Genomic DNA, 53,802 nt, shown 5'->3' on the forward strand with positions numbered 1-53,802 from the left:
GAACGACCCCCAGGACTCGCTGCCGAGCCGGCTGCTCGTCGGGCGCCCCCTCGCCGGTCGGCTCGAGCAGCCGGCTCGGCAGCGAGTCCTGGGGGTCGTTCGCCCCCATGCGCTCCTGCTTCAGGAGGTACTCGATGGTCGGCTGCCACTGGCGCGCCGACGAGCTCGAGTCGGGAGGCATCGAGCCCGCGAGCGCGATGCGCCGGAGCTCGTCGAACGGCGGCGTCCGGTGACCGCGACCCGCCGCCTCCTCGGCCCAGAAGGTGAGGAAGCGCAGTCGTCTCGCCTCGTGCGCGTCAGGCATCGTGCACCTCCACCGGGTCGACCAGGATCGCGGGCATCAGAACGGCATCCCGTCGAACAGGTCGGGGACGTCCGCGGCCGTCGGCTCGGGGATCGCCGCGGGAGCGGCGACGACCGGTGCTGACGCCCACTCCCGAGCGCCGTCCAGACCGACGTCCGACACCCTGCGCGGGCCGGCAGCACGGTGGACGAGGAACTCGTATGCCGGGATCGACGCGGTGAGCTCGGTCAGGGCGACGATGCGGCTGAGTCCGCGTCGGCCGATCCTCGAGTCGGGACGCTCCACGGCGCTCGCACCAGAGGCGCGCGCCGAGTCGGTGAGCAGGCCGTCGTCGAGCCGGTCACCGAGCAGGCGCGAGGGCGAGTCCGTGTCGGCGAGGAACCTCGCGTACGGCACAGGTGCGCCTCCGGCCAGACGTGCGTCGGACACCGACGCGAGCAGACGGTCGGCGATCGCGGACCGCGGCCCGTCGAGATCCTGCAGGACCCTCGCCCAGGTCGCATCGCCGACGGAGCCGTCGACGCCGTGAGCGCTGAGCGCTGCGGTCCAGAGCGGGAGCAGGCTGTCCTCGCCTCCGCCCGACTGACGGTAGAGAGCGCGGGCGTCCGCCTCGATCTCGACGCCGCGGGGACCGATCTGGCGGGGAGCGCCGGCGAGCGCGGCGGTCCAGCACTGATCGAGCCAGCCGATCGCGAAGATGTCCCGGCGCAGCTCGATGGCGGCACTGCCGACCGCGGCGGGATCCACCACGCCCGCGCCCAGGCGCACCGACTGGGGGAGGTCGGCGACGTCGACGTCCGGCGCGAGTGCCGACTCCTCCGCACGGCCGAAGGGCGCCGCGAGGATCGTCCCGACCACGCGCGACCACGCGAGGAACTGCCCGTAGGCGTCGGTGAGGCGTCGCGCATCGCGGACGGCGTGACGCAGATTCCGCCGGGCCAGCTCCTCCCGCGCCAGGAGTTCGGTCCTGGCGTTGATCAGCCGGAACAGCTCGCGCTGCCCCCGGAGGAACACGATCAGAGTGGTCGCGAATCCGACCAGGAGGATCGAGCCGAGCAGGATCAGTCCGATCGTCACTCCGATCACACCGGTCGCGAGGAGGACGCCCGTCACCACCAGGAGGGCGGTGAACACGATCACGAGGATGCGAGTCGTCGACGCGAGACGCTTCTGCTGAGCCTGCACGGAGGTGAGGATGTCGTCCGCGCTGGCGGCCCGGCGGATGTCCTCGAGGAGCGTGCGGATCTCGAGAGTCACGGCGAAGAAGCTCTCGCCGATCCGCGTACCCACCCGGGCGGCGAAGCTGTCGCCGTGCTCGGCCTTCCACGTCCCGAGGGCCTGCAGAGCGGTCGCGGCGGCGACGCCGACCGCCGGCTGCTCGGCAACGAAGCGGAGGCGCTGCTCGAGCGCGTAGACGCCGAGCACGTCGAAGGGCTCCGCTGCCGGCAGCCCCACCGTCGCCGCGAGGTGCGGAGGCACTCCGTCGAAGGCCTGATCGGCTCCGGGCACGATGCCGCCCGGGCGCCGGAGCACACCCCGCTGAGCTCCGATCTGCACCGGAGTGAGACCGGTGACGCGCTCACCGCCGTCGGCGAGCGTCAGGGAGGCGGCGACGTAGTCCTGCCACAGCGCCGAGAGGTCGGCGTGCGCCTCGTGGTCGCGCCGGGCGCCGCCCTGCTCGTCGAGGATCCTGTCGATCGACGCGGCGGCACCGCCGTAGTCGAGCCAGCTCGCGGGCATGCCGTCGGCCGTCACTCCCTTCACGACCACGGCGTACGCCGAAGGAGCACCGCCGAAGACGAGGCCGTGCACCGCCGCCGCCGCGTCAGCGCGCACCCGGTTGACCACGGCTGCGAGCCAGGCCCTCGGAGCGTTGCGCAGAGCTGCCAGCACGAATCCGAAGAGCATCTTCACCGCGTCCCACGCGCCGATCTGCTTGGTCTTCTGCGGCGGCGTCGAGTCGCGAGGTCCGCGGAGGACACCGGGGTGCCGCTCCCAGAGCTGTTCGGACATGGTCCGGGTCGCGAGCGGAGCGTCCTCGACATAGGTCGCCGCCGATCCGAACTGCGTCGGGAGCGGGAGCCCCCGCTCCATCGACAGCACCTCGCGACGCAATGCGCCCTCCAGCTCCGCCGTCCCGAGTCGTCGGTAGTACGACCGCGACATCCGCGCCAGCTGACCGTAGGCGAGGTTCTCGTCGTCGAGCGGGGAGCCCTCGATACCCGTCCACAGACCGACGAGTCCAGCGATACCGGCGGCCGCGGGGATCCCCAGCTCGAGAGGATCAGCGGTCGGAGTGAGGCGGGTCCGGCCCATCCCGGGCCCGCTCGAATCCTCGGGCGAGAGCAGGATGTTGTGCCAGCCGTCCACCGCGAGGTCCGCCACGGTGGCGGAGTCGCCCGCCCGCGCGACGATCGCCCGGACGCGGACCACCTGCGCCTGTCCGAACGAGCTCTCGAGGAACTGTGCGAGCTCCTGCTCGACCGCGGCGCCGGCGGGCCTCACTCCTGTGAGCGCCGGAACCAGCGAGACCAGGCGGATGCGCTCGGTGCGCCCCGCGCCTGCCAGGGCGTTCAGCGTCGTGCCCTCGATAGCACCGTCAAGGACGGTGAGGGCGGAGATGCCCGTCCGTCCGATCATCTGCGGCTCGACCCAGTGGAACTCGTCGACCATCCCGGCGGCGGACCAGTCGGTCAAGACGTCCCTGACGCCCGCCAGTGGGCCGACGGGGGCGAGGAGGACTGTGATCGTCGTCATCAGAAGGCTCCGAAGTCGGGCTCAGGGATGGCGGTGAGGGCGTCGGCGGGGGCGAAGCCTCCGTCGACGGATTGGGGCAGCCGGGCGGCCGGCACCGGTCGGGCCGCCAGCGTCCTCGCGGCATCGAGGGTCTGCCGCAGCTCCTCGGTGACCAGGATGATGTCCGGCGCCAGGTCGCGGAAAATCGGCGTGGTCGAGGCGGTCCGCCGCGTGGCGATCGTCGAGTAGGCCCCCGGTGCCGCACCGGGCACTCCAGGCGTGAAGCTCGTCGTGGTGAAGGCGTGGATGGACTCGAGCCAGGCGAGCGCGTTAGCGTGCCGGGCGTCGGGGGTCTCCCCTTCGATGCGCGACGGCGTGCCGCTGGGCGTGGCCCCTGTCGCGAGCCAGTTCGCGAGCTCTCGCTCCGAGGAGCGCTCGATGAGCCCGCGCGCAGGTCCTCCCGGGTTGGCGTCCGAGAGCCGACGCAGCTGGCGGTACGGCTTCATCGACGTCATCACCGGTGCGTCCAGCGCCCGCGAGATCGCCAGCAGGTACGACTCCAGGACGGCCGGCAGCCAGTCGATCAGGCGACCGAGGAACTCCGATGGAGGAGTCAGCAGCGGATGCGGGAAGGCCATCCAGCGCTCGTCCTCGGGGTCCCAGATCTCGACCGCCGTGTCGTACGGCGCTTCCGGGATGCGGATCTGGCCCGTCATCTGGCCGACGTACCAGCCGGCGATCATCGCGCGACGCTCGAGATCGCCCATGGGGAGCGAGGCGGGGAGCGGTCGTGTTCGCCGCAACTGCCAGAACGCAAGTCGACCCTGAGGAGAGGTCCCTGCCCATTGCTCTGCGACAGGCTTCAGAAGAGCCTCGAACACGAGGGGCGAGTAGTTGCGGTACGAACCGAAGATGTCGATCCGGGTCAGAGTGCTCTCGGCGTTGATGGCGTTGACGAACGTAGGAGCGACCTCACTCGCCATGTTCGGTCGGGACGCGATCACATCACTCAGCGCTTCAACTACCGGCGATCCTTCGAAGGGGATCCCAGAGAACTTGAAGCGATACTGAACAGGGGAACCGTGAATCGCGTCGACGCCATCGGGATCGATACTGATCAGCGGAAGCGCGCGGGAGAGGGCTTCACCGAACTTCGCTACGAGATCGGCATGTCGATCCGGGAGAGCCGACGGCGGCAGGTCCGTTCCTTCCGCGAAATCACGAAGAGAAAGAGCACAGAAGACACCGAAGGACTCACCGGGACGGCTGACGAAAGCCAGTGCCCGGTGAAGCAGGTCGCGTGGCGCCACGGCGAAGCGATAACGGCCCTGCGACGGGGTCAGCGGGAGTCCTGCGACCGGGTCCCGGTTGAACAGGGTGGGCCGCCACTCTGCAAGCTGTTCTACCAGACCGCCAGGCGCCTCGGCGCCCGTCGCCACCGGCCAACTTCCGCTAACCACGGCCCGGGCTCCGCGCACCCTGGCATCACTGAACGTGACGTCAGCCGCCCCCTCCCCAACTGCCGCTCGCAGGTCGCTCTGGTACTGAGGATCGAAATCGGCTGACGGCGTCAGGAGGATCTCATTGTCGGCCACGCCGAATCTCGCAGGTACTGAACGATCCGAATCTGACGGCCAGGCCGAGTAATCGACGGTTGCGACATTCGCCAGACCGCCCGCCGTGGGCGCCGCGTGAACAGCGTTCTCGAGGATTCGGATCCCCTCGCTGAGCGCCTGTCGCAGGGGTGTCAGCACGTCCGACACGAGCGCCTGGAGGACGAGCCGGGCGATGTCGGCGCTCCTCGCGTACACCGTGTTCACCGTCTGCTGACGGAAGAGGTCGGCAAGCCGTTCAACGAGAGCGCCACCATTGGCGATAGTCCCCCGCATGGACGCGAGCTCCTGTGCCAATACCGGGGGCACGTGTCCGAGATTGCCGTCCTGGTACCCGGCCATGGTGGCCAGGTGCGTCAACATCTGGTCCTGAACGAGCTTCTCGGTGCGATCGACGATCTCTCGCGCGAACGGCAGGCCGAACCGTTCAACAGCTTCGGACACCTGAAGCAGAACGCCTTCGTGCAGCTGTGCGCTCCAGTGAAAACCCCACCGGAATGCCGCTTCGGAGGCACCGCTGACGATCAACCCTCGACGCTCTGCAAGGAACTGACTCAGGGTCGGCAACCATAGGGCTACGGTCGTCGACGGCGGCGGCACGTAGGGCAGGAACGTCTCATCGATGATGCGGCGCCCCGCAGCACTGGCGTCACCACGGGAGAAGGCTACGCTGGTGAACCACTCGAGCACCTGCTGGGTAGAAAGGGCATACATCCGCTCGGAGTAGGGAAGACCGATTCCGTCTGCGATCCGGTTCCATTGCGAATCAACGAGAGAACGTAATTGGTCGGTGCTCGAAGCGTCGTTCCCGGGCTGGAGATGGCCCTCCCTCAGTCGATCAACTGCGGTACGCGCCAATCGCTGAGCGGAGTAATGCCGGTAGCGGTCCCGACCCATCGAGAGACTCGCGAAGCCGAATGCACCCCATTCGAGCGCGTCAGAATCAGTGCCCCATCCGAGGAAGTCAAGATTCGCGGGAGTCGGGTTGGCGACGTTCCCGAGGTCCCATGCGACGAACTCCTCCGAAGCGGTCCCGCTGGACATCAGCGCCGCGAGGCCTCGGCCCAGCCCGCGATACACGGCCTTCGGAGTACCGTCACCGAACTTGATCTGCTCTGCGCCGACCAGTCGACCAACGGGGAAGACACGTTTGAAGGGCTTTTCCTCAGCCCTCGGCAGCAGCTGGCCCAGAGCCCCGAGAATCGCAGTATCGTGCGGTCCCGCAGCCCCGGTCTGTGTTGCAACGATTTCTCCCAACATCGCCAGGGCATTGGCTCGCACACCACCCCTCGCGGCGGAGGGAAGGGAGTCAAAAATGTTGGGGGCCACCATGAACACGCCCACGAGGTTCGGATCGACGCCGGACACGCGCGTGAGAATTCGGCACACATCGAGCGCCATGCTCGCGCCCGATCCTCCTGCCATTGAGGAGACGACGAGGACGACTGGACGATCCGCGGGATCGAAGACACCCGCTCCAGGAAGCCTGCGCTGCAGTTCTGCCATCTCGTTATTGGCTTCGACAGTGTTCAGATTCTGAAAGACGGTGGAAAGGCCCGAGAAAATCTCTGGCACGCGCTGAAGAGTGATCGCTCTCCCGACAGCCCGGAACTGGCCGGCACCGCTGCCGATGGGAACCGTTATCGAAGCCGGACTCCGTGGCGCCCATGTCGCGAACTCGCCCAGAGCCCCGCCTTGCCCGAGCTTCGTGCTCAGCGCATTGTCGAGCACTGTGTAACTGCCAGCGTTCGGGGCGGTCCCGATGTACGAACCACCCTGCTCACGCACATTTCCTATCCCGGCTGATCCGGTCGACTGAGGCGCGTTGGGCACGTCGATGTGCACGAACTGCCAGCCGGCGGGTATCCGGTCGATGCCCAGCGGCGCCAGCTCGGAGTGCAGCTGATCCATCATGTAGGCGAGGGTCGATCCGCCGGAGCCACCGCAACCGACGACCAGGAACTTGTACATGGATCAGACCTCTTTCGATGAGGGATCGAGCGGAGCGGACGAGGGCATCAGAAGGTCCCCCAGGGGTTCGCGTCGGGAGACGAGCGTGGAGGCGCCTCTCCGTCATCCGTCTCCGGACGTGCCGGCGCCACGGGCGGGGAAGCCACGGCGGTCGGCGCCGCAGTGGATCCGAGGCCGGAGCCGAAATTGCTGAAGCCTCCGGTCTCCGCGGCACCGCCGCCTCCGAAGGGCGAGTTCCCCGCTTCGGCCGCAGGAACGTCGGACTCCGGCTCCTCCGCGACGAGACGGGAGAGGATGTCGGGGAGGCGCGCGTTCAGATCGTCCGCGAGAGTGGCACGCTGCGCCGGTGTGGCTGTTCCTCCGATGAGCAGGAGGACTTCGGCCGATCCTGCCCGGCGCCCCGGCTGGTGGAAGACGACCCAGTTGTTGTGGACGGCGAGCGGGAGCCGCGCGGTCGTGCCCTTCGCGGTGGTCGAGGGCGAGGCGCCGGAAGCGCTCGACCAACCCGGGCGGTCCACGCGGACGAAGCCCGCCTCGGTCGGCGCGGCGCCCGCCCGGGCGACCAGCACCGCCTCGCCGGTGACCACACGGCGGGAGCCCCTCGCGCCGATCGGAACCACATCACGGAGATCCTCCGGGACGATGGAGAAGCGGCTGCCGCCGCGGAGCACCGTGCCGTCCGACACCTCCACCGGGACCGTCGTCGCCACGAGGGGCCTTGCCGGGACGACCGAGACGAGCCACTTCGCGAAGTAGAGGACACCGACCGGAGCCGCTACGCCGATGAGGAGCGTGATCGCGAAAGCGACCCAGAACACCGGGGGATCCAGCGGCAGCGCGAGGCTCGCGGTGAACGGCACCTCGACCTCGATCGGCGGGCCGCTTCCGTCCGACGAGGCGAGCATCACGGTGATCGTGCCGTTGATCGCGCCGTTGCCGCCCTGCTCGGTGCTGAGCCTCAACGGGAGTCCCGCAGCGCCCGAGTCGACGCACGAGTCGGCGGACGAGGCTTCCGACTCGATCCTCACGGCACCGAGACCCTGCGGCGACGCGACGACATCGGCCGACTCCGGGGTCAGCCAAGCGCAGCCGTCGCCCGCGAGCGGCAGAACGGCCTGCTGATCGACCGGCCCCTCGACCCCTCCGAAGTCGACGCGCTCTGCGAAGGTCGGGTACGCGGCGGGCGGCTCGATCGAGACCCGCTGCGCCACCACGCTCGGATCGAGAGCGGTCCCGGGCACGACGGCGCCGTCGGCGGCCGTGGCGGATCCGGTGGTCACCTCTAGGCGCAGGGTGAGGAGCCCCGACCCGACGGCCGCATCGGTGAGAGGCAGCGCGATCGGTCGCCCGATGGCCGTCTTGTCCTCGGTCTCGAGGACCGTGACGACGGCTCCCTCCGCGTCCTGCAGCGTCGCGGTGTACCGCATCGTGCCGAGGATCGACGACGGATCGACCGCAGCCCCGCCCCGGCCGACCAGCGCGAAGACCGCACCCTCGACCGTCTCGCCCGCGTGCAGCACGACGCCCGTTCCGTTCGTCCAGATCGGTGCCAGATCGCCGCTGATGTGCAGGTTCGTCTTCGAACGCCGATCGGAAGAGGCCCCCTGCGGATCGGTGAAGGTGAAGGCCCACTGCCCGACCCATGCCGCCTCTGCGGATGACCCGCGATCGACAGTGAGGGACACCGTCTTCTCGGTGATCCACTCGTAGTCGATCGACGCACCGCTCGCGTCGATCACGACCGAGGCGCTCCCGCCGCCGTCCGCGTCGCGGGCGAGATCGACCCGCGTGCCGTCCGGCAGGCTCATGCTCGCCGCGAGACCGGTGGCGTCGGCGGAGCCGAGGATCTTGACGCGGGGCGTCGAGGCGTCGAGGACGAAGTTGTGCGCCTGGTCGGCGCAGGCGACGACCTGGCAGATTCCCGCCTCCTGGGTGAGCGGCGCTCCCCCGGGAGTCGCGATCGCGTCGAAGGCGAAGAGGAGGCTGTCGATGTCGCCTGCCACCTGGAAGGAGCCGGGGACCGGCTCCGTGATGTCGCCGCAGCGCGTCCCGGCGAGGTCGGTGCCGGTGGTGACCGACCTGATGAAGTCGAAGTCGGCGTCCGTCGATCCGGGGCCGGTGAGGCCGACGCCGAAGACCGTGATCCCCGACGAGCGCAGCTGGTCGGCGAGACCGCCGCCGCGGCAGAGGTCGGCGGCGGCGGCGTCGCGCACCTGCGCGGCGGCGCCCGAATCGGTCAGGTCGACGCCGGGGGCGAAGCGCTTCTGCGTCCCGTACTCGGCGCGCTCGGCACCGGTCTCGCGGGGGAAGTAGTCGAGCTTGCCGTCGGTGAACCAGACCACGGCCTGGCAGCCCGCGCCTCCCGTGCGTCCGGCCGCTCGGTCCGCGAGATCTGCACGCGCCCCGTCGAGCGCCGTCCAGTAGTCGGTGTCGAAGCCGTCGACGCGCTCGGCGAGTCCGGCGATGCTCGCCCGGACGCCGTCGACCGACTCGGCGCCGAGCGGCGTCCACGGGAGCAGCGTCGAGTAGGAGTCGCCGAAGACGCTGAGCTGCACGTCGACCGGAGTGCCGGCCTCCGTCGCGAAGTCCGCGAGCTGATCGACGAAGTAGGTGGCCGAGGTGACCCGGCCGAGCGCGGCGTCGCTCGACGTGAGGCTGCTCGACTCGTCGACGAGCAGCAGCACGTCGGCCGCACCACCACCGGCGATGCACGCCCCGAAGGCGCCCAGCGCCGGATCCGCCTCGGCGGCGGCTGCTGCCGGCGCCTGCACTAGTCCGCCGACGATCAGCGGGACCGCGAGCGCGACGACGGAGAGGAGTCCAGCTCCGCGGCCCTTCACAGCTGCCACACCCGTCCCGCCCAGAAGGCGATGCGGGCGGCGCTGGCGATCACGGCGAGCAGCACGATGATCAGGCCCCCTCGGTAGAGCCACGGCGCCCAGGTGGGCGGCGAGTACATCAGCTGGGTGCGCCTCCTGGTGTCGAGCAGCAGGTAGACGGCGAAGAGGCCGATCGCGATCGGGCCCGCGAACGCCCACGAGAGGATCGCTGCGAGCGGGTCCGCTCCGAGCACCAGCGCGGCGGCCCCCGCGAGAGCGGCGACCGCGACTCCGCCGATCAGCCAGCCGATGGGCGAGCGGACGGAGGACGGAGCCGGCTCGGTGGCGACGGCGCCGCCGAAGCCGGCCGACGCGGTGAGGGGAGCGGTCGCCGTCGACGAGGCCCCGCCGAACGACGCTCCGAACGCGTCGGCGCGGGGCGCGGGATCCGCTCTGGACGAGTCGTTACCGGGGGTGGTGCCGCCCCCGCCGGTGAAGCGGCTGAAGTCCCACCCGCCGGTCGGATCACTCATCCGTCGCCCCCATCCTCCGCGCCCTGCGGCGTCCGGAGTCAGGATGACAAGAGCACTCGGCATCGTCACGTCACACTGATCGGTGACACATGACCCGTGTCACATGAAGTGGTGACAGGGCTCCTCTTCTTTGCGGACAGTCACGGACCGGAACTACAGGGAGTGCTTGAAGAAGTCGATCTTCGTGTCGAGGCGGATACCGCACTCGACGTACTTGGCTTTGATCCTCTTCAAGTAGGTGCGTACCGTGTCCTGAGACAGACCCATCTGGAAGGCGACGTTCTTCACCGGGAGCCCCGTCGCGTAGAGGCTCATCACGCGCTTCTCCTGCATACTCAGCGCGGGTCGGCGGATCTGCGTCTCCTGGAGGAGCAGAGCCGTGACGTGCGGAGTGAGGTAGTCGCGCCCCGACAGGGCCGCCTCGATGGCGAAGCCGATCTCGGAGGCGCTCTCGCTCTTGGACGCGTACCCGAGCGCTCCCGCTGCGAGCGCCCGGTGCACGACTGTCGCGTCGGCGAAGGTGCTGACGACGATGACCTTCATCCCCCGCGCGGTGATCTCGGCGACGCGCGCCTCGATCGTGCTGTCGTCCTTGAGGTCGACGTCCACGATCACCACGTCGATGGGGCCGGTCAGCTCCTCGAGAAACCCGACATAGCTCTCCGATTTGACGACCACGCGGATCCGGGGATCGGCCGCCGTCAGCCATGACTCGAGTCCATCGAGGAACATCCGCTGATCATCGACGATCGCGACGTTGATGAGGCCGGTGAGTGCCATCAGGGTCCGTCCTTCGAGCGCTGTCCGGATCGCTCGGGCTGAATCTAGGACACGTCACGCCACTCGGTCACCGGTTTGCTACATCACGTCTCTTCGCGGTGCTCCGAACGGAATGCATCGCTATAGATCGTCATCGGGACCACTCCACCTCGACGACGACGAACCCGTCCGACTCGTTCGAGGTCCCGCCGAGACGACCGACCGCCTCGACGAGGCCGCCGAGCGCGACGTCCCGCTCGAGCATCACGCCCGGCCCGGCGGTGAGCACGACGCCGACTGAGTCCCCGTACCGCGTGACGACGACGGCGACCGAAGCCGACCGGCGCGCAGCGAGGGTCTGCAGTCGTCCGATCACCTCGAGCAGCACCGTCCGGACGCGGTCGGGGATGTCCTCTGCCGCTCCCTCACCGTCGAGCACGTCGAGCTGCGCGGGCGAGCGCAGGCGCTGCAGATCGCGCGACTCGAGCGCGAGCGTGAGCCACCCCGACTCCGCCCCTGATGAGAGGAGGCCGCGCACCCCTCGCGCGACGACCACCGCCGAGTCGACCGCGATCGGATCGAGGGGGAGCGGCGATCGGCCCGACGCGACGTCGTCGAGCAGAGGAGCGGCGAGCTCCCTGAGCCTCGACCGGCGATCGGCGAGCAGCGAATTCGCCGCCGCGACCGCCGCCCGCTGCGACTCCAGCCTCGCCGCCTCGTGGTCGAGCTCCTGCAGCTCGACCACCGCTCGACCCGCCGAACGCAGATAGACCGCGACGCCGACAGGGACGACCAGCGCCTCTGCGCAGATCCGGGCGACAAGCGCCGGCAGCACCCAGGGGCCGTCGACGCCGACGGCCCCCGACGCCAGAGCGAGGCACAGGAGGGTCGTGGTGTGCGCCCCCGCGAGCGTCAGCACCACGGCGCTCGGCTGGGACCGGTAGAGCCAGACGAGGGCGAGCGACACCCCGGTCACTCCGATGTTCGCCCCGGTGAACCGGACGCCCGCCGGCGTGATGAGGGTCGCGGTCACGGTCGCGCCGACGATCAGGAAGACGAAGGCGGCGAGGGCCGCGATGCGCCGGAAGCGCCGTCGCGACGCGGTCGGGCGTCCGGTCAGCGCACCCGTCGCCAGGAGGACCGCGAGGCACAGTCCCGCCAAGCCCGGCACGAGGTAGTCCTGCCAGAAGACGCTGACGAGGAGAGTCGCGTCGGCCACCCCCACCCAGCCGATCACCATCGGGGCCGTCCGCGAGCTCCTCCTCAGGCGCTCGGCCGCCGGAACGGGCGGCGGAACGGCGCTCCCCGGGAGGGCCCGCACGACGTCGGGGATCTCGATCCGCACCCGGGTCCCCTCGCCGGCTATCGAGGTGACGGCGGCTCGACCACCCACCGACTCGATGCGACGGACGATCGACCGCGCGACCCCCCACCTGGTCGGCATCGGCGAATGCGTCGGATCGAAGCCGTCGCCGTCATCCGCCACCTCGACGGTCAGGAGGGAGGTGTCGCCTCCTACCCGCACCGCGACAGCGTCCGTTCGGGCGTGCAGTCGCACATTCCGGAGCGCTTCGCGGACCGCTCCGTCCAGGGCGAGGCGCGACTCCTGCTCGAGCACCTGCGACCCGTCGGTCGAGACGTCGACCGCCCAGCGCAGGTGCAGCGACTCGGCGACCCGCTGCCAGCCGTCGATCAGGTCGCCGACGGTCGGGACGTCGAGGGGGGAGTCGCGGCCGGCGGTGAAGTCGGCGAGGTCCTCCCGGCAGCGCTGCCGGAGCTCGGCCGGGTCCATCCCCACGCCCCCGTGCGCGAGCATCGTCAGCGTCGCGAGCACGTTGTCGTGGACGGCGATGTCGTGCTCGCGACGCCTCCGGGCCATCTCCTCGCCGTACACACGGTCACGCCGGGCGGCGGCCAGAGCAGCGATCGCCGATCCGGCGAGCGCCGCCCCCCGCCGCATGCCCCAGCCGCCCAGAGCGCAGACGACGATCAGGTTGACCGACCACAGGCAGCCCGCGAGGATCCTCGGGCCGGGTGCGCCGAGGATCGCGGCCCCGACGAGAGCGATCGCCGCGACGGTCATCGAGACGACGAGAGCGTGGCTGAGGCGCTGAAGACCGAGCCCGAGGAGCGTCAGTGCGATCCCGATCGCGAGGGGCCGAGCGGGTTCGATCACCTCGGCTGCGTCCGCGCCTATCGGCTCCCACGGGTCGACCGCCGTCGACCACCACGTGATGAGCCCCGCGGCCGTGACCACGCCGAGCCAGACGGGTGACCAGAGTCGGAGCGCAAGGACGATGACCACCGCGGCGATAGCCGCTGCTCCGACGGTGGCCGCAGCACCCCGCGACAACGCCTCGAGGAGTACCACCAGCGTGTAGGCGAGACCGACGTGGATCGCGATCCTCCGCAGGACAGCCGATGCCGCCGCCGCCTCCCCACCGGAGTCGATCGGAGCCTGAGTCGCAGCCGCCACGGCACCTCCCTGCTCGGCCGCACGAGCATAGGCCGGGGTGTCTTCACCGGGCTCGTCCCCTTAAGCGGTGACGCCTCCCTGCATCGGGATCCGCGTACTCTCGGCCCGACCGACCGACGAGAGCAGGAGATCATGGCCAACGAATCCGACTACCGAGCCGCCATCGCGCGGGTCAAGAACTCGCCGGCGACGGCGAGCCGCAGCGATTGGGATCTCGTCAACAAGGCGGCGCAGCAGGCAGGAGAACTGGGGAACCGTGCCCGCGAAGCCCGCGACGGCCGCTGAGCGGCGCCCGGGCCGGAGCGGATCGTCCTTCCGCTCTTCACCACCTCCGCGTCGCCGTCGACCGGTGAGCCTCGTCGGGCCCGCCAGGACAGTTGCCACGGGTGCCGGGTCGCGCCCATGAGGGCAGGACGGTCCGGACCCGCGCATCACAGAGAACGCTCCCACCGACCAATACGCCTCCGCCGCCGCCGGAGAAGTTGAACGCGGCGCACTCGTAGTTCGTCTTCGGGCGCGGCTCCCCGACGGCCGCGCCGTCGCCGCCGCTGAGGAAGGCACCCGCGCGACCCGCGTTGCCGTCGGCGCAGGGGCTGAACCTGTCGTAGCCGGCCGCTCCTCCTGATCCGCCGCGGGACGACGTCGCTCCGCCGCCGCCGGCTCCGTCGACCGCGGCGTTCCCGCCGCCGTTCGCACCTCCCTGTGCGCCGTTGCCTGCATCGGCGTCGCCGCCGCGCGCGTTCGTCCCGCCGACGCCGCCACCACCGCCTGCGACCGCCAGGGCGTGCTGACAACCGTCGGACCCGACCGTCGAGAGGTACTGGGGGTCACCGCCCCTGCCGCCGGCGTTCAGATCGGGACTGCCGGCCTCGGGCGCCCCTCCGGACGGCGCACCGGTGATGCGGCCGAGCGTCAGCACCTGCCCGGGCGTCACGGCCACATCGACGACGAGGGTGGAACCGGAGCCGCCGATTGCTCGACCGCCCGCGCCGCCTCCGGGTGCGTAGTACTGATCCCCGCTCCCCTGGCCGTCCGCTCCGCTGAGGACGGCTCGGACGGCGCCGACGCCCTCGGGCACGACGACGTCCGAGAGCGGGACGACTCGGTCCGACGTCAGGCACGGGGAGGAGAGCGCCGGAGCCGCCGATGCGGCCGGCGCAGCCACCACCGTCAGCCCGGCGCCCGCGACCAACACGGCCGCGGCGACGAGAGAGTGGAAGAAGGACTGTCGCATGCGCTGCTGCTCCTCGGCGGCCGGTGGCGCGAGCTCGTACTCGCGGTCGGCTCACGGTAGAAGAGGGAACGGCTGCGTATCGGGAATCGAGACAGACCCCCTACTCGGGGCGACGACGAGCTGCACCTCCTCGACCCGCAGGAGGGCGTCGGCGGTCCCGCTGCGCCGGCGGGAGACCGCTCCGGCGGCCCCGCGCAGTCACACTCCGTCACGATCCGGCGCGCACTCCCCTCGGCCTGACAGGCTCCCGGCATCCGCCTTCCGGGCGTCTGGACAGGAGCACACCGTGACGATCACTGCACCGGCGACCACCGCGACCACTGCTGCGGCGACCACCGCGACCATGACCTCCGCGCCCGCATCCCGCGCCTCCGCGGCGGCCGGCTTCTCCACGCGCCAGGTGCACGCCGGTGCCGCGCCCGACGGCGCCCACGGAGCGCGCGTCACGCCCGTGCACCTCAGCGCCGGCTTCGTGTTCGACAGCTTCGAGCACGCCCGCGAGCGGTTCGCCGGCGAGGACGAGGGCTACCTCTACACCCGCAACGGGAACCCGACCACCGAGGAGGTCGAGCGTCGGCTCGCCGATCTCGAGGGCGGCGCCGAGGCGATCCTGGTGGCGAGCGGCCAGGCGGCCACCGCCTCCGCTCTCCTGGGGATCCTGCAGGCCGGTGACCGGGTGCTCTCGTCGCGCCGCTTGTACGAGGGCAACCGGGGGCTGCTGGTGCAGAACTTCGGTCGGCTCGGGATCGGCGTGGACTTCGTCGACGACGCGTCGGACCTCGGCGAGTGGGAGCGGCGGATCGGGCCCGACACCCGGGTCCTCTTCGGCGAGCCGATCCCGAACCCGAAGAACGATCTGCTGGACCTCCCGGCGCTGGCCGCGATCGCGCACCGGCACGGGCTCCCGTTCGTGGTCGACAACACGCTCGCGACCCCGTACCTCCTCCGCCCGATCGAGCACGGGGCCGACGTGGTCGTGCACTCGACCAGCAAGTTCCTCGCCGGGCACGGCTCCGCCCTCGGCGGCGTGATCGTCGACGCCGGCACGTTCGACTGGGCGGCGCGCCCCGCGCTCTTCCCGCACCTCAACCAGGAGGAGCGGTCCTTCGGCGGCCGCAGCTGGACCGAGCAGCACGGCCGGCGCGCCTTCGTCTCGTACACGCGGGACATCGTGGTCTCCCGCCTCGGACCGACGCCGTCACCGCTGAACTCCTTCCTGCTGCGGCAGGGCGTCGAGACGCTGTCGCTCCGGGTCGAGCGGCACTCGGCGAACGCCCTCGCCGTCGCCCGCTTCCTCGAGGAGCGGCCCGAGGTCGTGTCGGTCGACTACTCCGGCCTGGAGTCGAGCCCGTCGTTCGCCCTCGCGCAGCGCCTGCTCCCCCGCGGGCAGGGCTCCGTCTTCTCCTTCACCGTGGCCGGAGGGGAGGCGGGCGCGGCCGCCTTCATCGACGCCGTCGAGCTGTTCAGCCACATGACCCACCTCGGCGACGTGCGCTCGCTGGTGCTGCATCCCGCGTCGACCACCCACGCCGGACGCACCCCCGCCGAGCGCGCCGCCGCCGGGATCCACCCCGGGCTCCTCCGGCTGTCGATCGGGATCGAGGACGTCGACGACCTCCTCCGCGACCTCGAACGCGGGCTCGCCGCGGTGCGCGCACGCGCCCTCCCCGCGCTCGCGGAGGTGTGAGCGTGGCGCGCCGTCAGCACTTCGGCTGGTTCTTCTCCCGGGGCTTCGGACCGCAGGGATGGGGGCACCCCTACCGGGAGTGGAACCACGACTGGACGAAGCCCGGCCTCTACCAGCAGTCGGCCCGCGAGCTGGAGCAGGCCGGCTTCGAGCTGATCGTGATGGAGGACGCCGTCTCGCTCGGCTCCCCGGAGACGCTCGACCTGCGGGTGCGGGGAGCGTACGGCGGGCCGAAGCACGATCCGCTCCTCCTGGCGCCGTACCTGTTCGCGGCGACCGAGCGGATCGGGCTGGCGCCGACGATCAACGCCGGCATCACGCCCCCGTACCTCGCCGCCCGGCAGGCGGCGACGCTGCAGCACCTCAGCTCCGACCGCTTCGGGATCAACCTGGTCACCGACGTCGGCAGCGCCCGCCACGTGGGCCTGGAGCCGCTGTCGCACGACGCGGCCTACGACCGGGCGGACGAGTGGATGGCGGTCGTCCGCCGGCTCTGGCACAGCTGGGGCGAGGGCGCGCTGATCGCCGACCCCGGGTCGGGCCGCTACGCCGACGGCACCCGGATCGACGCGTTCCGGCACCGCGGGGAGCACTTCCACGTGGACGGACCCCTGAACGCCGTCCCCTTCGCGAACGGCGACCCGATCGTCGTCTCCCCCGGCGGGTCTCCGCGCGGCCTGGCCTTCGCCGGCACGCAGTCGGACGTGCAGCTCGCGCTCGCCCCTCTGGAGGCCCGGGCGGTGCGCGACTACCGGGCGCGCGTGCTCGCCGCGGCCGAGCAGCACGGGCGGACGGCGGACGACCTGCGCGTGCTCTTCGTCGTGAAGCCCGAGATCGTGTCGAGCCCGGAGGAGGCCGCGCGCGTCGTCGAGGCGTCGCGCCACCCCGACGAGGACGCGCTGCGGCGGATCGCGCTCGGCTGGTCGAGCGACCTGGAGACCGACCTCACCGGGCTGGACCTGGACCTCCCCGTCCCGCGGTCGGTGTTCGGCGAGCACGTCTCGCACGGCACCATCGCCGGCCTGTACGGCGGCACGGAGGACGCTCCGCTGCGGGAGCTGCTCACCAGGAAGGCGCGCAAGGGCCGCGTCGCCGAGCGCGCCGGCTTCGTCGGCACCGCGGAGGAGTTCGCCGACTTCGTCGAGGAGCTCGGCGACGACGGCGGCAGCGACGGGCTCCTCCTCTCCGGGGACCTGCACCCGGTCACCCTGCACCGGATGCTCGACGACCTCGTCCCCGTGCTGCGCCGCCGCGGGATCCTCCGCGACGAGCTCGCTCCCGGCGGGACCCGCGCCAACCTCTTCGGGACGTAGGGGGGGGTCCGCCCCGTCTCACTCCGGATCCTGCGCCCGGCCGGGCACCGGGCGGAAGAACCCGTGCTCGATCTCGTGGGCGAGCTGCACAGCCTCGACACGCGAGGCCGCCCGGTCCACCGCCGGCGGCCCGGCCTCATCGGGGGTGCAGAGGGAGCGGAGGCGCTGAAGGACGGCTCCTCGCCACTGTCGTGCGATGCCGCCCGCCTCGGTGCTCCGCCGTCCCACCTCGTCGAGTCCCCGCGAAGGCGCTCCGCCGTTCACACGGCGGCCCGCACGGCTTCGAGCGTCTCGAGGAGGAGGGGACGCGGCATGGCGAAGACGAGACGCACGTGGTCGGCGTATCCGGCGCCGCACAGGCGTCCGGAGGTGAGCGTCACTCCCGCCTCGCGCTGCAGGTGCTGCGCGGGATCGGCGAGGCCGAGAGCACCCAGGTCGAACCAGGCGAGATACGTCGCCTCCGGGGTGCGGTGCCCGATCCGGGGCAGCTCGGAGGCGAGGAAGTCGGCGATGAGGCGCCGGTTGCCGTCGAGGTAGTCGACGACCTCGTCGAGCCACGCTCCGCCCTCCCGGTAGGCGGCCGTCGAGGCGATCACGCCGAGATTCGAAGCGCCGTGCTGCACCGCGAACCCGAAGCGCGAGTAGACGTCCTCGTCTGCGTCATTCGTGGTGATCAGCTGCGCGGCCTTCAGGCCGGGGATGTTCCACGCCTTCGAGGCGCTCGTTCCGGTGACGGAATGCCGGGCGGCCTCCTCCGAGACCGAGGCGTAAGGGATGTGGGGGACGCCGTCGAACCGCAGCGGCGCGTGGATCTCGTCGGCGAAGACCCGCCCGCCGTGGCGCTCGACGACAGCGGCGAGACCTTCGAGCTCGGACCGCGGCAGGACCGAGCCCGTCGGGTTGTGCGGATTGCAGAGCACCAGGGTGCCCGCTCCCTGCGCGAAGGCCGCATCGATCCCGTCGAGGTCGTGCTCCCAGCGGCCGTCGACGATCGTTCCCGGGACCTCGATCACCTCGCGTCCGATGGCCGACAGGTAGGTGAGGAACGGCATGTAAGCGGGGGTAGGCACGATCACCGGTGAGCCGGGGCGGGAGAACTCGGTGACGGCCACTCCGAGCGCGGCCATGACATCCGAGACGGAGTGCACGCGGGCGGGGTCGACCGTCCACGCGTACTGCTCAGCGAGGTACTCCGCGGCGGCCTCGCCCAGCTCGCCCGCAGTCGAGGGGGACAGATAGCCCAGCACGTCGCCGGCCACGGCGTCGTGCAGTGCCCTCCGAACGGCCGGCGCCGTACCGAAGTCCATCTCGGCGACCCAGGCTCCGATGGTGCCGGGGCGGAGGCTCCACTTGCGGCTCGTCGGGCGGTCGAGTCGTTCGCGCGTGAGCGAGTCGAACAGGTGCATGGGAGTCCTCGGGGAAGCGGGCGGAGGGCGCCCCCGCTGGTCGATCGGGGCGCCCGAGGCGGGGGCGGCTCAGCTGTTGTCGAGCGGGAGCCCGGGCGGGTTCACCAGGGCCTCGTCCACGGCCTCGTCCTGCAGGCCGTAGGCCGACAGCCAGTCCTGGTACTGGCCGTTCCCGATGAGGTAGCCGAGGGCCTGGGCGATCGGCTCGGCGAGTCCGGAGTCCTTCTTCACAGTCGCCGCGATCAGCCCGTCGAGCGATTCGCCCGCTCCGGAGAACGTGCCGGCGTTGCGGGTCGGGTCGGCGCCGTCCTCCGAGATCCGGTTCTGGTAGACCGTCGTCGGGTTGGGCCCGAAGTAGGCGTCGATCCGGCCGGAGCCGAGAGCGAGAGTGACGGAGTTGGCATCGGGCAGTCGCGTGATCTCCAGGGACCTGCCCTCGGACTGCAGACGGGCCTGCCACTCGAGCAGGATCTTCTCCTGGTTGGTGCCGCTGCTGACCGCGACGGTGAGTCCGTCGAGGTTCTCGTAGTCGCCGTCGAACTCCCAGTCGTTCGAGGCGAGGACCTGGAATGCGAGGGTGTCGGCGCGGTAGGAGGCGAAGTCGTACTTCTCCTTGCGCTTCTCCGTGACGGTGATGTTCGAGAAGCCGACGTCGCTGCCTCCGGTGTCGATGCCCACGAAGAGGTTGTCCCAGGTGGAGTTCTCCACCTCGGGCTGCAGCCCGAGGACGGCGGCGACGAGGCGGCCGAGATCGGGCTCCGAGCCGGTGAGGGTCTCGGTGTCGGTCCCGGTGAACGCGAGCGGAGGGAAGCCTGCGGGGAGAGCGCCGACGCCGATCGTCAGGGTCCCGCGGTCGAGGATCTCCTGCGGCAGCGTGCCGCGGATCTCGTCGACGACCGGCACGTCGATGTCCGTCTCGGTCGCCGCTCCGTTGGAGAGGGCAGCCACGGTGACGGTGGTGGTGCCGGAGGCGGCTCCCGGGGAGGCCGGGTCGGAGGCGGCGGCACCGGAGCAGGCCGCGAGGCCCGTCGTCAGCGCGGCGGCAGCGAGAAGCGCCCCGACTCTGGTCCAACGAGTGATGTGCGGTCTGGTCATGATTCGATTCCTGTGTCTGTCGTGCGGATGGAGAGGAGGAGGAGGAGTGCGGGGGCTCAGCCGAGGACTCGGCCGAGGAAGTCGCGGGTCCGCGGATTCTGCGGGCGGTCGAGGACCTCGCTCGGGCTGCCCTGCTCGACGACGAGGCCGTCGTCGACGAACACCACCCGGTCGGCGACCTCGCGGGCGAAGCCGATCTCGTGGGTCACGACGATGAGGGTGCGGCCGCTCTCGGCCAGCGACCGGATGACCTGCAGCACCTCCCCGACGAGCTCGGGATCGAGAGCCGAGGTCGGCTCGTCGAAGAGGATCACCTCGGGGTCGAGCGCGAGCGCACGCGCGATGGCCACGCGCTGCTGCTGGCCGCCGGAGAGCTGCCTCGGATAGGCCGCCGCCTTGTCGGCGAGACGGACGTGCTCGAGCAGGGCGCGTGCCCGCTCGCGGGCCTCCGCGGGCGGCTGCCCCTGCGAGATCGGCGCCTCGGTGACGTTCTCGAGGATCGTCAGGTGCGGGAAGAGGTTGAAGCTCTGGAAGACGAAGCCGATCCTCGCCCTCTGGCGCAGGATCTCCTTCTCGCGCAGCTCCTTGAGCCGACCGCCGCGCAGCCGCACCCCGATCAGCTCGCCGTTCACGGAGACGAACCCCTCGTCGAGCTTCTCGAGATGGTTGATCGCCCGCAGCAGGGTCGACTTGCCCGAGCCGCTCGGACCGAGGATAACCGTGACGGTGCCCGCCTCGACGCGCAGGTCGACTCCCCGGAGCACGGTCCGGTCGCCGTAGGACTTGGTCGCGTTGTGGATCTCGATGGCGGCGGTCATCGCGCACTCCTCAGGCCGGCGAGCGAGCGCCGCACCCGCTGGAGGGGCGTGGGCGCGAGCTCCCGGTGCGCGCCGCGGGCGTAGAAGCGCTCGATGTAGAACTGCACGACCGAGATCGCCGAGGTCAGCACCAGGTACCAGATCGTCGCGACGACGAGCAGGGGGATGATGTCCGTCGGGTACGTGCTGCCGAGGTTCTGAGCGACCCCGAACAGGTCGAGCAGCGAGACGTAGAACAGCAGCGAGCTCGCCTTCAGCAGGCCGATGATCTGGTTCACGTAGGCGGGCACGATCGAGCGGAGCGCCTGCGGGAGGACGATGCGGGTGAACTGGCGGCGCTGCGGGATCCCGAGCGCCTTCGCCGCTTCGTGCTGCCCCTGATCGACCGCGAGCACCCCGGAACGGACGACCTCGGCGCTGTAGGCGATCTCGGACAGGCTCAGGCCGATCACGCCGAGGGCGAGCGGAGGCAGCAGCGACACCGTCGGCACCGACCACTGCGGACCGAAGGGGATGCCGATGCCGACGGTCGGATACAGGTTGCCGAGATTGAACAGGAAGATGAGGACGAGGATCAGCGGCACCGAGCGGAACAGCCAGATGTAGACCCAGCTGAGCGTCGACAGCACCGGATTGCCCGAGAGCCGGGCTACGGCGACGACGATGCCTCCGACGAAGCTGATCACGGCGCTGATGGCGGTGGCGAGGAGCGTCAGCTGCAGCCCCTTCAGGATGGCCGGACTGAAGAGCCAGGTCCCGACCTTCGGCCACTCCCACGACGGGTTCGTGAAGAGGGTCTGTCCGGCGTTCAGCAGGAGCACGAGGACCAGTGCGGCGACCACCCAGCGCACCGGGTGGCGCAGCGGCAGCACCGGCCGCTCGCCGAGTCGGGCGAGGTCGATGCCTCCGGGAAGGGGGCCGGACGTGTCCCGCGGTCGAGGCGGCGCGATCGTGCCGCTCATGAGGCACGCCCCGTGACGCCACCGCGCAGGCGTGCTCCGCCGTCGGGCAGGGACGCGGTGAGCTGCGCGAAGGAGTCGTCGTGCGCGGTCCGGATCCTCGCGACGTCGAGCGGCCGATCGGTGAGCGTCCGCGCATAGCCGTGCAGGACGACCACCTCCGGAGGCTGGTTCACGTCGTAGAGCGGTGTGTAGCCCGCGGTGAGGTAGAGCCGCTGCGCCTCCGGCTGGAGCGGCCCGGTCGTGAGGTAGACGGTCGAGTAGCCGAGCCGGCGGGCCTCCGCCTCGAGCTCTGCGACCACGCGCAGGGCGAGTCCCTGCCGACGGTGCGCCGAGGATGTCCAGATGCGCTTGAGCTCGGCGGTCGTGTCGTCGAATCTCTTCAGCGCGCCTCCGGCGATCGCGGTGCCGTCGCGCAGAAGCAGGACGAAGGATCCCTCCGGCGGGGCGAACACCTCGCTCGGGTAGCGCGCGAGCTCGGCCGATGCCGGCTCGCCCCAGGCGGTGCCGTAGCGGGTGTCGTACTCGCGCTCGAGCTCGTCGAGCAGGGGCCGGGCCCGCGGGTCATCGGCCCGCACATGGACGAACTCGTCGGCCGCGACGGTGTCAGACGAGGACACGAGCGGCCTCCTCGGCGGCCTGGGCGGCCGCGGCGTCGCGTCGAGCGACCTCCTCGCGCACCAGCGGTATCACGTGGCGACCGAAGTCGAGGGTGTCGTCGACGTAGTCGTAGCCGCGCGCCGAGATGATGTCGACCCCGAGATCGACGTAGTCGAGCAGCGCGGCGGCCACCGTCTCCGGCGTCCCGACGAGGGCGTTCGAGTTGCCGCGCGCTCCCGCGGCGACTCCCGCCCTGGTCCAGAGCGCGCGATCGAAACGGTCGCCTGCGGCGGCGATTGCGAGGAGGCGCTGCGAGCCGGTGTTCTCCGGCGCGGCGAGGCCTCCGGGGGCGGTCTCGCGGGTGCGCGCCTCGATGCGGCGGAGGATCCCCTCCGCCTTCTCCCAGGCCTGCTCCTCGGTGGCCCCGAGGATGGGTCGGAAGGCGACCTGGATGCGCGGCGCGACGTCGCGGCCGGCCGCCGCCGCCGCCTCCCGGATGCTGCGGATCTGCTCGGCGGTGTCCCGCAGCGGCTCGCCCCAGAGCGCGTAGACGTCGCTCTCGGCGGCACCGACGGACAGAGCGGCGGGAGAGGAGCCTCCGAACGAGATCTGCGGCCGAGGCTGCTGCACCGGCCAGACGTCGCTGACGAACCGGGAGAAGCGGTAGTGCTCCCCGACGTGATCGAACGGCTCACGGGTCGTCCAGACCTGCTTGACGATCCTGATGTACTCGGCGGTGCGCGCGTAGCGCTCGTCCTTGCTCAGGTAGTCGCCCTCCGCGGCCTGGTCCGCGTCCGACCCGCCCGTGATCACGTGGACGCTCAGGCGGCCTCCACTCAGCTGATCGAGGGTCGCGAAGGCTTTCGCCGCGACCGTGGGGTAGGAGACGTTGGGCCGGTGCGCCAGCAGCAGCTGGATGCGCTCGAGCCGCGACGCGATGAAAGCGGCGGCGACGGCGGGGTCGGGGGCTCCGGAGTGGTAGGCGAACAGGATGCGGTCCCACCCGCTGTCCTCATGAGCCGCGGCCAGACGCACCGTGTACTCCGGGTCGAAGCTCGCGCCGCTGCGTGCTCGTGTCTCGCTGCCGTCGTTGAGCGCGGCGATGCCGAGGAATTCGATGGGCACTCGAGGCTCCTGCCTGTCGGGGCGCACCGTTCTGCACGCCGTGGGGGCCGACGCTAGGGTCCGCGGTCACCCGGCTCCAACCCCGCCGCTACACACTTCTTCACATCGTCACGAGTCGTCACAGAGCGGCGTCCTCACGGGGGAAGGGTCATCGTGGACGCATGTCAGCGCCATCGGACGGGACCCGCTCCCTCGTGATCGTCGGGGGAGGTCCCCGCGCGGTCGGGGTCCTCGAGCGCCTCGCCGCGAATGCCGCCGAGGACGCCCTCGGGCCGGCCGCGCTCGTCGTCCACGTCGTCGACCCGTACCCCGTCGGCCCCGGCCGGATCTGGCGCTACGAGCAGTCGCCGCTGCTGAAGCTCAACTCGCGCGCAGCCGACGTGACGATGTTCACCGACGCGAGCGCGACGATCGAGGGGCCGGTGCGCCCCGGACCCTCGCTGATCGAGTGGGCGGAGGCGGTGCGGGCCGGCCGGATCGCGCTCGCAGAGGGCGACGAAGCCGTGCGCCGCGAGCTCGACGGGCTCCGCGCCGACAGCTTCCCCACCCGCCGGCTGCAGAGCCTCTATCTGCGCTGGTTCCACCGGGAGGCGCTCGCCGCTCTCCGCCCTGACGTCGAGGTCCGCGAGCACGCGGCGCGCGTCGTCGAGGTGCTCGGCCGCGACAACGGTGCGCAGCGGGTCGTCCTCGACTCCGGCGACGTGATCGAGGCGGACCTGGTCCTGTTCTCGCTCGGGCACAGCGGCGCTCTGCCGACGGTCGACGAGACCCGGCTGGCCGGGTTCGCCGAGCGCCACCGCCTCGCCTACCTGCCGCCGTCGTTCACGGCCGACGCCGACCTCGGATCCCTCCGCGCCGGACACGACGTGATCGTGCGCGGCCTCGGCCTCGTCGCGGTCGACCTCCTGGTGCTGCTCACCGAGGGCCGGGGCGGCCGCTTCGAACGGGACGACGCCGGCGGACTGCGCTACCACCCGTCGGGACGTGAGCCGCGCATCCTGATCGGCAGCCGCCGCGGGGTCCCCTACCACTCGAAGATCGGCTCGACGCTCCAGGGAGCCGCGCCCGAGCCCCGCTGGTTCTCGGCGTCCGTCGTCGAGGAGCTGCGCTCGCGACACCGCCCGCTCGACTTCAGCGAGGACGTCTGGCCCCTGATCGCCCAGGAGATGCTCTGGGGCTACTACCGTGAGCTCTTCACCGGGCACCCCGACCGGGTGAGCACCGACTGGACGCACTTCTCGGAGGTGTTCTCGCGGCTCGACCCGCGCGCCTCGGTCCTCGCCGGCTCCCGCGGCCCGCGACCCGAAGCGGGACAGGGGTACGCTCTCCCCGCACTCGGGGCCGACGCCGAGCGGGTCCTCGGAGATGCGCGGACCCTGACCGCGCTCGTCGCGGACACTGTGCCGGACAGCCTCGACAGGCTGCTCCTCCCCGATCTCGACCGCCCATTCGCCGATGTGCGGTTCGCCGACGGCTCGGCGCTGCAGGAGGCGGTGCGCGCCTACATCCGGGACGACCTGGCTCTGCGCAGCCGGCAGGAGCACAGCGCCACGATGGCGCTCTTCCTCGCGCTTCTGCGCAGCCACTTCCTCGTCGCCGATCTCACCGCGTCCGCGAGGTGGACGCCCCGCTCGCGGATCGAGGATCTGCACGGATGGTGGCTCAGCTGGTTCAGCTTCCTCGCGAGCGGGCCGCCCGCGCACCGTCTCGAGGAGCTGCTCGCACTCTCGGACGCGGGCGTCGTCGACTTCCTCGGCCCGGGCATCCGTGTGGGGACCTCCGAAGAGGAGGGCCGCTTCCTCGCGAGCGGCGGGGCGACCGATCAGGTCGTCCTCGCTGACGCTCTCGTCGACGCGCGCCTCCCCCGGACGTCCGTTGCGAGGAGTGACGACGCGCTGATGCGAGCGCTCGTCGCGTCGGGGTCGGCGGTCGAGGACCTCGTCGACGTCGGCGACACTCTCCTGTCGACCGGGAGGCTGCGCGTGCACCAGGACGACACCCTGCTGCGCTCGACGGCGGGAGGCCGCGTCGGCCGCCGGTACGCGATCGGCCCGTACACCGACTCGCCGTTCGTCGGCGCCTTCTCCCGGCCGGGCACGAACGCGGTGTCGTTCCGCGAGAACGACAAGGTCGCGCGCGCGCTGCTGCGCCGCCTCCGCGCACTCGACGACGAGGAGCTCGTCCGAGCCGGCACCCTGATCCGAGGAGCACGATGACCGCCGCCCCACCCCTCAGCCTCGCCGTCGCCCTCGAGGGCGCCGGCTGGCACCCCGCGTCCTGGCGCGAGCCTGGCGCCCGTCCCGACGCGCTCTTCACCGGCGCGTACTGGGCGGACATCGTGCAGCGGGCGGAGCGCGGCGGGATCGACTTCGTGACGATCGAGGACTCCTTCGCCCTGCAATCGGCGGACCCCTTCCTGGCCGACGACCGCACCGACGAGGTCCGCGGCCGGCTCGACGCGCTGCTGATCGCCTCCTACGTCGCCCCCCTCACGAGCCGCATCGGTCTCGTGCCCACGGTCACCGTGACGCACACGGAGCCCTTCCACGTGTCGAAGGCCGTCGCGACGCTCGACCACCTGAGCCGGGGGCGGGGCGGTTGGCAGGTCAGGGTGTCGTCACGCGTCGACGAAGCCTCGCACGTCGGACGACGAATCGCGGCGATCGTGCCGCCGGAGCCGGGCACGCCCCTTCTCGAGGACCCCGCGATCCGCGCCGTCGTCGACGAGCTCTTCGAGGAGGCGGCCGACGCCGTCGAGGTCGCACGGAGACTCTGGGACAGCTGGGAGGACGACGCCGAGATCCGCGACGTCGCCACCGATCGCTTCCTCGACGCCGACAAGGTGCACCGCGTCGACTTCGCAGGACGCTGGTTCTCGGTGCGCGGCCCCGCGATCACTCCCCGGCCGCCGCAGGGGCAGCCCGTCGTCGCCGCGCTCGCACACGCCGACATCCCGTACCGTTTCGCCGCGCGCTCGGCCGACGTCGTGTTCGCGACGCCTCAGAACGCAGCGGACGCCGAGAGGATCCTCCAGGAGATCGCCGAGGCGGAGCGCGGGGCGGGGCGCACGGGCGAGCGCCTGCGGGTCCTCGCCGACCTCGTCGTCGTCCTCGACACCCCGGCGGAGTCCGCCGCGGCCAGACTCTCGCGCCTCGACGCTCTCGGCCGACCGCTCACCGGCGACGCCGCCGTCGCCGCCGGGTCGGCCGCGTCCGTCGCCGACCGCATCGCCGAGCTCTCACGGCTCGGCTACGACGGCGTCCGCCTCCGACCCGCGGTTCTCGCCACCGATCTGCCGCTGATCGCCGACGACCTCGTGCCCGAGCTGCGCCGACGCGGTCTGCTCGTCGGGACGGAGGAGGGCCGCACCCTCCGCTCAGCCCTGGGCCTGCCCACGTCGATCCCGAACCGCTACGCCTCCGAGGAGCAGTCATGACGCGGCGACCGAAGCAGATCGTCCTCGCCGCCTACGTGGGCGGGGTGAACGAGCACACCCTGTGGGAGCACCCCGACGCCGGCAGCCAGGTCGACTTCTCGACGTTCCGCCGCGTCGCAGAGACCGCGGAGCGCGGGCGGTTCGACTACTTCTTCCTCGCCGAGGGTCTGGCCCTGCGGGAGCGCGCGGGGCGCCCGTTCGACCATGACATCGCCGGACGACCGGACACTCTGCCGCTCCTCGCCGCGCTGGCCGCGGTCACGGAGCACATCGGCCTGGTCGGCACGCTCAACGCGACGTTCAACGAGCCCTTCGAGCTCGCCCGTCAGATCGCGACCCTCGACCACCTCTCAGGCGGACGAGCGGGGTGGAACGTGGTCACGTCCTTCGACGCCTTCACGGGCGCGAACTTCCGCCGCGGCGGCTTCCTCGACCGCGCCGACCGCTACGCCCGTGCCGAGGAGGCCGTCCGCGCGGTGACGACGCTCTGGGACACCTGGACCTCCGACGCCGTGCGAGCCGATGCCCCCTCCGGCGAGTTCCTCGCCGACTCGTCGACGGGGTCGTTCGCCGTCTCGAGCAGCCAGTTCGACGTCTCCGGCCGTTTCACCGTGCCGCGCAGCCCGCAGGGCCGCCCGGTGATCGTGCAGGCGGGCGTCTCTCCGCAGGGTCGCGACTTCGCGGCGTCGAGCGCCGACGTGATCTTCTCCCCCTACCACCGGGGACCTGAGGCGCACGAGTTCGCGCGCGACATCGCGGCCCGGGTCGCGGCGGCGGGTCGCCCGGCCGGCTCCGTGCGGATCCTCCCGTCAGCCGCCGTCGTCCTCGGCGGCACCGCTGCGGAGGCGGAGGAGAGAGCGCGGTGGATCCGCGATCAGCAACTCACACCGCGCACGATCCAGGTGCTCTTCGAGCAGGTCTGGAACCGGGACCTGTCGGGCTTCGACGTCGACGGGCCGGTACCCGATCTCGAGGCCGACCTCGAGGCGCCGCCGCTGATCGAGGGCCGCGCACTGATCCACGGTGATCGCGCGGGGACCGTGCGCGCCTGGCGTGCGCTCGCTCAGGAGCGCGACCTCACCCTCCGCGGTCTCGCCGAGACCGTCTTCGACCGCACGGAGTACGTGGGCACGGCTGAGCAGGTCGCCGACCGTCTCGACGAGTTCGTGCAGAGCGGAGGCGGCGACGGGGTCGTCCTCGGATCGCACCTGCACCCGGGTGGTCTGGACGAGTTCGTCGACCGCGTCGTGCCGCTGCTGCAGGAGCGCGGTTCGCTGCGCACCGAGTACGAGGGCACGACCCTGCGGGAGAACCTCGGCCTGGAGATCCCCGCCCGGCCGTGACCTCATCCCCTCCGCCCCCTCTCCGACCTCCGAAGGAAGACCATGACCGACGCCTACTACGACCGCGCAGCCGACCGCCGTTACACCGCCGCCTACAAGAAGGAGACCCCCGACGTCCTTGCGGCGTTCACCGCCTTCGACACCGCCGTCTTCGCTCCGCAGGGTCGCGAGATCCCGCTCAAGTACCGCGAGCTCATCGCCTACGCCGTGGGCATCAGCAAGCAGTGCGTCTACTGCATCGACGGCCACGGCCAGAACGCCGTGCGCGCCGGTGCGACCGAGACCGAGCTCGCCGAATCAGCCTGGGTCGCGGCCGCCATCGGAGCCGGAGCCGCCTTCGCGCACGGCCGACTCGGCTTCAAGCTGACCGAGGACCACCCGCACTGATCGTGCCCCCGCCCCAGTCCCTCCTACCGATCGGCCGATCATGACGAACGAACCCGCCTTCAGCATCACCCTCACCCCCTTCGACGAGGACTACTCGCCGGCCCAGAGCTCCCGGATCACCACCAACTTCGCGAATCTGGCCCGCGGCGAGCGCCGCCGGGAGAACCTCCGGACCGCGCTGCGGATGATCGACGACCGGTTGAACGATCTCGTGCCGGGCGACGATCCGAGCCGCGGCCGCTACACGGTCGGGCTCGACATCGTCTCCGTCGGGCTGCGGCTCACCGCGGACGGCGAGGACCGGGAGTTCCCCCTGCTGGAGGTCCTGCGCACCCGGATCCTCGACCGCCGCACCGGCCGATGTCAGCCGGGGACACTGGGGAACAACTTCTCCTCCTACCTCCGCGACCACGACTTCAGCGTGCGGCTGCCGGCGGTCAACGCCGCGCAGGCCGGCTTCACCGTCCCCGACGACTTCGGCGTCCTGCACGGCGCGCTCTTCCAGCACTTCCGGGACTCCGCGCAGTACGCGGAGCTCTCGTCGACGCCGCCCGTCATCTGCATCAGCGTCTCGACGAGCAGGACGTACCGGCGCACCGGGACCCTCCATCCGATCCTCGGCGTCGAGTACCGGCAGGACGAGCTCTCGCTGACCGACCGGTACTTCGCGGAGATGGGCCTCGGCGTCCGCTTCTTCATGCCGCCCGGCAGCACGGCGCCGCTCGCGTTCTACTGCGGCGGCGACCTGCTGGAGGACTACTCGGACCTCCAGCTCATCGCCACCATCAGCACGATGGAGACGTTCCAGAGGATCTACCGGCCCGAGATCTACGGCGCGCGCTCGGCCGCCGCCGACGTCTACCGGCCGGACCTGGAGCAGCAGGACTACGTGCGGCCCGCGGTCTCCTACGACCGCGAGGAGCGCGGCCGGCTCGCGGTCGAGCAGGGGCGGTTCGCGGAGGAGCACCTCATGAAGCCGCACGGGGAGCGGCTGCGGCAGTGGGCCGCCGGGTACGCGGGAGCGGTCCGATGAGCGCGCGCGGAGCCTCGGCGGCCCTCCCGCTCCTGCCCACCTCGATCGCCGGCAGCCTGCCGAAGCCGTCGTGGCTCGCGCAGCCGGAGACCCTGTGGTCCCCGTGGCGGCTGACCGGCGACGCCCTGGCCGAGGGCAAGCAGGACGCCCTGCGCGCCGCTGTCCACGAGCAGCACCACCGGGGCCTGGACATCGTCAGTGACGGGGAGCAGACCCGGCAGCACTTCGTCACGACGTTCATCGAGCACCTCACGGGCGTCGACTTCGAGCGGCGCGAGACGGTGCGCATCCGCGACCGGTACGACGCGAGCGTGCCGACCGTCGTCGGCGCCGTGGGGCTCGAGAGGCCCGTGTTCGCCGACGACGCCCGGTTCCTGCGCGAGCAGACCGATCAGCCCATCAAGTGGGCGCTGCCCGGCCCGATGACGATGATCGACACTCTCTCCGACCGGCACTACGGGAGCCGCGAGAAGCTGGCGTGGGAGTTCGCGACCATCCTCAACGAGGAGGCGCGAGCCCTCCAGGACGCCGGAGTCGACATCGTCCAGTTCGACGAGCCCGCCTTCACCGTCTTCTTCGACGAGGTGCACGACTGGGGTGTGGCCGCGCTGGAGAGGGCGGCGGAGGGACTCCGCATCGAGACCGCGGTGCACATCTGCTACGGCTACGGGATCAAGGCGAACACCGACTGGAAGGCGACCCTCGGGTCGGAGTGGCGGCAGTACGAGGAGTCGTTGCCGCTCCTCCAGCAGTCCTCGCTCGACATCGTCTCGCTGGAGAGCCACCACTCCCACGTGCCGATGGAGCTGATCGAGCTCGTCCGCGGCAAGAAGGTCATGCTCGGAGCGATCGACGTGGCGAGCGGGACCGTCGAGACGCCCGAGGAGGTCGCCGACACCCTGCGCCGCGCCCTCCGGTTCGTCGACGCGGACCTGCTCCTCCCGAGCACGAACTGCGGCATGGCACCGCTGCCCCGCGACCTCGCCTGGGGGAAGCTCAGCGCGCTGAGCGCGGGAGCAGCGATCGTCCGCGAGGAGCTCGCGCCCTGACCGGCCTCCGGGGAGACGGGTCGCGGCCGGCCCGTCTCCCCGCACGTCCCGTCCGCCTCACCCCTCCGCTCGCGCCTCCTGCGCCGCGATGTCCTTCATCGCCAGGTCCGCCCGGCGGAACTGGTCCGTCTCCGGGAGCGCGAGGTGCAGTCCGGCGACGGTCGTGAGCGAGACCGTCACCTCGGCCACGGTCACGTCGAGGACGTGCCCGCCCTTCTCGCGGGCGTCGTCGACGTAGTGCAGGTGGTACCCGGGGACCGACACGGCCTGCTCGAACTGCGGAGTGCGGAAGCCCGCGATCGTGCCGCGGGTGTCGGCGATGCCGGTGACGCTCTGGTGGGCGGTCGCCTCGATCAGGGGCGGGTACGGCTCGGTCTGCGCGCCCACGGTCCGGGTGCGGACCTCGGTGAACCGGCCGTCGATCCGCAGGGCGACGGGGATGTTCCCGCCGTCGACCGCGTCGTCGATCAGCCGGGTGAGGCCGGCGAGACCGGTCGGCTCCTCCACCGTGAACGTCGTGGTCGCGTGGAAGGGCAGCACGGCGGCGAAGGGCGTCCGGTCGTCGCCGTCCGCGACCTGGACGGAGCCGTCGCTGCGCAGGTGGTAGCAGACGCCGTCGACGATCACCATCTCGCCGTCCAGGTGGTTGAAGGTGCCCAGCCCGAGGTCGCCGTGGGTGAGCAGCTCGCCGATCGTCAGGTCCCCGTCGTAGACCCCGGCCAGCAGCGCGGCCATGGTCGAGCTCTGGTAGATCGCGTAGTCGTCGGTCGAGTCGACCGTGTGCGTGCTCATTCGAAGGCGTCCTCGACCAGGTGGGCGGCGATGTCGACGTTGCGGCTGTAGTCCACCGCGACGTCGATGATCGAGACGCCCGGCTCGGCGAGGGAGGCGCGGAAGGCCTCCTCGAACTCGGCGAGGCCGCTCACCCGCCTGCCCGTGGCGCCGAACGCCGCCGCGAACTTCTCGATGTCGTAGGCGCCGAGCTGGACCCCGGACTTGCGGCCGTACTTCAGCAGCTGCTGGAAGCCGACCATGTCGTAGGTGTCGTCCCGCATGATCACGTGCGTGAACGAGAGGCCGAGCCGCGTCGCCGTCTCGATCTCCGTCGCGGAGAACAGGAACCCTCCGTCACCCGAGACGGAGACCACCGGGGTCCCGGGGCGCAGGAGGCTCGCCGCCATGCCCCACGGGAAGGAGACGCCGAGGGTCTGCTGCCCGTTCGAGAAGAGCAGGTGCTTGGGCTCGTACACGCGGAAGTGCCGGGCCATGAAGATGTAGTTCGAGCCGATGTCGCACGCCACGGTGGCGTCGTCCGAGAGCAGGTCGCGCATCAGGAGCACGAGGCGGGCGGGATCGACGGTCCCGGAAGCCGCCTCGGCCGTCCGCGCCGCGTCGTCGATCCGCTCCAGCTCGCTCCGGTGCCGGGCGACCCGGTCGGCCGCTTCCTCGTCGAGCTGCAGGCCGGAGACGAGGGGCGTGAGGGCCGCGACGGTCTGCGCGAGGTCGCCCTTCAGCTCCAGCGCCGGCAGGTAGTGGTTGTCCAGCGGGGCGTCGACGGAGTCGATGTGGACGATCCGGCGGTCGACGTCGCTGTTCCAGATCACCGGGTCGTACTCGACGGCGTCGTAGCCGACCGCGACGACGAGATCGGACTCGGCGAGGGCGAGGTCGGCGGGCTGGTTCTTGAAGAGGCCGACGCGGCCCAGGTAGTGGTCCTCGAGCTCGCGGGAGACGAGGCCGGCCGCCTGGAACGTCTCGATCACCGGCAGCTCCGTCTCGCTGATCAGGGCCCGCAGGGCCGCGACGGTCTCCGGCTCCGACGCGCGGAGGCCCACGAGGAGGACGGGCCGCTCCGCGGTGTTGATCAGGTCGGCGGCGTGCGTGAGGTCCTCGGCGCGCGCCGGACCGCTCGTCGGCCCCGTGGCCGCCCGGGTGATGACCTGCGAGGTCGGCGCGGCCATCACGCTGGCCGACAGGACGACCGCCGCGGCGCCTCGGGGCTCGGTGACAGCGGCGCGGAAGGCGTTGCTGACCGCCTCCGAGACGTCGTCCGGATCCGTCGACTCGACCGTGTACTTCGTCACGGTGGTGAGGAAGGCGGCCGCGTCCATCGACTGGTGCGTGCGCTTGAGGCGGTCGGAGAGCTGCACGGCCCCGGCGAGCGCGACGACCGGGTCCTGCTCCGTGTTGGCCGTGAGCAGGCCGGTGGCGAGGTTGGTCGTGCCGGGGCCGGAGGTCACGAGGACGACACCCGGGCTGCCCGTGAGCCGTCCCACCGCGGCGGCCATGAAGGCGGCGTTCTGCTCGTGCCGGCAGACGATCAGCTCCGGCCCCTCGTCGGCGAGGACGTCGAAGACCGCGTCGATCTTCGCTCCCGGGATCCCGAAGACGTACTTCACGCCGTTGGCGGTCAGGGTCTCGATCACCCGCCGTGCACTGCGCGTCTCGACGTTCGGCTGCTCCATGGTCGGCTCCGCTCTCTCCTCGGTTGTACCGACGAGCGTAGGAACGGGGGCACCCGGAGCGACCCGGTCAGATGACTCGTTCCCACCGGTGCATCTCCGGCGGCGTACCGATCGCAGTGACGGAGCGCTCGGGCGGGACACGCTCGGCTCCCCCGCCGACGGTCTGCTCCGAGAGTCGTCCGACGCTCGCCGCGACGTCCCCGGTCGTGATGGACTTGCCCGCATGATGATCTCTCCGCGCGAGTCCGCGCACGACACGAAGGCAGGCGTCTGATGGCCGAGGAGCGCGCGATCCTCGCGGGCGGATGCTTCTGGGGGCTCCAGGAGCTCATCCGCGACATGCCGGGCGTCTTCAGCACCCGCGCCGGGTACGCCGGCGGCAGCACGCCGAACGCGACCTACCGCCACCACGGCGACCACGCGGAGGCGGTCGAGATCGAGTTCGATCCCGAGCAGCTCTCCTACCGCGACCTGCTCGAGTTCTTCTTCCAGGTGCACGACCCGACGACGAAGAACCGTCAGGGCAACGACATCGGCACGGCCTACCGCTCCGTGATCCTCTTCCTCTCGCCTGAGCAGGAGAGGGTCGCGCGTCAGACGATCACCGAGATCGACGCGTCGGGCCGCTGGCCCGGACCGGTCGTCACCGAGGTCGAGCCCGCCGGCGAGTTCTGGGACGCCGAGGAGGAGCACCAGGACTACCTGCGCAAGCACCCCGGCGGCTACACCTGCCACTGGGTCCGGCCGAAGTGGGCGCTCGACGCCTGATCCCGGTCACGCGGGACGCGGGGCCCAGGGCTCCGCTCCCGCGGGCACGGCTCGCGCGCGGTGCGCGAAGAGCAGCACGACGGCGAGCGCCGAGAGCACGAGGGCCGGCGTCGGAGCCCAGGCCGGGGCGAGCGTCACGGTCGCCGCTCCGACGACCGCCCCGCCCGCGAGGCTCGCGACGATGAGCGCCTGGAGGGTCCTCGACCCGGACGAGCGCTCGGCGAGCTCCTGCATCAGGCTCGTGAGCGTGCCCGTGACGAACGTCGTCGTCAGGCCGGCGGCGCCGGAGATCCGCTTCGCGAGCACGGTCTGCAGCCCCAGCGCAGCCGCGCTGGTCGCGATGAACGCGCAGTCCACGAGCAGCGACGCGCCGCCCTGCACCGTCGGCCAGGCGACCGCGACGGCGAGCTGCAGGACGACCCCCACGAGCGCGATCGCGCGGAGCGGACGTCTCCCGTCGCCGGTCGACGGCGTGCGCGCCCGGGTCGTGCGGAACCCGGCGTAGACCGCTCCGGCGAAGAAGACGATCGCCGTGACCGCTCCGGCCGCGGTCGTCAGCCAGGCGGAGCGGGGGTACAGCCCCAGCAGCACCAGGTTGCCCGTCATGTTCGCGGTGAAGATGCCGCCGAGCAGGAGGAACGCGAACGCGTCGGTCGCGCCCGAGGCGATGGCCAGCAGCACCAGGGCGAGCCGCAGTCGCGCGGGCCCGGTCACCGCCGTCACGCGAGGCCCTCAGCCATGGAGCTGCCGCCAGGTGACGATCTGCTCTCCGCGGAGCTCGTAGCTCCCGAAGCAGCGGAGCCAGTGGCCCTCCCCCGTGTCCGAGCGGAGGTGCAGGGCGTGCTCGGTGAGGACGACGCTGCCGGCCACGGCGATCGTGACGAGGGCGATCCGGATCTCGGTGAACGCCCGGTGGACCTCGTCGCACATCTCGAGGACCCGCGCCCGCCCCGCGATCTCCTGCGAGCTCGACGCGCTGTAGACGACCTCCGGATGCAGGAACGGGATGAGCTGGCGGCTGTCGCGAGCGCTCCACACCTCGAGGAAGTCGCGCACGACCAGCTCGTTCTCGATCATCGCGACGCCCCGCACCGACGCGTCCTGCCAGCTCTCGGCCATGGGTCCTCCCGCCGTCCCCGCACCGACACTCGTCGATGGCGACGAGCCTGCCCGAGAGCGCCCCGGGCGCCTACGCGTCGGATGACCCGATCTCCCCGCCGGCGGGCTCACCGCGCGTGGGCCGTCGCCAGCTCGCCCCAGTGCGTCGTCGCCCGGAGCGAGAGGGCGTCGCGCTTCATCGTCCACACCGGCCCCGTGCGGATGCCTGCCAGCCCGAGGCCGACCGCGGACCGGCCGTGGCGCTTCGTCACGGCGTCGATGGTGGCGCCGAGGCCCTTCGTGTCGAAGGCGGTGTCGAAGATCTCGAGCAGCGCGTGGGAGTTCCGAGGCGACAGGTTCGTGAGGATGACGCCGGCCCGCACGTAGCGCGCGCCCTCCCGCAGCCGCGGGCGCAGGGTGCCGATCGCGGCCCTCACCATCGCCACCGGGTCGTCCGTGGGAACGGGGAAGCCGGCCAGGCCGCCGGCGGACTCGTACGGCGCGTCCGCGAACGGCGACGTCGACGCGAACACGCTCATCGTCCTGGTGACCGACTCCTGAGCGCGGAGGCGGTGGGCGGCGCGCTGCGCGTAGACGGAGAGCACCTGCTCCATGTCCGCGATCGTCGTCACGGGAGTGGCGAACGACCGGGAGAAGATCAGCTGGTCACGGACGGTGCGAGCGGCCTCGAGGGGGATGCAGTCGACGCCGCGCAGCTCGTAGACGGAGCGCCGCAGGACGACCGAGAACTTCTTGCGGATCAGCGCGGGGTCCGCGTCGCGGAGGTCGCGGACAGTGTGGATGGACAGCTCCGCGAGGCGCTTCCCTGTGCGGCCGGCGACTCCCCACAGCTCGGTGACGTGCTGCGAGGCCATGAGCGCGTCGAGCTGCTCGGGCGTGCACCAGTCGGTGTCGCAGACGCCCCCCAGGCGCGGGTGCTTCTTCGCTCCGCCCTTGTTGACGAACTTCGCGAGAGTCTTGCTCGGTCCGAAGCCGACGCAGACGGGCAGCCCGACGTTCTTCGCGACGGCCGCCCGCATCGCCCGGCCGACCTTCGCCCGCTCCGCCACGTCGCCGTCGACGCCGAGGAAGGACTCGTCGATCGAGTACACCTCCTGCCAGGCGGAGTAGCGGCCCAGCAGCTCCATCACGCGCGCGGACAGCTCGCCGTACAGCTCGTAGTTGCTCGATCGGGCGATCACCTCCGGGAGGCGACCGGAGCGGATGAGCGGCTCGATCTGGAACCAGGGCGTGCCGTTCTCGATCCCGAGCCTCTTCACCTCGTCGGAGCGGGCGACCACGCAGCCGTCGTTGTTCGAGAGGACGACGACCGGCCGGCCCGCGAGCCTCGGATCGAACAGCCGCTCGCAGGAGACGTAGAACGAGTTCACGTCGACCAGGGCGATGCGCCGCTCAGAGCGCACGGTGCAGCCGGTGGAGGCAGACGGTGACGACGCCCCACACCTGGAGGTCGCTCAGCTCGGCGACGTGGATCGGCGGGTACTCCGGGTTCTCGGCCCGCAGCACCACTCCCCCGGGGTGCAGCTCGAGGCGCTTGACGGTCAGCTCGCCGTCGAGGATCGCGATGACGACGCTCCCGTGCGTCGGCGTGATCGACCGGTCGACCACGAGTTCGTCGCCGTCGCTGATGCCCGCGCCGACCATGCTCTCGCCCGAGACGCGGACGATGAACGTCGACGTCCTGTCGCGGATCAGGTGGTCGTTGAGGTCGAGGGACCCGTCGAAGTAGTCCTGCGCCGGCGACGGGAATCCGGCCGCCACCGCCTCGCTGGTGACGAGGAACATGACGGCGACGGCGTCCGAGGCCGGGGTCGCGATGCGCTCCACGACGGTCACGCCCATGGTCGGCTCCCTCCTCATCGCATCGAACGTGTGTTCGAACGCGTCCGAGTGTAGGTCGGGGGCACCGACATTCGGGAGGCGCTCGGCGCCGTCCTCGACCGCTCGCGGGGACGATCACCGGGGACGCCGCTGGGCGCCCGGAGGAGTGGCGCGTCGGCCGACGCGAGCCCAGCCTCCCTGGAGCCTTCTCCGGCACGATCCGACCTCATCCCCTCGGAAGGAGCTCCTCTCATGCGCGCATCCCGTCCTCTTCCCGGCGACCCCTGGCCGTCGGAGATGGTCATCACGGTCGAGGACAACCCCGCGGCGCTGCTCGAGCTCCTCTGGATCCGCGAAGCGTGGGGCTTCACTCCGGCGGGCGACGGGCCGCCGCCGCTCGAGCGGTCCCCGGAACGGGTCGGGTCGGCGGAGCCCGGCGCCGACGAGCAGCGCGCCTGGCCTCAGCTGTGGCAGGACCGCGTCGAGCATCTGGCGGTCGAGACCGGCCCGCTCCTCCGACGGCTCTCCAGCACCGCCGACGGATCGCCCGAGCGCGCACGCCTCCTCGACCTCGCGAGCGGCCCCGGCTGGCGGGAGCGCTTCGGCGACGACTCCCTCGGAGCGCCTTTCCGCGCCTGGCACGACGAGCTGCGGTCCACCCGGATGGACGCGCGGGACGTCCCGCTGGACGCCGCCCCCGAGCGGCGCTGCCTCGGCTCCCTCGTCCCCGCCTGGAAGGCCGGACTGAGGACGGTGGTCACCCTCCCCTGCCGCGGCGAGTACACGCGCGCCGTCTCCGGCTCGGTGCTGATCCTGACCGACAGCGACCACCGGGACCCGGACCGCTACGCCGCCGCGCTCCGACGGTTCGCCGACGGCTCTCTGGAGTGACGGGGCACGGATCTCCGGATCGGATGAACGCTCCCGCGCTCCGGACGGTATCCCCCTCCGAGCCGCCGATCTCCGGCGACCGCAAGTCTCGAGGAGTGCACGATGACCAGGAACATCAGAGTCGGTATCGCAGCTGTCGCCGTCGCGGGCGTGATGGCGGTGGCACCCGTGCTCGCCGGTGCGAGCAGCGTCGCTCCGGCCGCGGCGACCAGCGACTCCAGCAGCGCGTCGGACAGGAACCTGATCAACGCGGTCCGCTCCGTGGCGGCGAAGCTGCGGGTCGTCGGACTCTCCGACGGCGGCACGAAGCTCGTGCAGTTCAACCCGACCAAGCCCGGCAAGGTCACGAACCGCGTCGCCGTCAGCGGCCTGACCGGCGGCGACACCGCGCTCATCGGCATCGACTACCGCGTCCAGGACGGCGCCCTCTACGGCGTCGGCGACAACGCGGCGAGCGCCGGCGTCTACTCCATCAACCCGTCCACCGGCGCGGCCACCCAGGTGACCCGTCTCACCGTGGCGCTGAGCGGCACCTCCTTCGGCGTCGACTTCAACCCCGCCGCCAACGCGCTCCGCGTGGTCAGCGACACGGGCCAGAACCTCCGTCAGCCGTTCGCCACCGCGGGCGCCGCGACGGTCGCCGACGGCACGCTCAGCTACGCCGCGCCCGCCGTGGCCACCGGTGTCGCCGGGGCCGCGTACACGAACAACGACCTCGACGCGAACAGCGCGACCACCCTGTTCGTCCTCGACACGGCCCTCGACCAGATCGCGATCCAGTCCCCGGCCAACGCCGGCACCCTGGCGCCGACCGGGAAGCTCGGCCTCGACGCAGCGGGTGCGACCGGCTTCGACATCTACTCCGTCCTCCGCAACGGCAGCTCCATCGGCTCGGTCGGCCTCGCCGCCGTCAACGGGTCGCTCTACGAGATCGGACTGCTGAACGGAACGGCGACTCCGCTCGGCGCCATCGGCGCGGACGTCACGGACATCGCCGTCCCGCTCGTCCAGCGCTGACCCGAAAGGCTCCCGGCGACCGCGCCCCTGCCGACCGACGCTCCCGGTGAGCGCCGGTCGGCAGGACGCTCCGGCGGGCCGCCGGGGCCGAGAGCCCTCGTCGGAAAGTTCACTCAGCTATGCATCACCGTTCACCCACCGACGCGGCGATGAGGAGTGAGATGAGCGTGCCCCTTTCCGGGGTCTCACCTCTCAAGGAGTCCACGACGTGACACGACTGTTCCGCTCCGCGAATCGCGGACGCTCCGCTCTGGCCCTCTCGGCCGCTGCTCTGGTCTGCGCCGCCGCCCTGGCCGCACCCGGCGCCGCCACTGCTGTCGGTGCCGCCGACCTCTCCGCCACCGGCGGAGCCGCCCGCATCTCCCCGGTCGACGCCGACCTCTCCGACTCGCTGCGCGCAGCGGTGAAGGAGCAGGACGCGAAGAACGTCATCCTCCTCATCGGGGACGGCATGGGCGATTCGGAGATCACCGTCGCCCGCAACTACCAGTACGGAGCGGCCGGCCGCTTCCCCGGGATCGACGCCCTGCCGATCACCGGCCAGTACACGACCTACTCGCTCTACCGTGCGGACGACCCGGCGACGGGCGCCGTCAAGGGCGCCCCGGACTACGTGCCCGACTCCGCCGCCACCGGCAGCGCCTGGGCCACCGGCACCAAGACCTACGACAATGCCATCTCGGTCGACATCGACCAGCAGCGCAAGGACACCCTCCTCGAGATCGCGAAGGCGAACGGCCTGAAGACCGGCAACGTCACCACCGCCGAGATCCAGGACGCCACCCCGGCCGTGCAGGCCGCCCACGTCGACGCCCGCAGCTGCTACGGACCCGACAGCGCGAGCTGCGGCGACGACGCGCTGGAGAACGGCGGACTCGGCTCGATCAGCGAGCAGATCCTCGACACCCGCGCCGACCTGACCCTCGGCGGAGGCTCGGCCAGCTTCGCGCAGGTCGCCCGCGCCGGCGACTGGAGCGGCGAGCCGCTGTTCCAGCAGGCCGCGGAGCGCGGCTTCCAGGTGCTCGGGGACGCCACGACTGCCGCCACCGCCGCGCAGCTCGACGCGCTGACCGTCGCCGACCAGGACGCGCCCGTGCTCGGACTGTTCAACTCCGGCAACCTGCCCGTCCGCTACGCGCCCACCCCGGCGACGGTCGGCGGAGCGGACGCCGCCCCGCAGACCTGCGTCGCGAACCCCGACCGTCCGGCCGAGCAGCCGACGCTCCGCTCCATGACCGAGAAGGCGATCGACCTCCTCGACACGGGCGACAAGGGCTTCTTCCTCCAGGTCGAGGGCGCGAGCATCGACAAGCAGGACCACGCCGCGAACGCGTGCGGCCAGATCGGCGAGACCGTCGACCTCGACGAGGCCGTCCAGGCCGCGCTCGCGTTCGCCGAGGCGGACGGGAACACCCTCGTCATCGTCACCGCCGACCACGCCCACTCCAGCCAGATCGTCGACTCGACCCCGCCGACCTCGCTCAGCACCGCGCTGAAGACCGCCGACGGCAGCACCATGAAGGTGTCGTACGGCACGGCCGCCGAGGGCGGATCGCAGCAGCACACCGGAACGCAGCTGCGCATCGCCGCCTACGGGCCGGGCGCGGCGAACGTCGCCGGGCTCACCGACCAGACCGACACGTTCTTCACCATCACGAACGCGCTCGGAGTGGACCGCGACATCCGCTCGATGAGCTTCGGAGCCACCGCCGAGCTCTCCGGCTCGTCGTTCGCCCCCGGAGCCGACGTCACCCTCACCGCGAAGGGCTTCAACGGGGACACGCAGCTGATCGGCTCCGCGCCCCTGTTCACGGACCGCACCGCGACCCGCGACCTCGCCGGTGGCGGCCTCACCGTCACGGCGAAGGCGCCCACCACGCCCGGCGACTACAGCGTCACGGTGACCGGCGACCAGACCGGCAAGGCGATCACCCTGCCGTTCACCGTCACCGAGCGGCCGAAGTCGAGCACCCCCATCACCGACAAGGTCAAGGACCTCGGCGGGAAGCTGATCGATAAGATCCGCCAGCACTGAGCACTCGTCGGCCCGGCTCCTCTGGAGGAGCGAGGGCCGACGGAGTCGCAGGAAGGGCCGTCCCTCGGGGCGGCCCTTCCTCGCGTCGGGGGGGTGTCGGCACGACCGAGCGGGCCGGGTGAGCCCGCCGTTCGATCAGGACGCGTCGGCTCCCGGCGACTCGCGACGCGGCACGGCCCCCGCGCGATGCACGATCGAGCGGATCAGCGCTTCGAGCAGGAGCGGCGCCCCGGCGAGCGCCACCGAGGCGGCGACGACCGACTCCGTCCAGGGCGTGGTGTCGTACGACTGGGAGCCGACGAGCGCGGGAGCGATCGCGAACGTCGCGACGAGGTAGCCGGGCAGCGTCGATCCGATCAGGAGGACGAACGACGCTGCGCGGAGGGGCGACGTCCTCGCCACGAGGACCGCGAGCGCGAGAAGAGCGGTGGGCGCGACCAGGCCCAGCACGACCGCCGGGAGCATCGCCTGCAGGATCGTCGGTGCGCCGAGGATCCCTGACAGGACCGCGTGCAGGCCGAGGCAGCCGAACGCCGCGGCGACCACGGTCCGCATCACCGCGACCGGGCGCCGCCGTCCCGGACCGACCGCGGCGAGGACGGCGAGAGCGACGAGGAGGTGCCCGATCCCGAGCAGCTGCGCTGCCGATCCGACGTTCTCCCACGGATCGGCGGGCCACGAGTAGTCGTACCGGTGGTCCTCGATCGCCTGCTCGCCCAGGATCGGCCCGGCGACGGCCCAGCGCTGGACGGCTGCGAGCTGCTGCAGCCCGGCCGAGGCGAGCAGCAGGGCGCCGGCCACGAGGATCCGGCTCGAGCTCCGCTCTCGGGCTCCGGGACGTCCTGACTCCGCTGCTGTCATGCGGCCACGGTAGGGGCCGGGCCGTCCGGCACGGGTGGCCGGGAGGAGAACGTCTCGCCGCGATCGGTCCGCGCGAGACGCCTGCGCGCGATCCGGCGGGACCGCCCCCGGGCACCGGTGGGGGATGCTCCGCGGGGGACGAGACGAGGCGACGCGTCCTCCGCGCACCGGCCCCTGCCCTGTTGCGGACATGTCCGCTAGAGGCTGTTGTCGGCGGTGGGACCGGGTGCCACTGTTCGGAGACGGCCGCCCACGGTCGACCCGATCGAAGGCTCCAGCATGCGCTCTCCCTCCGCCTCCCGCCCGACCGACCCGGACGCCGGTACGGCCCGCTCGACCCCTGAGCGGAGGACGAGGCCTCGGCCGGCGCTCGGCCTGCTCGCGCTGACGGCGACCGTCGCGCTCCTCCTCGGGACCACGGCTCCCCTGTCCGCGGTCGCCGCGGCTCCCGCTGCGACCGGTGTCGTCGGCTGGGGTGACGACTCCAGCGGGGAGGTCACTGCGCCGGCTGGGCTCACCGACGCGACGGCGATCGCCGCGGGCGGCTCCCACAGCCTCGCCCTGCGCAGCGACGGCACCGTCGCCGCCTGGGGCGAGGACAGCAGCGGGCAGGCCACCGTGCCGACCGGTCTGGACGACGTCGTCGCCGTCGACGCCGGCGTGAACCACAGCCTCGCCCTGCGGAGAGACGGGACCGTCACCGCCTGGGGCGACGACGGCGACGGGCAGGCCACAGTGCCGGACGGGCTCGCCGACGTCACCGCCATCGCTGCCGGCGGCTACCACAACCTCGCCCTGCACGGCGACGGGACCGTCACCGCCTGGGGATACGACTTCTACGGCCAGGCGACCGTGCCGGACGGGCTCAGCGGAGTCGTCGCCATCGCCGCCGGCCGATTCCACGACCTCGCGCTGCACCGCGACGGCACCGTCACCGCCTGGGGAGACGACGCCTTCGGGCAGACCGACGTGCCCCCGGGACTCACCGGCGTCACCGCCGTCTCCGCCGGAGCCTCTCACAGCCTCGCGCTGCGCTCGGACGGGACCGTCGTCGCCTGGGGCAGCGACAGCGACGGCCAGTCCGATGTCCCCGACGGCCTCGCGGACGTCACCGCCGTCGCCGCCGGCGGGTACCACAGCCTCGCTGTGCGCCGCGACGGCACCGTCACCGCCTGGGGCTACGACGGCTTCGGAGAGGCCTCCGTGCCGGCGGGACTCACCGGCGCCACCGCCGTGTCCGGCGGCAGCTTCCACAGCCTCGCCCTCGGCGCTCGGCCCGTCTTCACGGCCGACGCCCCTCCGGCGACGGCGCCTCTCGGAACGCCCTTCTCCTACACCTTCGCCACCGGCGGCGCGTCGACGTTCGAGCTCGCCTCCGGGTCCCTCCCGGCCGGCCTGACCCTCACCTCCGCGGGCGTCCTCTCCGGCACCCCGACCGTCGAGGGAGCGTCCTCCTTCACCGTGTCCGCCCGCACCACCTTCGGCACCACCACCGGCACGCCCCACACCCTCACCGTCGGACCGGCGGCGACCGCTCCGACCCTCTCGGGGACGGCCGCGGCCGGCGTGGTCGGCTCCGCCTACGACTTCACGTACACGGCGACCGGATCCCCGGCGCCGGTCGTCACCGTCGCGTCGGGCACTCTGCCTCCTGGGCTCGCCCTCGACGGCTCGGGGCGCCTCACCGGTACTCCGACCACCGCGGGGACGTACGGCTTCACCCTCCGCGCGGTGAACCCGGCGGGCACCGTCGAGGCGGCGAGCACGCTGACCGTCTCTCCGCAGAAGGCGACCACGAGGGCCGACCTGCGCGTCGACGTCTCCGCTCCGACCACCGCGGTGAAGGGGAGGACGTTCACGTACACGCTCATCACGAAGAACGCCGGACCCTCCGCGTCGACGTCCGTCTACTCGAAGGTGATCCTCCCCCCGACCGTGCAGTTCGAGTCCGCCACGGGCTCGTACAGCCGCATCGGGAGCATCGTGATCTTCCCGCGCTCGAGTCTCGCGAACGGGCAGACCGTCACCGAGAGGATCACCGTCACGGCCACGCGCACCGGCACCGCGACCGCCTTCGCCGCCGCGTTCTCGGTCAGGACACCGGACCCGTCGATGCGCAGCAACGCCGACAACGCCGCGACGACCGTCCGCTGACCGCGGGCGCAGGAGGACAGCGGGCGGGCCTCCGGGATCGCCCGACGTCTTGATCCGCGAGGTACGGATGCACCCGGAATCCCCGTTCACCGGCGCCCGACCCGCGGAGGGGGCGGCTAGAGCACGTCCGCGATCGCGGCGAACGTCCTGTCCGGGTCCTCGAGCTGCATGTCGTGGTGCACGCCCGGGAGCCGGCGCACCTGCCAGCCCCGCTGCTCGAGCCGCGCGGCCAGGGCGTCCGGCAGCACCGCCGGCGACTGGTCGGAGAGCACGACCGTCGACGGGACCGTCGGCGCCTCGACCGGGACCGGGTGGAAGGCGACGTCCCGGAACACGCCGACGGCCATCCGCGCGTCGAACCGCTTCTTCGCGTCGTCGAGGAGCGCGCGGGTCTCGGGGCTGTAGGCGGCGCGGACCGCGGCGCCCGCCCGCGCCTGTCCGAGCTGAGCGAGGCCGAGCGACAGGAGCGGCACCGCCCAGAACAGCCGTCCGGCGAGGCCGCTCGTCGGCAGCGACAGGGCGAACCCGGGATCGAGGTAGACGGCCCGGCCGGGCGCGAGTGCGGCGACGGCGCGCTGCAGCACCGCGCCGCCGAGCGAGTGGCCGACCACGCTGTCGAGCCCCGCCGGCAGCGACTCGACCAGATCAGCGGCCATGTCGTCGATCCGGTACGACTCCGCCCGCGGGCTCGCGCCGTGCCCACGCAGATCGACGGCCGTGACCGTGTAGCGGCCGGTCGCGACGAGCCGCTCGACGAACGGCCCCCAGGTCGTCGCCGACGCGCCGAGACCGTGCACCAGCCCGACGTGTCGTGGTCCGGATCCGGTGGTGAGGGTCTGCAGGCGCATCCCCTGATCCTGCCGGAGACGGCGCCTGAGGCGGAGGCGCCGGGCGGATGCGGAGCCTGCTGCTGCACCCTCTGCGTCGACGATCGCGCCACATCTCCTGCCATCGAGGTGTGCGCTCTTGACTCCGCCGATGAGCGCTGGGAGGTTCTCCGGATGCGGTGGCACTCCGCCGTCCGCCCGAGCAGCCGGCCGAAGAGAGGACCTCCATGACAGCGACGAGCAGAGCCACGGGAACGGTCGGCCGGACCGCCGTCGTCTTCGGGGCGGCGGGTCTCGTCGTCGGGGCCGTCGTCGGCGGAGCCGCCGTCTTCGGAGCGGGGCTCCTCCTCGACGACTCGAGATCGAGGATCACGATCCGGGACGTCACCCGCGCGGAGCTGGACGGACTCGAGCGCGCTGCCGCTCCGAGCAGGGAGGCCTGCGGAGATCGTCGTGGGTGCGTGGAGGGCGTCGACGGGCCCGGGGCGTCGATCCACCGCTACCACTCCCTCGATCTCGCGCGGCAGGCGACGGTGTACAACACGAGGGACGTCTACCGGTCGGACCGGCTCGTCGTCGAGTTCGAACCGGATCTGGGCCCCGATGAGCGGCACGACCTGATCCAGGTGATCGAAGGGACCTGGACCGGGAGCAGCGACTGACGGGCGTGAAGCGAGCCGCACGGACGGCGTCGACGAGCGACCGGAGGGCGGGGCCCTCGACTACTCGCTCAGCGCCGATCCTCCCCCGGAATGCCCACCGGACAGGGGCCTCCGCAGGGGGTCCGCTCGGGTGCGGTCCGGGCCTACGCTCGCCCCATGCACCTCCGCACGGTCGCGATCAGGCCCGGCACCGCCGCCCTCGCGCCGGTCGGCGCGCCGCCTCGGACCGCGCTGGACGACGTGCTCGCCCACCTGATCGCGGCGCTGGCGATCGGATCCGGCCTGCTGCTCGTCCCGGCGGGCGTCGGCGGAGTGCCGCTCCTCGCCACCGGATCGACCGGAGCGAGCGCCTTCGAGGCGTGGGCGCTGATCCGGACGACGGTGGCCCTGCAGATCGGCATCGCCGTGCTCGCGATCGGTCTCGGCGCCGTGGCGCGGACGCGCGGACCCGCGGGAACCCGGGCGGAGCGCTGGTGCGTGGTCGCCGCGGTGAGCGCCGCGATCGGCGTGGTCCTGCTGGTCGTGCCGCCGGCCTGAGGAGCCTCCGGAGAGCGACGACCACCGGCCCGTCAGAATCGCCGCGCCCGGCCGTGACCGAACCGTCACCTCGCGCCGCGCGGCGTGATCGGATCGTTGCAGGATCCGGCACCGGCTGAGGTTCCGCATAGGACACACTCGGCCACAGGGGGCGATCGTCCCCCGCTCATGGGGAAGCCGACCGCGATCAGCGGCTCGGAGAAAGCAGGAATCGTGCGTTCTGCGCGACGACGCCACGGCGTCACCATCATCACCACTGCGGCACTGCTGGGGGCGCTCGCGTTCCCGTCCGTCGCCCTGGCCACCGAGGTCGTCCCTGACGCCGCCTCGAGCCCCGCACCGGCCGAGCCGGCTCCCACCGCGGAGCCGACCGCGACTCCGGAGCCCACGGCGACGCCGCAGCCGGCCTCGACTCCGGCGCCCACTCCGGCTCCGACCACCGCGCCCGTCGAGAGCGCGCAGTCGCCCCTGGCGATCGCCCTCGACCGCACCACCTACGAAGCGGGCTCGGCGTTCTCCGCGATCCCCTCGGCGGAGGGCTGGGCCGGCGGCCTGGACGTGTCCGGGACCGGTTTCCAGCCCGGCACCGTCGCCGTCGTCGTGCTCCGCGACGGCGCCTCGGAGGAGGCCGTCACCACCAGCGTGATCACCGCCTCCGGCGAGCTCCGCCTCCAGGACTGGCTCCCCACCGACGCGGACGGCGTCGCGGTGGACCCCCACCTCCCGCTCCCCGGCGAGACGATCTCCGTCGTCGCGGAGGGACTCGACGCCTCGGGCGCCCGTGTCGCCTCCGATGCCGTCGAGCTGACCGTGACGCAGCCCGACACGAGCGTCGTCTTCCAGAACCGGGAGGACGGCGGGGTGCTCCCGGCCGGTGCGGACATCCAGGTCGGAGAGTTCCGGATCCACGGCGTCGTCGCCTCGTTCCGCGGATTCGACCGCGGCGAGGACGTGTCCGTCACGCTCACCGCGCCCGACGGCAGCACCTCCGCCCTCGTGCCCCCCGCGCCGACCCCGCTCTCGGGCGAGGCCTTCGTCCTGCTCGACGCCGACACCATGGCGGACCAGCTGGGCACCTTCTCCGTCACCGCCACGGGAGAGACCAGCGGACGCTCCGTGACGTCGTCGCTGGAGCAGGTCCCCTCGCGCACCGCGATCCGGATCTGGCCCCAGGGGGCTTCGCCCGAGCCCGCCCCGGCGGACGGACAGCCCACCAGCGGTGGCGCTCTCCTCGGCTTCGGCGCGGACGAGACCGTCTCGATCGGCGTCTTCTCGACCTCGGGTGCGCGCCAGACGCTCACGGGCGGCGGCTCGAGCCTCGAGGTCGGCGTCGACGGGCTCGGCTGGAGCCTGATCTCCCTCGGCGAGTACCCTCTGCAGGACCCGGCGAGCGAGATCTACTGCGTCATCGCCCGCGGCACGTCGAGCGGTCTCGTGGCGAGCACCTCCTACGACTACACGCTGACGGAGGAGGACCCGATCGCCGGAGAGGCCGACTGCTCCGCCGCGGTCGCCGCCGTCACGGCGCACCCTGCCGGCGCCGGGCCCGCAGTGCACCCGGCCGGCTCCGGACCCGCGGCGCAGACGGGCGGCCACCGCCCCGTCCTCGCCTCGACCGGCGTCTCGACGACCGCGCCGCTCGCCCTGGCCGCCTTCGGCATCCTCGGCGGTCTCGCCCTGACGGTGCTCCGCCGCCGCCGCGCGTAGACGGCCGCGCACCGCGCACGACGAAGGCGCCCGGGCACACCGCCCGGGCGCCTTCGCCGTCGCGAGACCTGTCGGGTCAGTCGGACGGCACCGCGCAGGTCTCCTCCGCCGCGGTCTGACCCGGAGCGTCGACGGCGACGGGAGCGGGATCCGTCGGAGCCGCGCCGCCCTCCGCGGGCGTCTCCGCCGCGGGCGCCTCCTCCGCCGGAGCGTCGGACGCGAGGGTCACCGGCTGGTCGTTGAGGACGCGGCTCATGAGCTCGGCGCCGACCTCGGCGTTCGGCACGACCTTGCCCGGGTAGTCCGGGTCGTCGAGCGCCGGGTACTGCACGAACACCATCTTCGAGAGGTCGACGTCCTTCAGCGCGAGGGCGAGCGAGATCATCGTCGCCGGGCTCGTGAGCGACGTCGACAGGTGCACGTTCGACGAAGTCGCCTGCGCGAGTCCGTAGAGGGCGGGGATGTTCGAGAGGGTGTCGGCCGAGCGGACGGTGCGCATCAGGGAGGCCAGGTACTGCTGCTGCGACGAGATGCGGCTGAGGTCGCTCTGGTCGCCGACGCCGTGGCGGCTGCGGAGGAACGAGAGGGCCATCGACCCGGAGACGGTGGAGGTGCCGGCGGGCAGGTCCAGGCCCGAGTCGGTGTCGAGGATCGGACCGGTGAGGCAGATCGGGACCCCGCCGACGGCGTTGCTCATCTCGATGACGCCGTTGAAGGACACCCAGCCGGCGTAGGGCACCGTCAGGCCGGTGAACTGCTGCAGGGTGTCGTTGACGCAGGCGAGCCCGCCGTACTGGAACGCGGAGTTGAGCGGGACGCCGGCGGCCGCCTCGGTGACGACGCCCGTCTCGGGGTCGGTGCACGCGGGACGGTCCAGGATCAGGTCGCGCGGGAAGCTGATCACCGTCGCGCTGCGGTGGTCGGCCGAGACGTGGAGCAGGATGTTGACGTCGTTGAGCGTGTCGTCGCGGACGCCGAAGGAGTCGCCCTGCGTGGCGTCGTTGTCGGTGCCGACCACCAGGACGTCGAAGCCGCCCTCGACCGCGCCCATCTGCACGTTCCCGGCGGTGGGAGGAGCGACGCCGAGGTCGACCGCGTTGTCGGCGACGTTCCGGCTGATGCTCACCGTCGCGATCGCCACGAGCGAGGTGGCGCTGACAGCGAGGACGCCGACCACCGCCGCGATCCCGACCACCACTGTCCGCACCCCGGACCGCCGCCGGAGCCGCCCGTGCCGCACCGCGCGCTCGTGAACCCTCATGCGCTCCCACCCCTCGCCCCGCCCGCCCGTTCGCCGACGCAGTCGCTCGCCAGTGTAGGCAGGCCCCCTCCGATGCGGCGCGGAACGGCCCTGCTACCGTCGTGCGCGCATCGAGGAGCGGAGGAGGAGCCGTGGAACGCCGAGTCGTCGATCCCGTCACGCAGATCGAGTGGATCGTCCCGCCGTTCGCGACCGAGGAGGACACCCTCGCCCGCGCGCGGGCCGATCGGGAGGGGCGGCTCGCCGACCTCCGCCTGTACCCGGACCACTGCGCGGAGTATCCGCTCTGGGCGGTCGACGGCCCGATCGACGATCCGGGTGCGATCGGCGTCCCGGAGGCCCTGCACGGACCGCTGCTCCGCTGGCAGGAGCTCTGGGCGTCCGGATGCGACGTGTTCGAGGGCTGGAGGAGCGCCGAGGCGGAGGAGCGCTGGCTCGCCCTCGGCCGGGAGCTGCACACCGAGCTCGAGGCCGCCCTCTGGCTGACGACCCGGGTGCTCGCCTGCTTCTGAGGACTGCTGCTCGGACATCCGCGGGAAAGCCGGCGCAACCCGTCCCCGGACCGGCCCCTGCGTGCCTACCCTGGACGGTGCGCTCTCCTCGTCTTCTGCAGCAGGTCGTCGGCAAGCTCGGCGGGCAGCGGCCCGCGGCCCCGGTGAGCCGTCGAGCGCAGCGGGCGCTCCTCGCCGAGCAGACGGTCCGCGGAGTGCTCGAGCTGGCCGTGCGGCTGGGCGAGACGCTGCTCTCGCTGGGGTCCGCGGCAGCCGAGGTGACCGAGACGATCCAGCGGGTGTGCCGCGCCTACGGCATCGAGTGCCAGGTCGACCTCACCTTCACGTCGATCCTGGTCGTGCACGACGGAGGCGACGACTCCCCCAGCGTGAGCGTGCTGCGCGTCGTCCCCTCCCGCAGCGCCGACTACGAGCGGCTCGCCCGCGTGACGGCGCTCGTCACCGCCATCACCGAGGGCTCGCCGGAGGTGCGGGTCGCCGACGCCGTCGATTCCGCCGAGGCCCGCGAGGAGGCCCGGCACCAGTTCGAGGCCGCGCACGACCGGCTCGACGCGATCCTCGTCCAGCCGCACCGCTACCGCCGCGGAGTCGTCACCCTCACGCTCGCGCTGATGGCCGCGGGCGTCGCGCTCCTGCTCGGGGGCGGACCCCTCGTCGTGCTCCTCGCCGCCGCGACGGCAGCCGCGATCGACCTGGTCAACCAGCTGCTCGCCCGCTGGGGCCTGCCCGCCTTCTTCCAGCAGATCGCGGGCGCCGCGCTGGCGACCGGAGTGGCGGTGGTGCTGCTCGCGGTCGTGCCGCGGCTGCCCGTGGAGCTGGCGGTGCTGCCGCCCGCGCTCGTCGTCGCGTCGGGGGTGGTCGTGCTCCTCGCCGGGCTCTCGTTCGTGGGAGCGGCGGACGACGCGATCAACGGGTTCCCGATCACCGCGGGCGGCCGGCTGCTCGAGGTCGGGCTGCTGACGCTGGGCATCGTCGTCGGCATCGCCGTGGTGCTCGACGGCGCGCGCTCGCTCGGGGTCGAGCTGGTGCTGGTCGACTCCTACGCCCGCCCCTGGCCGGCGGCCGTGCAGGTGCTCGGCGCCGGGGTCGCGGCCGGCGCCTGGGCGCTCTCGTCGCACACCCCGCCGCGGCCCGCGCTCATCGCCGCCCTCACCGGAGCCGGCGCGTTCCTCGTCTCCGACTCGCTGACCACCTCGGGCTTCGCGCCGCTCATGGCCAACGCCCTCCCGGCGCTGGCGATCGGCCTGCTCGGCGAGATGCTGGCCGAGCGGATGCGGGTGCCCGCCGTGGTGACGACCGCGTGCGCGATCGTCCCCCTCCTGCCCGGCCTCACCCTCTACCGCGGCGTCCTCGGCCTCACCTCGAACGCCGGCCCGAGCGCCGGGATCGAGCTCCTGCTCCAGGCGGGCATGATCGCGCTGGGCCTCGCCGGCGGAGTCACGCTCGGCCGGATCGCCTACCGCCGCCTGCGCACCCCGATCGTGCGGGCGGTGGCGCCGGTCCGCGCCCGGACCCGCCGGGACCGCGGGATCGAGCAGGCCCTCGCCGCCGACGTCCTCTACCCCGACGGCGCCGAGGCCGGGCAGGCGGACACCGCACAGGACGCCACGGCGTCGGGCAGCGGATCCGGCCTCACGGCGTCCGACCCGTCGGCGCCGGCCGCGGTCGACCCCGCACCGCTGCCCGACGAGCCGACGCCGGCCGCCGAGGAGCCGTTCACCCGCACCGGGATCGTCCCGATCGTCAGCACGATCGGCGTGACGGAGCCGGTGCCGATCGTCACCGAGGAGGATCCGGCCGACCGGGGCTGACGACAGGGCCTGCTCCCGCGGCCGGCTCCTCGCCGCAGAGGGAGGCGCCCCGCCGGTCAGTCCGCGCCGCCCCGCACGACGGCGGTCCGGCGGGTGTCGATGACGATCACCGAGCCGAGCACGATCAGGGCGAGCGACACCGAGGCGAGCGTGTCGGTCAGCCAGTGGTAGCCGAGGTAGAGCCGCGCGACGATCTGGCCGGCGATCATCCCGAGCGAGAGCGCGAAGCCCCCGATCATCCAGCTCCGGGAGGAGCGGCGGGAGGCGAGGAGGAACGTGGTGATCAGGAAGAAGTCGCTCACGCCGGTGACGTGGCCGGAGGGGAACGAGAAGGTCCCGTCGGGCCCGAGCAGCATGTACTCGACCGGCGGGCGCATCCGCATCACGAGGTGAGCGGCCAGCTGCACGCTGAGCATCCCGACGAGCATGCCGCCGGCCAGGAGGATCGGCCGCCAGAGGTGCCGCGCGAGGACGAACCAGAGCACGAGCACCGCCAGGATGATGACCGGCAGGTAGACCGGCCCGAAGACGGTGGCGAGCGCGTCCATCACGACCGTGCCCTCGGCGGAGCGCTTCTCGCGGAACCACTCGGCGACGACCGGATCGAGGACGGTGAGGCCGGTGGCGCTCGCGACCTGCGCGGTGAAGGCCGCGAAGAGGACGACGCCGACGCCGATGAGGCCGAAGCCGGCCCGGTCGAGGCCGCGGCGCGCCTCCGGGGCCATCACGCGCTCCTCCACGAGGAACCGCTGGTGGAAGCGGGCGCGGCGCGAGAGGGCGGGGGTGCTCATCCGCTCACCCTAGGGCTGCGGAGGCGCCGCCGACCGGGCCGTTCGCTCAGCGTCCTGCCGCGTAGTGCGTCTGGATCTGCTCCGGCGTGAGGACCGTCGAGTACACCGCGGCGTAGCGCAGGCTCCCGCCGAAGTACGAGGAGCCGACGTTCGGCCACTGGCCGCCCAGGCTGTCGTATCCGATCTTCCAGGTGCCCGTCGTGTTCTCGGCCGTGCGGTACGTGCTGTTCGAGGCGACCTTCACGCCGTCGACCCAGAGCGCGATGCCCGCCGTCGGCGAGAGCGTGGAGACGACGTGGTGCCAGAGCCCGTCGTTGACGGCTCGGGTGCTCGTGATGGTCTGCGCGGCGCCGTTGTAGACGCCGAAGACGAGCTTGCCGTCGGCACCGATGTAGGTGTGGCGGTCGTACTGGCCGCCGGGAGCGGTGGCGCCCGCGCTGAAGCTGAAGAGCTTGCCGCCGGCGTTCGTGGTCTTGAACCAGATCTCGGTGCTGAAGGTGCCGGGGTTCCTGATCTCCAGCGGCGTGCTCAGGTACTGGTTGGTGCCGTTCGGCGTCCACGAGCCGCCCGCGTCGCGCGGGCAGGCCTTGGGCGTCGCGGCGGAGCTGACCATCGCGGTCGGGAAGAGGCTGGTGGAGCGGTAGGTGCCCGGGTACTGGCCGGAGTCCGTGTCGGGCGCGGTCGTCGATCCGCTCGGCTGCGCGAGCGTGTAGGCGAAGAGCGCGGCCCCGCGGTCGGCGGCGAGGGCGCCGTCGCAGGTGAAGAACGCGGCGGCGCTGCCGACCGTGTTGGTCGAGTTCAGGATCGAGGCGGTGTACGCGCCGGAGGTGGCAGGGGCGGTGAGCAGCACGGCGGCCAGGGCGGCGGCGGCGAGGGCGGCGACGACAGACCTCGGGCGGGCGAGGAGGGTGCGCAGCCGCGCGGCCGGCGAGGCGGCGGAGAGGCGGTGCCGGCTCATGCCGTCTCCTCCTCGCGGGCGGCGCGGCGGCCGCGCTCGGCGGTCCGCTCCGGCTCGCCGGGGAGACCGACGAAGACCGTGTAGAGCACCGGGATCGCGCAGAGCAGGACGAAGAGGACCCAGCCCCAGAACGGCAGGTGCAGAGCGGAGGAGAGGGCGTAGGCGTCTCCGTCGTGCGCCGGGATCTGCAGGCGGCCGACCTGTCCGGAGACCAGGTCCACGGGGTCGGCACCCTCGGCGCTCACGCGGATGGGGAGGACGCCCGTCGAGACGAGCGTGGCGTTCGTCGTGCCGCTGTCGACCGTGGCCTCGAGGACGACGATGCCGACGAGCGGGCGGAGCACGAAGACGGTGACGGACGCGACGAGCGAGAGGCCGAGGATCCGCATCGACGCCCGCTGGGTGGGCGAGGCGATGAAGCGGGTGAGCAGCTGCACGAGGACGGCGCCGATGATCAGCAGCGGCAGGCCGCGCACGAGCCAGCCGAGCACCGGCAGCGCCGTGGTGACGACTCCGATGAGCTGGTCCTGGCCGGTGGCCCACGGATCGACGGCTCCGTTGATGTCGCCCTGGGTGCGGAGCGTGCCGTCGTCCGCGATCTCGACGACCCGGTGGGTGTAGGTCTCGTCGGGCGTGGTGGTGGGGTGGAAGCTGACCGCGTCGCCGACCCGGACGTCCTCGAGGGCCGTCGGCTCGGTGAGGACGAGGGTGCCGGCCGGGGCGGCCGTACCCATGGAGGGCGTCTGCACGATGAACCAGCGTCCGCCGGACGCGTGGAACAGGAGCGCCGCCGCGACCAGGACGGCCAGCAGAGCGGTCGTCGTCCCGATCAGGGCGGTGCGGAGGAGGGACCGGCGGGGGCGCTCCAGTTCCCCGCGTCCGGCGGACGCTGGTTCATCGTGCAGACGC

At 72.1% G+C, this 53,802-nt stretch carries 45 protein-coding genes; 19 read left to right on the top strand and 26 right to left on the bottom strand.

The window, feature by feature from the left end; all coding sequences use genetic code 11:
• The 7 genes from C5C56_RS13485 to C5C56_RS13515 all read right to left on the bottom strand — a co-directional run.
• A partial coding sequence (locus C5C56_RS13485; protein WP_146086487.1) for a hypothetical protein occupies nucleotides 1–304 on the bottom strand: 304 nt, incomplete at its 3' end.
• 36 nt (nucleotides 305–340) lie between these two features.
• The gene (locus tag C5C56_RS13490; protein ID WP_104319775.1) at nucleotides 341–3,061 is read right to left on the bottom strand and encodes a hypothetical protein; all 2,721 of its coding nucleotides are present in this window, start codon (nucleotides 3,059–3,061) and stop codon (nucleotides 341–343) included.
• Nucleotides 3,061–6,624: a tubulin-like doman-containing protein gene (locus C5C56_RS13495; RefSeq protein WP_104319776.1), complete on the bottom strand. Its 3,564-nt coding sequence runs from the start codon at nucleotides 6,622–6,624 to the stop codon at nucleotides 3,061–3,063. Before C5C56_RS13495 ends, C5C56_RS13490 begins: the two co-directional genes overlap by 1 nt.
• Before the next feature lie 47 nt (nucleotides 6,625–6,671).
• A complete protein-coding gene (locus C5C56_RS13500) occupies nucleotides 6,672–9,473 on the bottom strand; it encodes a vWA domain-containing protein (RefSeq protein ID WP_146086488.1) in 2,802 nt (933 codons plus the stop codon).
• A complete protein-coding gene (locus C5C56_RS13505; RefSeq protein WP_104260770.1) occupies nucleotides 9,461–9,976 on the bottom strand; it encodes a hypothetical protein in 516 nt (171 codons plus the stop codon). The genes C5C56_RS13500 and C5C56_RS13505 overlap by 13 nt, the downstream gene beginning before the upstream one ends.
• 153 nt (nucleotides 9,977–10,129) lie before the next feature.
• Complete coding sequence (locus C5C56_RS13510) at nucleotides 10,130–10,756, bottom strand: response regulator transcription factor (protein WP_104319778.1); 627 nt, start codon at nucleotides 10,754–10,756, stop codon at nucleotides 10,130–10,132.
• A 130-nt stretch (nucleotides 10,757–10,886) separates the two neighbouring features.
• Complete coding sequence (locus tag C5C56_RS13515; protein ID WP_104319779.1) at nucleotides 10,887–13,211, bottom strand: sensor histidine kinase; 2,325 nt, start codon at nucleotides 13,209–13,211, stop codon at nucleotides 10,887–10,889.
• A 132-nt stretch (nucleotides 13,212–13,343) separates the two neighbouring features.
• Here C5C56_RS13515 and C5C56_RS17970 point away from each other — a divergent pair, with 132 nt between their 5' ends.
• Nucleotides 13,344–13,496: a hypothetical protein gene (locus C5C56_RS17970; protein ID WP_181137608.1), complete on the top strand. Its 153-nt coding sequence runs from the start codon at nucleotides 13,344–13,346 to the stop codon at nucleotides 13,494–13,496.
• A gap of 37 nt (nucleotides 13,497–13,533) precedes the next feature.
• On the opposite strand, the gene C5C56_RS13520 is transcribed toward C5C56_RS17970, so the two are convergent.
• Entirely contained in the window at nucleotides 13,534–14,445 is a 912-nt protein-coding gene (locus tag C5C56_RS13520) for a hypothetical protein (protein ID WP_104319780.1), read from the bottom strand.
• 343 nt (nucleotides 14,446–14,788) lie between these two features.
• Between C5C56_RS13520 and C5C56_RS13525 the strand changes: the two genes are divergently transcribed.
• A complete protein-coding gene (locus C5C56_RS13525; RefSeq protein ID WP_104226570.1) occupies nucleotides 14,789–16,132 on the top strand; it encodes an O-acetylhomoserine aminocarboxypropyltransferase/cysteine synthase family protein in 1,344 nt (447 codons plus the stop codon).
• A gap of 2 nt (nucleotides 16,133–16,134) precedes the next feature.
• Nucleotides 16,135–17,445: an LLM class flavin-dependent oxidoreductase gene (locus tag C5C56_RS13530; protein WP_104268974.1), complete on the top strand. Its 1,311-nt coding sequence runs from the start codon at nucleotides 16,135–16,137 to the stop codon at nucleotides 17,443–17,445.
• A 260-nt stretch (nucleotides 17,446–17,705) separates the two neighbouring features.
• Here the strand turns inward: C5C56_RS13530 and C5C56_RS13540 are convergent, their stop codons facing one another.
• The 6 genes from C5C56_RS13540 to C5C56_RS13565 form a co-directional block, all read right to left on the bottom strand.
• Nucleotides 17,706–18,851 carry a MalY/PatB family protein gene (locus C5C56_RS13540; protein WP_104247108.1) on the bottom strand — a complete coding sequence of 382 codons (1,146 nt, stop codon included), beginning with the start codon at nucleotides 18,849–18,851 and terminating at the stop codon, nucleotides 17,706–17,708.
• Nucleotides 18,852–18,920: 69 nt separating this feature from the next.
• Nucleotides 18,921–19,946: a transporter substrate-binding domain-containing protein gene (locus C5C56_RS13545; protein ID WP_104319781.1), complete on the bottom strand. Its 1,026-nt coding sequence runs from the start codon at nucleotides 19,944–19,946 to the stop codon at nucleotides 18,921–18,923.
• A gap of 56 nt (nucleotides 19,947–20,002) precedes the next feature.
• On the bottom strand, nucleotides 20,003–20,764 hold the full coding sequence (locus C5C56_RS13550; RefSeq protein ID WP_104223287.1) for an amino acid ABC transporter ATP-binding protein: 762 nt from the start codon (nucleotides 20,762–20,764) through the stop codon (nucleotides 20,003–20,005).
• Complete coding sequence (locus C5C56_RS13555) at nucleotides 20,761–21,726, bottom strand: amino acid ABC transporter permease (RefSeq protein WP_104233982.1); 966 nt, start codon at nucleotides 21,724–21,726, stop codon at nucleotides 20,761–20,763. Before C5C56_RS13555 ends, C5C56_RS13550 begins: the two co-directional genes overlap by 4 nt.
• Complete coding sequence (locus C5C56_RS13560) at nucleotides 21,723–22,343, bottom strand: GNAT family N-acetyltransferase (protein WP_219813900.1); 621 nt, start codon at nucleotides 22,341–22,343, stop codon at nucleotides 21,723–21,725. The genes C5C56_RS13555 and C5C56_RS13560 overlap by 4 nt, the downstream gene beginning before the upstream one ends.
• Nucleotides 22,330–23,448 (bottom strand): LLM class flavin-dependent oxidoreductase, encoded by a 1,119-nt coding sequence (locus C5C56_RS13565; RefSeq protein WP_104223289.1) that lies wholly within the window; start codon nucleotides 23,446–23,448, stop codon nucleotides 22,330–22,332. The genes C5C56_RS13560 and C5C56_RS13565 overlap by 14 nt, the downstream gene beginning before the upstream one ends.
• Nucleotides 23,449–23,609: 161 nt before the next feature.
• On the opposite strand from C5C56_RS13565, the gene C5C56_RS13570 reads away from it, so the two are divergent.
• The 6 genes from C5C56_RS13570 to C5C56_RS13595 are packed head-to-tail and all read left to right on the top strand — an operon-like array spanning nucleotide 23,610 to nucleotide 30,696.
• Nucleotides 23,610–25,664: an FAD/NAD(P)-binding domain-containing protein gene (locus C5C56_RS13570; RefSeq protein ID WP_104319782.1), complete on the top strand. Its 2,055-nt coding sequence runs from the start codon at nucleotides 23,610–23,612 to the stop codon at nucleotides 25,662–25,664.
• Complete coding sequence (locus C5C56_RS13575) at nucleotides 25,661–26,884, top strand: LLM class flavin-dependent oxidoreductase (protein ID WP_104226542.1); 1,224 nt, start codon at nucleotides 25,661–25,663, stop codon at nucleotides 26,882–26,884. Before C5C56_RS13570 ends, C5C56_RS13575 begins: the two co-directional genes overlap by 4 nt.
• A complete protein-coding gene (locus tag C5C56_RS13580; RefSeq protein ID WP_104319783.1) occupies nucleotides 26,881–28,227 on the top strand; it encodes an NtaA/DmoA family FMN-dependent monooxygenase in 1,347 nt (448 codons plus the stop codon). The genes C5C56_RS13575 and C5C56_RS13580 overlap by 4 nt, the downstream gene beginning before the upstream one ends.
• Before the next feature lie 42 nt (nucleotides 28,228–28,269).
• Complete coding sequence (locus C5C56_RS13585) at nucleotides 28,270–28,614, top strand: carboxymuconolactone decarboxylase family protein (protein ID WP_104223293.1); 345 nt, start codon at nucleotides 28,270–28,272, stop codon at nucleotides 28,612–28,614.
• Nucleotides 28,615–28,654: 40 nt separating this feature from the next.
• The gene (locus C5C56_RS13590; RefSeq protein WP_104309634.1) at nucleotides 28,655–29,647 is read left to right on the top strand and encodes a putative oxygenase MesX; all 993 of its coding nucleotides are present in this window, start codon (nucleotides 28,655–28,657) and stop codon (nucleotides 29,645–29,647) included.
• Entirely contained in the window at nucleotides 29,644–30,696 is a 1,053-nt protein-coding gene (locus tag C5C56_RS13595) for a methionine synthase (protein ID WP_104262243.1), read from the top strand. Before C5C56_RS13590 ends, C5C56_RS13595 begins: the two co-directional genes overlap by 4 nt.
• Nucleotides 30,697–30,753: 57 nt before the next feature.
• Here C5C56_RS13595 and budA read toward each other — a convergent pair whose 3' ends face one another.
• The gene (gene budA / locus C5C56_RS13600) at nucleotides 30,754–31,488 is read right to left on the bottom strand and encodes an acetolactate decarboxylase (protein WP_104226545.1); all 735 of its coding nucleotides are present in this window, start codon (nucleotides 31,486–31,488) and stop codon (nucleotides 30,754–30,756) included.
• Nucleotides 31,485–33,161 carry an acetolactate synthase AlsS gene (gene alsS / locus C5C56_RS13605; RefSeq protein WP_104319784.1) on the bottom strand — a complete coding sequence of 559 codons (1,677 nt, stop codon included), beginning with the start codon at nucleotides 33,159–33,161 and terminating at the stop codon, nucleotides 31,485–31,487. Before alsS ends, budA begins: the two co-directional genes overlap by 4 nt.
• 273 nt (nucleotides 33,162–33,434) lie before the next feature.
• Here alsS and msrA point away from each other — a divergent pair, with 273 nt between their 5' ends.
• Nucleotides 33,435–33,929, top strand: a complete 495-nt coding sequence (gene msrA, locus C5C56_RS13610; RefSeq protein ID WP_104226547.1) for a peptide-methionine (S)-S-oxide reductase MsrA — start codon at nucleotides 33,435–33,437, stop codon at nucleotides 33,927–33,929.
• 6 nt (nucleotides 33,930–33,935) lie between these two features.
• Here msrA and C5C56_RS13615 read toward each other — a convergent pair whose 3' ends face one another.
• From C5C56_RS13615 to C5C56_RS13630, 4 genes are all read right to left on the bottom strand, one after another.
• A complete protein-coding gene (locus C5C56_RS13615; RefSeq protein WP_104291818.1) occupies nucleotides 33,936–34,652 on the bottom strand; it encodes a YoaK family protein in 717 nt (238 codons plus the stop codon).
• A 9-nt stretch (nucleotides 34,653–34,661) separates the two neighbouring features.
• Nucleotides 34,662–35,048: a nuclear transport factor 2 family protein gene (locus tag C5C56_RS13620; RefSeq protein WP_104247117.1), complete on the bottom strand. Its 387-nt coding sequence runs from the start codon at nucleotides 35,046–35,048 to the stop codon at nucleotides 34,662–34,664.
• Nucleotides 35,049–35,155: 107 nt separating this feature from the next.
• On the bottom strand, nucleotides 35,156–36,451 hold the full coding sequence (locus C5C56_RS13625; RefSeq protein WP_104319785.1) for a Y-family DNA polymerase: 1,296 nt from the start codon (nucleotides 36,449–36,451) through the stop codon (nucleotides 35,156–35,158).
• Nucleotides 36,441–36,833 (bottom strand): LexA family transcriptional regulator, encoded by a 393-nt coding sequence (locus tag C5C56_RS13630; RefSeq protein WP_244230689.1) that lies wholly within the window; start codon nucleotides 36,831–36,833, stop codon nucleotides 36,441–36,443. Before C5C56_RS13630 ends, C5C56_RS13625 begins: the two co-directional genes overlap by 11 nt.
• Nucleotides 36,834–37,121: 288 nt before the next feature.
• On the opposite strand from C5C56_RS13630, the gene C5C56_RS13635 reads away from it, so the two are divergent.
• The 3 genes from C5C56_RS13635 (at nucleotide 37,122) to phoA (ending at nucleotide 40,812) form a co-directional block, all read left to right on the top strand.
• Nucleotides 37,122–37,760 (top strand): hypothetical protein, encoded by a 639-nt coding sequence (locus tag C5C56_RS13635; protein WP_104319786.1) that lies wholly within the window; start codon nucleotides 37,122–37,124, stop codon nucleotides 37,758–37,760.
• Between the two features lie 102 nt (nucleotides 37,761–37,862).
• On the top strand, nucleotides 37,863–38,777 hold the full coding sequence (locus C5C56_RS13640; RefSeq protein ID WP_219813767.1) for a DUF4394 domain-containing protein: 915 nt from the start codon (nucleotides 37,863–37,865) through the stop codon (nucleotides 38,775–38,777).
• A 208-nt stretch (nucleotides 38,778–38,985) separates the two neighbouring features.
• Nucleotides 38,986–40,812: an alkaline phosphatase gene (phoA, locus tag C5C56_RS13645; RefSeq protein WP_258065679.1), complete on the top strand. Its 1,827-nt coding sequence runs from the start codon at nucleotides 38,986–38,988 to the stop codon at nucleotides 40,810–40,812.
• 135 nt (nucleotides 40,813–40,947) lie between these two features.
• Here phoA and C5C56_RS13650 read toward each other — a convergent pair whose 3' ends face one another.
• A complete protein-coding gene (locus C5C56_RS13650; RefSeq protein WP_146081503.1) occupies nucleotides 40,948–41,673 on the bottom strand; it encodes a hypothetical protein in 726 nt (241 codons plus the stop codon).
• A 279-nt stretch (nucleotides 41,674–41,952) separates the two neighbouring features.
• On the opposite strand from C5C56_RS13650, the gene C5C56_RS13655 reads away from it, so the two are divergent.
• Complete coding sequence (locus C5C56_RS13655; protein WP_104319787.1) at nucleotides 41,953–43,827, top strand: DUF11 domain-containing protein; 1,875 nt, start codon at nucleotides 41,953–41,955, stop codon at nucleotides 43,825–43,827.
• Nucleotides 43,828–43,943: 116 nt separating this feature from the next.
• On the opposite strand, the gene C5C56_RS13660 is transcribed toward C5C56_RS13655, so the two are convergent.
• A complete protein-coding gene (locus C5C56_RS13660; RefSeq protein ID WP_104226554.1) occupies nucleotides 43,944–44,675 on the bottom strand; it encodes an alpha/beta fold hydrolase in 732 nt (243 codons plus the stop codon).
• A gap of 206 nt (nucleotides 44,676–44,881) precedes the next feature.
• On the opposite strand from C5C56_RS13660, the gene C5C56_RS13665 reads away from it, so the two are divergent.
• The 3 genes from C5C56_RS13665 to C5C56_RS13675 all read left to right on the top strand — a co-directional run bounded on the left by C5C56_RS13665 (nucleotide 44,882) and on the right by C5C56_RS13675 (nucleotide 47,560).
• On the top strand, nucleotides 44,882–45,316 hold the full coding sequence (locus tag C5C56_RS13665) for a hypothetical protein (protein ID WP_104226555.1): 435 nt from the start codon (nucleotides 44,882–44,884) through the stop codon (nucleotides 45,314–45,316).
• 156 nt (nucleotides 45,317–45,472) lie between these two features.
• Nucleotides 45,473–45,853, top strand: a complete 381-nt coding sequence (locus C5C56_RS13670; protein WP_104262235.1) for a hypothetical protein — start codon at nucleotides 45,473–45,475, stop codon at nucleotides 45,851–45,853.
• Between the two features lie 168 nt (nucleotides 45,854–46,021).
• Nucleotides 46,022–47,560, top strand: a complete 1,539-nt coding sequence (locus C5C56_RS13675) for an LPXTG cell wall anchor domain-containing protein (protein ID WP_104247127.1) — start codon at nucleotides 46,022–46,024, stop codon at nucleotides 47,558–47,560.
• Between the two features lie 76 nt (nucleotides 47,561–47,636).
• Here C5C56_RS13675 and C5C56_RS13680 read toward each other — a convergent pair whose 3' ends face one another.
• Complete coding sequence (locus tag C5C56_RS13680; protein ID WP_146078973.1) at nucleotides 47,637–48,821, bottom strand: LCP family protein; 1,185 nt, start codon at nucleotides 48,819–48,821, stop codon at nucleotides 47,637–47,639.
• A gap of 131 nt (nucleotides 48,822–48,952) precedes the next feature.
• On the opposite strand from C5C56_RS13680, the gene C5C56_RS17530 reads away from it, so the two are divergent.
• Entirely contained in the window at nucleotides 48,953–49,333 is a 381-nt protein-coding gene (locus C5C56_RS17530; RefSeq protein WP_104324363.1) for a hypothetical protein, read from the top strand.
• Nucleotides 49,334–49,410: 77 nt separating this feature from the next.
• Nucleotides 49,411–51,144, top strand: coding sequence for a threonine/serine exporter ThrE family protein (locus C5C56_RS13690; protein WP_146086489.1), 1,734 nt, complete (start codon nucleotides 49,411–49,413; stop codon nucleotides 51,142–51,144).
• Between the two features lie 56 nt (nucleotides 51,145–51,200).
• Here C5C56_RS13690 and C5C56_RS13695 read toward each other — a convergent pair whose 3' ends face one another.
• The 3 genes from C5C56_RS13695 to C5C56_RS17975 form a co-directional block, all read right to left on the bottom strand.
• A complete protein-coding gene (locus C5C56_RS13695; RefSeq protein WP_104319789.1) occupies nucleotides 51,201–51,935 on the bottom strand; it encodes a phosphatase PAP2 family protein in 735 nt (244 codons plus the stop codon).
• A gap of 46 nt (nucleotides 51,936–51,981) precedes the next feature.
• Nucleotides 51,982–52,893 (bottom strand): LamG domain-containing protein, encoded by a 912-nt coding sequence (locus C5C56_RS13700; RefSeq protein WP_104247132.1) that lies wholly within the window; start codon nucleotides 52,891–52,893, stop codon nucleotides 51,982–51,984.
• Nucleotides 52,890–53,802, bottom strand: a 913-nt coding sequence (locus C5C56_RS17975) for a S26 family signal peptidase (RefSeq protein ID WP_104319790.1), incomplete at its 5' end; no start/stop codon positions are given. The genes C5C56_RS13700 and C5C56_RS17975, both read right to left, overlap by 4 nt.

The sequence above is a fragment of the Rathayibacter sp. AY1D1 genome (genome assembly GCF_002932635.1).
Taxonomy (GTDB): domain Bacteria; phylum Actinomycetota; class Actinomycetes; order Actinomycetales; family Microbacteriaceae; genus Rathayibacter.

What these genes read in the sequence shown, in the direction of transcription:
- C5C56_RS13490 (WP_104319775.1), bottom strand. Translation starts at nt 3,061, where the DNA reads ATGACGACGATCACAGTCCTCCTCGCCCCCGTCGGCCCACTGGCGGGC.
- C5C56_RS13495 (WP_104319776.1), bottom strand. Translation starts at nt 6,624, where the DNA reads ATGTACAAGTTCCTGGTCGTCGGTTGCGGTGGCTCCGGCGGATCGACC.
- C5C56_RS13505 (WP_104260770.1), bottom strand. Translation starts at nt 9,976, where the DNA reads ATGAGTGATCCGACCGGCGGGTGGGACTTCAGCCGCTTCACCGGCGGG.
- C5C56_RS13510 (WP_104319778.1), bottom strand. Translation starts at nt 10,756, where the DNA reads ATGGCACTCACCGGCCTCATCAACGTCGCGATCGTCGATGATCAGCGG.
- C5C56_RS17970 (WP_181137608.1), top strand. Translation starts at nt 13,344, where the DNA reads ATGGCCAACGAATCCGACTACCGAGCCGCCATCGCGCGGGTCAAGAAC.
- C5C56_RS13520 (WP_104319780.1), bottom strand. Translation starts at nt 14,445, where the DNA reads ATGCGACAGTCCTTCTTCCACTCTCTCGTCGCCGCGGCCGTGTTGGTC.
- C5C56_RS13525 (WP_104226570.1), top strand. Translation starts at nt 14,789, where the DNA reads ATGACCTCCGCGCCCGCATCCCGCGCCTCCGCGGCGGCCGGCTTCTCC.
- C5C56_RS13540 (WP_104247108.1), bottom strand. Translation starts at nt 18,851, where the DNA reads ATGCACCTGTTCGACTCGCTCACGCGCGAACGACTCGACCGCCCGACG.
- C5C56_RS13545 (WP_104319781.1), bottom strand. Translation starts at nt 19,946, where the DNA reads ATGACCAGACCGCACATCACTCGTTGGACCAGAGTCGGGGCGCTTCTC.
- C5C56_RS13550 (WP_104223287.1), bottom strand. Translation starts at nt 20,764, where the DNA reads ATGACCGCCGCCATCGAGATCCACAACGCGACCAAGTCCTACGGCGAC.
- C5C56_RS13555 (WP_104233982.1), bottom strand. Translation starts at nt 21,726, where the DNA reads ATGAGCGGCACGATCGCGCCGCCTCGACCGCGGGACACGTCCGGCCCC.
- C5C56_RS13570 (WP_104319782.1), top strand. Translation starts at nt 23,610, where the DNA reads ATGTCAGCGCCATCGGACGGGACCCGCTCCCTCGTGATCGTCGGGGGA.
- C5C56_RS13575 (WP_104226542.1), top strand. Translation starts at nt 25,661, where the DNA reads ATGACCGCCGCCCCACCCCTCAGCCTCGCCGTCGCCCTCGAGGGCGCC.
- C5C56_RS13580 (WP_104319783.1), top strand. Translation starts at nt 26,881, where the DNA reads ATGACGCGGCGACCGAAGCAGATCGTCCTCGCCGCCTACGTGGGCGGG.
- C5C56_RS13585 (WP_104223293.1), top strand. Translation starts at nt 28,270, where the DNA reads ATGACCGACGCCTACTACGACCGCGCAGCCGACCGCCGTTACACCGCC.
- C5C56_RS13590 (WP_104309634.1), top strand. Translation starts at nt 28,655, where the DNA reads ATGACGAACGAACCCGCCTTCAGCATCACCCTCACCCCCTTCGACGAG.
- C5C56_RS13595 (WP_104262243.1), top strand. Translation starts at nt 29,644, where the DNA reads ATGAGCGCGCGCGGAGCCTCGGCGGCCCTCCCGCTCCTGCCCACCTCG.
- budA (WP_104226545.1), bottom strand. Translation starts at nt 31,488, where the DNA reads ATGAGCACGCACACGGTCGACTCGACCGACGACTACGCGATCTACCAG.
- alsS (WP_104319784.1), bottom strand. Translation starts at nt 33,161, where the DNA reads ATGGAGCAGCCGAACGTCGAGACGCGCAGTGCACGGCGGGTGATCGAG.
- msrA (WP_104226547.1), top strand. Translation starts at nt 33,435, where the DNA reads ATGGCCGAGGAGCGCGCGATCCTCGCGGGCGGATGCTTCTGGGGGCTC.
- C5C56_RS13620 (WP_104247117.1), bottom strand. Translation starts at nt 35,048, where the DNA reads ATGGCCGAGAGCTGGCAGGACGCGTCGGTGCGGGGCGTCGCGATGATC.
- C5C56_RS13630 (WP_244230689.1), bottom strand. Translation starts at nt 36,833, where the DNA reads ATGTTCCTCGTCACCAGCGAGGCGGTGGCGGCCGGATTCCCGTCGCCG.
- C5C56_RS13635 (WP_104319786.1), top strand. Translation starts at nt 37,122, where the DNA reads ATGCGCGCATCCCGTCCTCTTCCCGGCGACCCCTGGCCGTCGGAGATG.
- C5C56_RS13640 (WP_219813767.1), top strand. Translation starts at nt 37,863, where the DNA reads ATGACCAGGAACATCAGAGTCGGTATCGCAGCTGTCGCCGTCGCGGGC.
- C5C56_RS13650 (WP_146081503.1), bottom strand. Translation starts at nt 41,673, where the DNA reads ATGACAGCAGCGGAGTCAGGACGTCCCGGAGCCCGAGAGCGGAGCTCG.
- C5C56_RS13655 (WP_104319787.1), top strand. Translation starts at nt 41,953, where the DNA reads ATGCGCTCTCCCTCCGCCTCCCGCCCGACCGACCCGGACGCCGGTACG.
- C5C56_RS13660 (WP_104226554.1), bottom strand. Translation starts at nt 44,675, where the DNA reads ATGCGCCTGCAGACCCTCACCACCGGATCCGGACCACGACACGTCGGG.
- C5C56_RS13665 (WP_104226555.1), top strand. Translation starts at nt 44,882, where the DNA reads ATGACAGCGACGAGCAGAGCCACGGGAACGGTCGGCCGGACCGCCGTC.
- C5C56_RS13670 (WP_104262235.1), top strand. Translation starts at nt 45,473, where the DNA reads ATGCACCTCCGCACGGTCGCGATCAGGCCCGGCACCGCCGCCCTCGCG.
- C5C56_RS13675 (WP_104247127.1), top strand. Translation starts at nt 46,022, where the DNA reads ATGGGGAAGCCGACCGCGATCAGCGGCTCGGAGAAAGCAGGAATCGTG.
- C5C56_RS13680 (WP_146078973.1), bottom strand. Translation starts at nt 48,821, where the DNA reads ATGAGGGTTCACGAGCGCGCGGTGCGGCACGGGCGGCTCCGGCGGCGG.
- C5C56_RS13695 (WP_104319789.1), bottom strand. Translation starts at nt 51,935, where the DNA reads ATGAGCACCCCCGCCCTCTCGCGCCGCGCCCGCTTCCACCAGCGGTTC.
- C5C56_RS13700 (WP_104247132.1), bottom strand. Translation starts at nt 52,893, where the DNA reads ATGAGCCGGCACCGCCTCTCCGCCGCCTCGCCGGCCGCGCGGCTGCGC.